The sequence below is a fragment of the Rhodanobacter sp. GW835-FHT13D09 genome (assembly GCF_058793995.1).
Map to the genome: position 1 here is coordinate 1 of NZ_JBXAGL010000013.1, position 56,726 is coordinate 56,726.

Below are 56,726 nucleotides of genomic sequence, written 5' to 3' on the forward strand. Positions count from 1 at the left end.
TCCACCAGCTGCGCGAGTGGCCGGCGCTGTACGCCTCGGTCACCGCCGACGTCAACGAATACAAGGTGCGCGACAAGGTCATCCGCGTGGAGAACTACCGCGAATCGCTGAGCCACCAGAAGGTGCCCAAGGTGGCGCCGCCGAAGTCGAAGGACTGGGGCGAACTGGTGAGCTTCCTCGGCCGCGAGAACCTGCCGGGCCACTACCCGTATACCGGCGGCGTGTACCCGTACCGCCGCAGCGGCGAAGATCCCACCCGCATGTTCGCCGGCGAAGGCACGCCCGAGCGCACCAACCGCCGCTTCCACTATCTCAGCCAGGGCGGCGCGGCCACGCGCCTGTCCACCGCGTTCGACTCGGTCACCCTGTACGGCGAAGACCCGGCGCCGCGCCCCGACATCTACGGCAAGATCGGCAACTCCGGCGTCAACATCGCCACGCTGGACGACATGAAGAAGCTGTACTCCGGCTTCGACCTCAGCGCGCCCAGCACCTCGGTGTCGATGACTATCAACGGCCCCGCGCCGATGATCCTGGCGATGTTCATGAACACCGCGATCGACCAGAATGTCGAAAAGTACCTCAAGGCCGACGACGCCCGCTGGGCCGCGGCGGAAAAGACCATCGCCAAGCTGTACCAAGGCCGCCAGCGCCCGCAGTACCAGGGCGAGCTGCCCCAGGGCAACAACGGCCTGGGCCTCGGCCTGCTCGGCGTCGCCGGCGACGAACTGGTCGATGCCGACACCTATGCGCGCATCAAGACCGACACGCTGACCCAGGTGCGCGGCACCGTGCAGGCCGACATCCTGAAGGAAGACCAGGCGCAGAACACCTGCATCTTCTCCACCGAATTCGCGCTGCGCATGATGGGCGACATCCAGCAGTATTTCGTCGACCACAAGGTGCGCAACTTCTACTCGGTGAGCATCAGCGGTTATCACATCGCCGAAGCCGGCGCCAACCCGATCAGCCAGCTCGCCTTCACCTTGAGCAACGGCTTCACCATCGTCGAGTACTACCTCGCCCGCGGCATGAAGGTGGACGACTTCGCGCCGAACCTGTCGTTCTTTTTCTCCAACGGCATGGATCCGGAGTACACCGTCATCGGCCGCGTCGCCCGCCGCATCTGGGCTCGCGCCATGCGCGAGCGCTACGGCGCCAGCAGTCGCAGCCAGATGATGAAGTACCACATCCAGACCTCGGGCCGCTCACTGCACGCGCAGGAGATCCAGTTCAACGACATCCGCACCACCTTGCAGGCGATGTACGCGCTGTTCGACAACTGCAACTCCCTGCACACCAACGCCTACGACGAAGCCATCACCACGCCCACCGAGGAAAGCGTGCGCCGCGCGGTGGCGATCCAGATGATCATCAACAAGGAACTCGGCCTCAACTTCAACGAGAACCCGTGGCAGGGCAGCTACGTGGTCGACACCCTCACCGACCTGGTCGAGGAAGCGGTGTACAAGGAGTTCGAGGCGATCAGCGAGCGCGGTGGCGTGCTCGGCGCGATGGACACCATGTACCAGCGCGGCAAGATCCAGGAAGAGTCGATGTACTACGAGCACAAGAAGCACGATGGCTCGTTGCCGCTGATCGGTGTGAATACCTTCCTGCCCAAGGACCACGGTGGGGAGATCGCCACCGAGATCGAGTTGATCCGCTCGACCGAGGAGGAGAAGGGGGCGCAGATCGCCAACGTGAAGACGTATGGCGAGGCACGGAACTCACTGGTGCCGGCGAGCTTGCGCACGCTGCAGAACACGGCGCGGGAGCGGGGGAATGTGTTCGAGCAGCTGATGGAAGCGGTGAAGTACAACTCGCTGGGGCAGATCAGCCATGCGTTGTATGAGGTGGGGGGGGAATACCGGCGGAATATGTAGTTTCCAGCGCGTGGCATTGCCAAGTCGAGATGAGACGACGGATTGGGGAAAACCTGAAGGTTACGCAGGGCGGGGGCTCGATACACCCGGATATAATCGAAACCCCGACGGCACGAGCCACAACCAACCCAGCAAGCTGGTCGCTAGAGATATAGGAACTGTTGATAAATCAGTGGTCGCCACTGTCCTCGGCGTTGCTTCTCAGCCCGTCCAGATCACTGCCCGCGCCGAGCTCGGTCATCGCAGCCGCGAGAATCATCGCGATCGAGCTGGTTCGGCGCTCAGTGAATTCATGTGTGAGCCGAATTTTCAGCTGCGAGCCGTGCTCCCTGATTGTCCTGTACGAAATTTTGCCGAACGTAACTGGGTCGATTGCCTGTCCACCGCTTGAATGCACGCGAGAATGCGCTGGCATCCGAAAAACCAAGCTTCAAGGACACCTCATCCAGTGTCGTCGTGGGACAGCGCATGTATTTGTACGCTAGCTCCTCACGTAGATTGTCCAGCACATCACGGAACGTTGTGCCTTCGTCCCGGAGGCGCCGTAACAACGTGCGCTCGGTCATGTGCATAAGAGAGGCCGTCCGTTGCTTTGAAATCTGGCCGAGCGAAAACTGGTCGGCCAAACATTTACGCACCTGAGCGGAAAAACGTCCCGACAGTTCTGCCAATTGCCTGGCCGCCATATCGTCGAGGACACAGGCCACATGCTCGCTGGCGGACAGGATGCCCCGGTCCATATCGCCAGCGTGGAACGTGATCGAATCTTCCGGTTGATCGAAGTAAACCGGGCACCTGAATAACTTCTCGTACTCCTGCGACTCCGCTCCCTCGGGTAGCGGATGCCGGAAGCGCACTGCGACTGGTACGAGATCCGCGCCTCCTATCCAACGGCTGAAACGCAGGACGCCCGCCACCACAGCATCGATGTTCTGCGAGAGTAGCTGGACCCCGGTATCAAATTTGAAATCGAGGCGCCAATGATCGTCGCCGGTGGCTAGCCCTATCGTTGCCGAGTCGGAGATCAACTTGGCGTAGCGTGCAAAACGCAGCAGCGCTGTACCGAGCGTCGCGCTACAACTCATCGCGTACCCTACGATGTGGAACGTCGACGGGCGGATATGCTCGGAAAGTCTCAGCCCGAAATAGGGATCGCGCGTCTCGTCAACGGCGATACCCCACAGTTGGCTGATCGAATTTTGCCAATACCGGTTGTTGCCATCCATCAAAAAGGCAAGGTCCATGCCTAGCTTCATGAAGATAGGCTCGTAAGGAACACCCTCACTGTCCAGTGTGCGCGCGATGGCAAGCGCCCACCCCGAAAGACCTGACTTGACCATTAATCCACCCCTCTAGGCTCCGTGCTCCCCTAGGCTTTGCATAGAACTGGGCTTCAGCCTACTACGGCTGGTACGGCGGCTCAACTGACTGCCTCTTCCAACGACTGAATCGCCCCGGCTTTCCCGGAGACTCCATTCTTTGAGAGGATGGGGCATGAACACAGGGAAGCGGTACTCGGCGCAGGTCAGGGCGCTGGCGGCGCGGATGATGCTGGAGCACCAGGGCGAGCACGGTTCGCAATGGGTAGCCATCGGGTCGATCGGTGCCAAGATCGGTTGCACACCGGAGACGTTGCGCCCCGCTGGGTAAGGCAGGCCGAGCGTGACCAAGGCTTGCGCGCCGGGTCGACGGCGGAAGAGCGCGAGCGGATCAAGGCGCTGGAACGCGAGGTGCGTAAGTTGCGGCAGGCCAATGAGACCCCGCGCAAGGCCAGTGCGTATTTTGCCCAGACGGAGCTTGACCGCCGGTTCAAGCCATGAAGGTGTTCATCGACGAGAACAAGGAGGTCTACGAGGTCGAGCCGATCTGCAAGGTATTACTGATCGCCCCATCGACGTACTACCTGCACGCTACGCGGCAGGCCGATCTGTCGCTGGTGCCGCCGCGCGCGCAGCGGGATCTGCCGTTGCGCGAAAGCATCGGCCGGGGTGTGGAAGGAGAACAAGGCGGTCTACGGCGCGCGCAAGGTCTGGCAAGAGATCAAGCGCAAGCGGCAGGCCGTGGCCCGCTGCACCATCGAGCGCCAATTGTAGAAGATCGCATCGCTGAAACCATGCTGGCGGCACAGCTCGGCGACCGCCATCCCCGCCTCGGCCTGCTTGATGAATCCGATGATCTGCTCGGTGGTGAATCTGCTCTTGCGCATGTCCGTCCTCTCCGGGTGAACGGACTTTACTTACCATCGGCTGGTACGGCGGACGGGGAGCAGGTCAATTACGTTTCGACACTTACGTGTTGATGTACCAGACGTGTTTGATAACACGATGGAACCAGGTTTTACCCTTGGATATAGGCCACCTGCGTGTACATGTATTCGTAGAGGCCATGCTTGCCGTCGTCCCCGCCGAAGCCGGAGCGGCGTACTCCGGCGTGAAAACCCTGGATTGCCTCGAAGTTTTCGCGATTCACATAGGTCTCGCCGAATTTCAGCGAATTGATCGCGTGCATCGCTGCGTTCAGGTTATTGGTGAAGATTGAAGAGGTCAGGCCGTACTCGCTGTCATTCGCTCTTTCGATGGCTTCATCCAGGTCTTCAATGGGGTCGACGACGGCCACCGGTCCGAATATCTCGCGTTGCATGATCTGCATGTCCGCTCTCGTTCCTGAAAGCACGGTCGGCTCGAAGTAGCATCCTTCGCCAGCCGTGGTGCCGCGGCCACCCGCCAGCACCTCCGAGCCCTTTTGTCGCGCATCGTCTACCAGCGACTGCAGCCGGTCCACGGCTGCGCGGTTAATCAGCGGCCCCATCTCCACCGGCTTGTCGCCGAGCGGGTCGCCGACCCGGATTGAGCTAAACGCTGCAGCGAGCTTTTCGGTAAATTCGGCGCACACCGAGCGCTCGACGTACACGCGCTCGGGACAGTTGCAGTTCTGCCCGCTGTTCAGGGACTTGGAGGCGCGCAGCGCATTGACCGCAAGGTCGATATTCGCGTCAGCCAGTACGATCGTTGGCGCCTTGCCGCCGAGTTCGAGACTGACCTTCGTGACGTTGCGCGCCGCGCTTGCCATGATCGCGGACCCAGCCGCAGCGCTGCCGGTAAAGCTCACCATGTCAACATGCGGATGGGCAGCGAGCAATGCCCCCACGGACTTGCCCAGTCCGCCTACAAGATTGAAAACACCGGCGGGCAGTCCTGCATCGGCGGCTATCTTCGCGAACTCATACGCGCTGTACGGCGTTTCCTCGCTGGGCTTGATAACGATGGTGTTCCCGGTAACGAGCGCCGGTGCCAACTTGCGAGCTACCATGAAGAGAGGGAAATTCCACGGCAGGATGCCAGCCACAACTCCCAGGGGACGGCGGAACATCAGGATATTCTCGCGAGGGCGGTCGCTGGTGATAATCTCTCCTTCTATGCGCCGCGCCCATTCCGCGTAGTAATCGAGATATTCGGCCGTAACGCCGACTTCCATCTGGGCAAGCGCCAACACCTTGCCCTGCTCAAGCATCACCGTGCGCGCAAGATGTTCCGCATTCTGCCGAATGCCTGCGGCGATCTTGCGCAGAAACTGGCCACGTTCGTTCGCGGGTCTGGCAGCCCACCCGGCCTGCGCGGCACGCGCTGACGCGACGGCCTCCTCCATCAGCGCGTTGTCGCCGTTAGTTACGGAGCCGATGCGCGCTTCGCTGGCCGGATTGCGGACCTCGATTTCACCTGGTGAGCCTGCGACGAAGCGACCGGCGACGTAGTTCTGGAAAGAAAGATCGGCGTTGTTCAATTTGCACTCCTAGGCAAAGGGGACGACATTGCCTCGATGTTATGTTCCGTGGACCAGAAAATTAGGCAGCTGCTCAGCAACCTGGAGATGGTGCCGTCCGATGTCGTCGATATGGGGACAACCCAACAACGTCATCGTTCGTTCAGTCTCTTGTCGCAACAGGCTGAACACTCGATGCACGCCTGGCTGGCCAAAGGCGGAGAGTCCGTAGAGATACGGGCGACCGATCATGCAGGCTCGGGCTCCCATGGCGAGGGCCTTAACGATGTGGCTGCCGCGACGTATGCCGCCATCCATGACCACTTCCAGGCGATCACCGACGGCGTCGACGTGGTCGGCAACACGGTCGATGATGGCGGCCACGTTGTCGAGTTGGCGTCCGCCGTGATTGGAGATGATGATGCCCGTGACCCCGGCCGTGGCCGCGTCGCGTGCGTCGTCGAGAGATTGCAATCCCTTGATAACGAATGGCCCGTCCCAGCGGCGCATGAGGCGCTCGACGGCGGCCCAGGTAATGTTTTTCTCCATATTTTTCGCAAAGAAATCGGTCAGCGTACCGATACCCCCGTTGCCATCGCTAGCGGGAATGTTCGGCAGTGTCAGCTCTCCGCTGGCGAGGTAGCGGAGGCACCACGACGGATGTCGCATGAAGCCGAGCAAGTTGCGGCGGCTGAGGCTGGGAGGGACCGTGAGCCCGCCGCGCAAGTCTCGTTCGCGGTAGCCCGCGGCGACGCAATCCACCGTGAGGCACAGCACGTCGTAGTGCGCTGCCTTGCAACGGTCTATCAGTTCGAAATTGAGGGCGTCGTCGTTGTACAGGTAGAGCTGGAACAGCTTCGGCCCGGTGCTCGCGGCAGCAATCTCCTCGAGGCTTGTCGTCGCCATCCCTGACAATGAGTAGATGATGCCGGCGTTTGCGGCCTCACGTGCTACGGCCGTCTCGCCGGCTGGGTGGAAGGCGCGCGTGATGCCAGTGGGCGAAACCAGTACAGGCCAGTCCACCTTGCACCCAAATACGGTCCTGTGCATGTCGACGTTGCGGATGTCTCGCAGGTAGCGTGGCACCAGTCGGTAGCGGTCAAAAGCGGCAATGTTGTCACGTTTGCTGACTTCATCGTCGGCACCACCGTCGATGTAATCGAACAACACGTCTGGCAGGCGCTGTCGTGCGGCTTCACGAAAATCCGAAAGATTGAAGCATTCGTCAAGGCGCTCCATGGGTTGCACGCTCTCCTTCGCAGTCGAACGTACCGTTCAACGCAGTTTGAAGTGGGTGCGCATGTGGTGCGGACCCCGGGCGAAGTAGGAATCGATCCATTCAACGGAGTCGGAGACTGGTTCGAGCACCTCGAAGCGGTTGAACACCACCTCGAGCGCCTGTCTTGCCTCCATGCGAGTCAGGAAGCTGCCCAGGCAGAAGTGCGGACCTTGGCCGAACGTTGCCAGCGGTACTTCGAGCTTCCTGCCCAAGTCGAAAATATCGGCGTTCGCGAATTTCTTCTCGTCGCGGTTTGCCGACGCCAGCAGTGGCATGACCGCTGAGCCTTTCGGGATCTGCACGCCGCCGAGTTCGGTATCCTGGGTCGCGTGGCGGAAAATCATCTGCACTGGGGGATTGAAGCGCAGCACCTCCTCGAGCAAGGCCGGGATCAGCTCAGGATCCTTGCGGACGCGCGCATGGACCTCTGGACTTCTGTGCAGCTGGGCCAACGTGTTTCCGAGCAGGTTCGTCGTGGTTTCGACTCCGCCGATGAGGAGCAGTATCGACATCTGGATGACTTCGATGCGTGACATTTTCTTGCCGTTCACCTCAGCCTGGATGAACGTAGAAATCATGTCCTGACCGAGATTGTTTACCCGCTCGTCATACAGTTCTTCGAAGAACGCGCGCAGCTGCCTGGAACTGTCGCGGATACCCGCCAGACGTTCCTCACCGTAGGCGGCGCGGCTTGAGGCCGCGAGCGTATCGTCGACCCAGACCTTGAACTCGGCCCGGCGCTTCGTCGGGATGCCGAGTACTTCCGAAATGACGGTCACCGGGAAAAGAGCCGTAAAATCCCAGACCCAGTCGAGTTCACCCTCATCGCCGTATTTCGCCTTGATGTCGTCGATCAAGGCGTTGGCGATATCCGTCGCACGCTGCTTGAGTTGCGCGACCTTGGAAGGCAGGAAACCGGTGCTCGCGAGCTTGCGCAGGTGTGTGTGATCCGGCGGGTCCATCGAGATCATTGGCGGTACTTCCGGCACCGGGTCGAAAGGACCCAGCAGTTCAGGCCAGAATTGCGTCGAGGTGAACACTTTGGGGTTCTTCAGCAGCGCGTCCACTTCGTCGTAGCCCGCGACGGCGAACACCCTGAGGCTTGGCATCCATTTGACCGGCTCGGAGTGGCGCAGTTTCTCGTAGTACGGATACGGATCCTGTTTGACGACAGGATCCAGAGGGTCATAAATTCTTTCGGTCTCACTGCGTGGAACGGCGTTTTGCTGAGTCATCAGATCTTCTCCGGAATTGCGTGGCTCGCCGCTGCCGAGACGAACTGGGCACGGGTGAACTATCGTGCGTTGGTGTGGAGTCGCTGAATGGCGGAACGTGCCATCCATACTCCGACCGGGACAAACTCCCGTCGGAACCGTCAACTTGTCACGTTTTACCGGTTAACGGCCTCGAAAGTCGTGGCGTCAAAACGGCAGTAGCGATAAGAATCCGGTACGTACCCCGTCATGAAGGAGGCGCCACATGCATATTCTGTATGCCCACCAGGTTGAAGACGAACATCTGTCCCGAGCCCAGCGCAAGGTGGTTGGTTCGCTGAGGGCGAGTTGCCTGGGACCCACGATCGACAATGGTGCGCCGGCAATGGCCGGAGGGGGCGGTCAGAAAAATTTTGCATCGGCTCAGAACTGGGTCACGGCATTTTTCAAAAAGGGCGCTGAGGAAGTGCTCGGCTATTATGCGGACGACTTCGTCTGGGAAGACATCGAGTTCGCTCAGACCATCACGACCAAGGAAGAACTGTACAAAGCCTTCGTCGTCTTCAACAACTCCGGTCCCACTTCGCCGTTCGGCGTTCACGAGTTCGAAGTGATCAGCTACGACGGCGGCATGGCCCGGCCGCGCTCGACGGCACAGAAACGCAAGGGAGGGGATCTGAAAGGTTGGGACGCCGGTGAATTCGGTCGCCTCTCCGACGGTATTCTCACGGGCTCCGATCTCGAGTATGACGAGTGGGGCTACATGCAGTGGGTCTGGAAAGCGGGCCACAACGCCGATTTCTTCGGTATCCCCGCCAAGGGAAAGACCACCTACACGCGCGGGACCACGACACAGTTCTATCGTGACGGCAAAATCGTGCGTTGCCGTTCTCATTGGAACTTTCGCGAGTTCGCCATGCAGCTGGGTGTGATACCGAGGCCGGACGAGGCCTGGCGCAAGAACAAAGGGCTAGGCGAAGCATGAGGTATTCGATCCTCGGCCGCAGTGGTTTGCGCGTCTCCAAGCTTGCGCTCGGCGCGATGACCTTCGGTTCGGGCGCGGAGTGGTCCCGTTCAGAGGCGGACGTGCGGCCAGTGCTCGATGCCTTCGTCGAAGGTGGCGGCAACTTCATCGACACGGCGAACATGTACACGGGCGGCGAGAGTGAGCGCATCGTCGGTCGCTTCGTCAAAGGCGACCGCGAGCGTTTCGTGGTGGCGACGAAGTACGCCAATGCCATCCCTGGCAAGGGGGATCCCAATGCTGCAGGCGTGCATCGCAAGAGTCTGGTGCAGTCTTTGGATGCGAGCCTGAAACGCCTGGGGCTGGACTACATCGATCTCTACTACGTCCACTGGTGGGATTTCACCACGCCGATCGAAGAAGTGCAGCGGGCGCTGGATGATGCTGTGCGTGCAGGCAAAATCCTGCATATCGGTCTGTCGGACGTGCCGGCCTGGGTGGTTTCGCGGGCGCAGGCGTTCAGCGATCTGCGTGGACTGGTGCCGGTGACCTGTATGCAGCTTGAGTACAGCCTGGTACAGCGTTCCATCGAACGTGAGCATCTGCCGATGGCTCGCGCATGCAGTATCGGCGTCACCGCATGGTCGCCACTGGCCAGCGGGATCCTGAGCGGAAAGTACACGCGTCAGAAGCGTGGCGGTGGCTCCGTTCGGCTCGATTCCATGCAACTGCAGTCGTTGACTGAACGCAATCGCGCGATCGCTACGACGGTCGATGCGGTGGCTGATCGCCTCGGGGTCGCCTCCTCGCAGGTAGCTCTGGCCTGGATCATGTCGCGTGGCGTCATCCCGCTTGCCGGCGCGACGTCTGCTGAACAGGTGCAACAGAACATGAAAGCGGCGGAGCTGGTGCTCGACGACGCCACGCTGTTGGAACTCGACACGGCCAGCGCATTCGATGCCGGGCACCCATACAGCATGCTGGAGTGGGACATGCCCATGTCACTCGGATACGCCGGCATGTTTGAGCGACTCGATATCAGAAATTTCCCGTCGCGTCGCGACTGATGGAGGATGCATGATGAATACGAGCACTACCGCTGAAGCGGGCACCAAGCTATTTCATCGCGTTGCCTCCGTTGCCGGCTTCGGAGACGATCATGCAATGAAAGTCGAAATCGAAGGCAAACCTGTCGCGATCTTTCGCGTGCCGGACGGTTTTGTCGCGACGACGAGTATCTGTCCGCATGCGGGTGGACCGCTGAACGAAGGCGAGGTTGATGGCAATGTCGTCACCTGCCCGTGGCACGGCTTGTCGTACGACCTTGGAACAGGCGCTTGCATCGATGACCCCGGATTCCGGATCGAGAGCTACACGGTGAAGGTCGAGGGCGATGACATCTTCGTTGCTGTTTGAACGGCACGCGTATTGCACGGCGGGAGCAGGACGATGGGCGTAGGTTCGGGTGATGACGTCAAGCAGCGGCAGGCGATCGAAGATGTGCTGCTGGCCTATGCGACAGCGCTCGACGGGCGTGACTGGTCTGCGCTGGAACACGTGTTTTCGCTCGATGCAGTGGCGGATTACGGCAGCGACATCGGCGTCTTCGAGGGTCGTGCGGCGGTCGTGGGCGTGGTATCCGACTTCCTCGGTCGTTGTGGTACCACGCAGCATATGATCACGAACATTCGGATCGAACTGTCGCCGCACGGCGTGGCGGGTGCACGGTGTTACCTGCAGGCGACCCACGCCGGCAGCGGCGCCCATGTCGGCCAGACCATGATGGTGTGGGGCGAATACGTGGATCGGCTGGAGCAGCGACCGGAAGGCTGGCGCATTGTGCACCGTGCACTCCGCGTGTTGCACGTCACGGGGGATGTGGGTGCGGCCCTGAAAGGGACCCCCTGAATAAATGAGCTTCATTCGCGGTTTCGCGCATACAGCCCACCTCGACGAGATTTTCGGTTGCCTGCAGGTAACCCGCGGACAGTGCGCCGTGTGAAACAGCGTTTTTGTTGCGTCCGATCACCCAGTTTCCGAAACGGCAGGCTCGCCGGCTTCAGCTGTGTACTGGGGCGGTGCCGTACAATCGCTGCAGCAGCGTAGGCGTGCACTGGTTACGGGCACCTGCCGCATCAATCGTGTCCTGAACGTCTTTCCCGCGTAACCCCAACAGTGTGGGACGACTGCCGTCCACCATTACATAGCGCGCGGTGACCGGATACACCTGCAGCGACCCGATCGGCGCGAAACTCGACGCGTCTTGCGCTAGAGCCAAATAGAGCGCGGCGACCAATGCAGTCAGGGAACTTGCGGTCACTTGCACGATGGCATCGTAGGCGGGCGTATCGCCACCATGTGCCACATTGGGTGTAGCCCAATCGCGAGGATTCCCGGTTGCCAGGGCGTGGCAGCGAATCGACACGATGCCGGGATGGTGTGCCAAAGCAACGGCTATGCGATCGATCCATGCATCATCCAGTGCGTCAGCGTGGTTACACGTGGACAACAGAAGCAACGCCCCCGTCGTTGACGTCGTTTCCGCCTCGGGTCGGATGAAGAGAGTGCGACTGGCGTTGGAAGCCAGGTTGTAGAGCAGTGTCGTACGGAAAGCGTTCTGCTCATCCTCGTGGATCATTGCAGCTACGTCGCTGCTGGCCAGACCGTCGCGGTCGGTTTCATTCGCATAGGTCACTTCGGCAAAGCCATCGAAGCGATCGCCTGTCCCTGCCTCACAGTTCGAGTTCGGGAAGTGCAGGCCTTCCACCGGGTCGCCGAGGTGATATTGAATGTATGTCTCGAAACCGGGAATACGCGCTGCCAGCGTTCCGTGCACGTCGCGCCAGTATCGCGAGAACAGTTCGCGAGACATTCCCTGCTTCCGCGCGATCAGCGCCACGGTGGTCACGGTTGCCATTGAATGCCCCTCCTGCGCGGGTTCATACCGCAGCGGTCAACAGGCCGCCGTCCAAGGTCGTGATATTGCCGGTCATGTATGCCCCTGCGCGTGAACACAGAAATACGACCAAGCCGCCGATATCTTCAAGGCTGCCGAAGCGGTGGGCCGGGATGCTGGCCAGCATCTTGTCCCTCAACCCCGGCACTGCCTGGAAGAAACCTTCCGTCATGTCGCTGGGGAAGTATCCTGGTGCAATCGCGTTGACGTTGACGTTGCGGGCGCGCAAGTCGGAAGCGAGCATGCGTGTCAACTGGTGCAGCGCCGCCTTGGCGCAGCCGTAGGCGTAGGCCCCGCCGTTGCTCTGCGGCATCAGACCGCCGATGGAGCCTATGTTGACGATGCGCGCCGGGTCGTCCTTGCCTGCGCCCCTGGCGAGCAGGGGCATCAGCTCCTTGATCATGAAGAATGGCGTGCGCAGGTTCAAAGCCATGACCGCGTCCCAGCGGTCGGCCGATGTCGTCTCCAGTGGGGCTGCGTCGAAGGTGCCGGCGTTGTTGACGAGGATGCTGAGTGGCGCAGGCGCCTGGGCCTGCGACAGATCTGCGACCAGTGCCTGGATGCCTTCGATCGAAGCGAGGTCGTGAGACAAGAATGTACAGGGCCCGTCGTTGCGCGAAACCTCGGCAGCGAAATGCTCGCCCACCTCAATGGACCGACCGGTGACGATCACCGTGCAGCCGGCGCGAGCGAGCGAGCGTGAGATAAGCGCGCCCACGCCTTTGGCTCCGCCGGTCACCAGTGCGGTTTTCCCGGCCAGCGAGAACAGCGCCATGTGGGGGTCGGAGACTGCCATTACTGGACGGCGCCGAGCTGGCGCAGAACTGGCGTGGAATCCCAGATGCTGCGTTCGAGGACAATTTTGCCGTCGTTCCAGCCCATTACCGTGACGCCGCGCGTCTTTGTCGTCTTGCCGGCGGCCGGGACGCCGAGGAAATCGCCCGCGTGCTTGGCCTCCCAAGTCCATTGGAACGAGCCCAGCTTGTCGTCACCGACATAATCGAACACATCGAAGCGGTTGTAGGCCGTCGTCGGATCCTTGATGACAAAGCCGGAGAAGAATTGGCGTAGTGCCGGCAAGTCGTTGGTGATGCGCAAGTCGAAATTGACGTCTTCGAACTGGAACTTGTCTGAGTACAGTGACATCAGCTCATCGGTTCGGTCGGCGAACAAGCCGATCCAGTATTGGGCCCACTGCATGTTCATCTTGGGTGCTCCGTCGGCTCGGTCAGTTTACAGACGGTAGTGCCGCCCGTCGCTGCCGGCCATGGCGATTGCTGCCAGCGGTTGGCTAAACGCGTCAAGCGTGAATGCAGCCACGACGCAGGGAGCCGGTGGCCGGCGCGTGAAATTGTCTCGGAAAAACCATTCCTGTCACATTGAGGCTTGGCAAGTCTCCGGGGTCCATGCCCACTATCCCATGCAACATGATGCCGTTTCGAAGCTATCTGGCGGGTGCATGAAACCGGGACATGATATTTCTGCCGTCGCAGCTGGTGGAGCGTCCGGTCTCGGTGAAGCGATCGAGCACCGGCTCACCGATGTCAGCGTCAAGGTTGTGGTCTTCGACACGGACATCGAACGCAAGGGAGAATCGATGCGGCTCGATGGCGCACTGCGCCTACCGACCCGTTGAAAGACATGGGTTGCGTTGTGCAGCGCACCGGACACGGGAGATACTTTTATTCCGGTTAAGCCAAGGGCGATTTGGATGGGAAAAATTTATGTTGAGACGCGCACAGGGGAGCATCTGGAACTGGTCGCAGTGCCCGCGCAAAGCTTGATGGAGACCCTGCGGGCCGGCGGGGTTGACGAGATCCTCGCCCTGTGCGGGGGCACCTGCTCCTGCTCGACGTGTCATGTGCTCGTCGAGCCAGCCGACTTCACCGGGCTCAAGCCGATGAAGGAGGATGAAGATGCACTGCTGGATGGTTCCGACCATCGCGGGCCGACGTCACGCTTGTCGTGCCAGATCACGTATAGCGATGAGCTCGGGGACCTTCACGTGAAGATTGCGCCGGAAGATTGAATGTTTCGGAAGGAGAGCCTGATGCAGCGACGGGATGTGGTGATTGTTGGCGCGGGTCAGGCCGGGGCACAAGTGGCGGCGCTGTTGCGTCACGAGGGGTACGAAGGCTCGATCATGGTGGTGGGCGACGAGCCCGAATTCCCCTACGAACGGCCACCGCTGTCCAAGGACTATCTGGCAGGGCACAAACAGTTCAAGCAGCTGCTCCTGCACCCCGAAGAGTTCTGGGCGCAACACAACATCGACTTGCGGCTTGGCCAGCGTGTCGAGACTGTCGATGTTGCCGGGCGACGCGTTACGACGGATTCGGGCGACGAGATCGGCTACGAATTCCTGGTTTGGGCCGCCGGTGGCTCGCCGAGGCGGCTGGCATGCCCAGGCAATGATCTTGCCGGGGTGCACGCCGTGCGCAACCGTGCAGACATTGACCGGGTAATGGCTGAGCTCCCCGACGTCCGCCGCGTGGCCGTGATCGGCGGAGGGTACATCGGCCTGGAAGCAGCTTCCGTGCTGACCAAGCTCGGCAAGCCGGTGACGGTACTGGAGGCGCTTGACCGCGTGCTGGCTCGCGTGGCGGGTGAGGCGTTGTCGCGCTTTTACGAGGCCGAGCACCGGGCACATGGGGTGGATGTCCGCTTGGGCGTGATGGTTGAGCGGCTGGAAGGGCGCGATGGCAAAGTGACCGGCGTCGTCTTGGCGGACGGTACCGTCGTTCCCGCAGATCTTGTCATAGTCGGCATCGGCATCGTCCCGTCGGTTGGGCCCTTGGTGAATGCTGGATTGGAAAATGGCAACGGTGTCGCCGTTGACGAATACTGCCGCACGCGTCTGCCGGGGGTCTTCGCCGTGGGCGATTGTGCTGCGCATCACAATCGTTACGCGGCCATCTCCACGCCGATCAGGCTCGAGTCCGTACAGAACGCCAATGACCAGGCGAAGGTCGTGGCCAAGTTCATTGCCGGCCAACAGGAAGCCTACAGCGCCCTGCCATGGTTTTGGTCGGATCAATACGACTTGAAGCTGCAGACCGTCGGGCTGTCCATTGGACACGATGCCGTGGTCGTGCGCGGGGATCCGGCTACGCGCGCGTTCTCGGTCGTGTATCTGAAGCAAGGGCGCGTCATCGCACTGGATTGCGTGAATGCGGTGCGCGATTTCGTGCAGGGCAAGGCACTCGTCAAAGGGCACTTTGCGATCAACCCCGAGTCGCTGGCCGATGCGGCGACGCCACTAAAGTCACTTGTGCCGCCAGCGTGAAAGGCACGGGGTGAATGCGAGGAGATCGGCCATGTTTGACGTCATGGGCAAGACCGTGGTGGTCACCGGCGGGGCTTCCGGGATAGGGGCGGCGACCGTGCGTCGATTGCGCGAAGCGGGTGCCGAGGTATGGGTGGCAGATATTGCGGGCGATATCGATTCAGGCGCGTTGTACCGCCGTACGGACGTGTCGCGGCCTGAGGAAGTTACGGCGTTGTGCGAGCACGTGCTCAAGCACAGCGGAAAGCTCGATGTCATGATCAACAACGCCGCGATCGCCTCAGGTCACTTGTTGGCCGATGCGGATCCAGCGCGATCGGAACGATTGTGGCGTGTGAACCAACTCGGCGTGCAGATGGGGATCAAGGAGGCGGCTGCGCGGATGCGTCCTGGAGGGGCGATCATCAATATCTCGTCGATCACTGCTGTTCGCGGGTTTGCGGGATGGGGAGAGTACTCTGCCACCAAGGGAGCGATCATCGCGCTGACGCAGACCGCTGCGGTCGAATATGCTCCCGCTGGCATCCGCGTGAACTGCATTTGCCCCGGTATTATCGAGACCCCTCTGGCGATGAACGAGGCGCCGGACATGGTCGGCAAGAACACGTCAGTGTTTGCACTGCTTGGGCGCCTGGGCAAGCCGGAGGAACTGGCCGCGGCCATCCATTTCCTCGCCAGCGACGATGCATCCTACATCACCGGCCAGACGCTGCTGGTCGATGGCGGCTGGAGTGTCGGAACGTCGCTGAAGGCCATCGGGTTGGCCCTGGCGAATTGAACGCCGGCTCTCGGTGTACCCCGATCCGCAGTCCGTGTGCTGCGCAGACGGGGCGTGGCTGAGACATCCGCGAGTCGTGCAATGCACGACTGATTTCTGCTGCTCTTGCTCCGTCCGACGGCGTCGCCAACCGTGCGCGCGTCGTCGGCGCGTGTCCGCGTGCCGTAGGTAAAGCCTCTTCCATGGGTTCTTCACCGCTGGGTGAGGCATGCCCGCGTGCTTTATCTGGCACGTGTCGACGCCACTCGGGGCGTCGCGCCCTGGTCGATCGGCGGCGCACTGCCGGATGCCGGGTTCACCTGCGACAACCCGTTCGGCCACGTCGACAAGTTTTGGCACGAATTGCTCTGCCGCTTCATCAAAGCGTCATGGTCTGGGTGGCGGGCAGCCGGGATATTCGGATACGAGACTGCAAATCGTGGCGTGCCAAGTTTGCGGCAGTGAACAGTGAGAGGAGAGGCCCCTGCAGTGAAAACGGGAAGTCCATCGGGATCCATTTCATCCTTGCCAAATACGCTTGCGGCCGTCCGCGCGTTGGTTGGTGAGCAGAACGTTCTCGTTGGCAACGACGTGCTCGCACGCAACCCCGGCGTGTTCATGTCGCGTATCGAGGCTGACGCCATCGTTCGCCCCTTATCGACCGAGCAGATGTCGAGAGTCCTGGCGCTTTGCCACGCCGCGCACCAACCGGTAGTCGTTCAGGGAGGAGGGTCCGGTTGGGTGAGGGCGACGCAGACGCAGCCCGGTCAAATCGTGGTGTCACTTGAACGGATGAACGCGATCGAACAGGTGGACACCGTGAACCGTACAGCCACCGTGCAGGCGGGGGTGGTTCTCCAGACCCTGCAGGAGCGTGTCGAACAGGACGGCCTGTTTTTCCCGGTGGACCTGGGTGGGCGTGGCTCCTGCCAGGTGGGAGGAAATGCTTCCACCAACGCCGGAGGCGAGCGGGTCCTCCGCTACGGCATGATGCGCGAGCAGGTGCTGGGTATCGAAGTAGTGCTGGCGGACGGGCGCGTTGTTACGTCGCTGAACCGCATGCTGAAGAACAACACCGGTTACGACCTCAAACAGCTGTTCATCGGCAGCGAGGGCACGCTGGGCGTGGTCACGCGCCTCGTATTGCGTCTGCGCGAAAAACCAACCAGCAACGATACGGCAATAGTCTGCGCAAGCCGCTTCGAGCAGGTCGCCCGCTTGCTGCGCCACATGGATGCCTCGCTCGGTGGCCACCTCAGCGCCTTCGAGCTGATTGACAACGCCTTCTACAACGTCAACACCGCTCCGGGTCGGCATGCGCCACCGCTGCCCCGGGACAAACCTTTCTACGTCATCGTCGAGTCGCTAGGCAGTAACCAGCAAGCCGATAGCGAAATCTTCGAACGTACCTTGACGGCTGCCATGGAACAGGGGCTGGTTGACGACGCCGTGCTTGCCCATTCCGAACGCGAGCGGCAGGCGATCTGGGATGTCCGCGAGGACCTGGAGCACATCGTCCGGGATTTCAAGCCGTTCTATGCGTTTGATATCTCATTGCCGATCGGCGACATGGCAGTCTATATGGACGACGTCCGTGCCCGGCTGCACGCAAGATGGCCGCAAGGTTCCATTGCCTTTCTGGGGCACGTCGGTGACGGCAATTTACATATAGCCATTGGCGCCGGCGTGGCCGAGGAGCGTCATGACGTTGAAGCTTGCGTCTACGAACCGCTTGCCGGCGTCGGCGGATCGGTTTCGGCGGAACACGGCATCGGCCTCGAGAAGAAGCCATGGCTTTCGATCTCGCGCAGCGAGATAGAGCTGGGCCTGATGCGCCAGATCAAGGCAACGCTGGATCCATACGGCATCCTCAATCCCGGGAAAATATTCGACACTGAAGAAGTGGTGCGAACGTGAGCATGCCCGGCCGCCTGCGACTACATGGTCACGCCGTGAGCAATTATTTCAACGCGGCTCGCGCAGCTCTGATCGAAAAAGGCGTGCGCTTCGAGATAGTCGATACGCCCGCGGCCCAGACGCCGGAATTCCTGGCCATGAATCCGATGGGCAAGATCCCGGTCCTGGAAACTCCGCAAGGCTGTATCGCTGAGACAATCGCGATCCTCGAATACCTCGAAGACGTGATCCAGACGCCACCGTTGTACCCAGGGGATGCATACCAGCGCGCACTTGCCCGTCAAATCATCAATGTTGTGCAGTGTTACATCGAGATGCCCGCGCGCACCTTGTACCCGGGGGCTTTCATGGGTGGCACCAACAGCCCTGCCGCGGTCGAGCTGGCTCGGCCGCTCATCGATCGCGGCGCCAGGGCGCTGGGCGGATTGGCCGTGATGAAGCCATATCTCGCTGGTGAGCACTACGGCAATGCCGACCTATTTGCGTTTCACAACCTGAGCCTCGTAGACCGGTTGACTCGGTATGTCTACCGTTGGTCGGTAATCGACTCGGTATCCGGGTTGCGCGAATGGTTTGTGCGTGTTGCAGATCGCAGTAGTTCGCGTGTCGTCTTAGCGGATTTTCAGACGGCATTCGATGAATACCTCGTCGCCAAGGGGGCAGCCTATCGCGATCCGATGCACAACGTTGCGGTCGAGGGGCTTCCATGATGTTTTCCTGGAATCACGACGGCAGGACGACTCAAAGTGAAGAGGGGCAGGCCATGGACGTCCTTTTCCATCTGCTGTAACCGATCTTCTATATGCGGCTTTGTTCCAAGCGCATAAATTGGTTTGAATTCCAACAATTCATTTTACAGGCAAGGTCAGAGGAGGGGGTGTCATGAAGGGGCATAAAAGATGCAATCCGTTCGTTTTTAAGGCGATAGGGGCGCTGGCTACGGCCTGTGTCATGGCTGCGCCGGCGCATGCAGCGCGCTTGTTCGCGACCAACCCCGATTGGAAGGTGAACCTGGATACGACGTTGCAATATACCTTGGGCACTCGCGTACAATCCATGCGTCCTGGTATTGGTGGTCATCCGTTCTTTGCCGAAGGAGACTACAAGTTTTCCAAGCCAGGTGACATCGTCACCAACCGCATCAACGCAATTGTTTCCCTAACGGCAGTTTACAAGGAACATGCCGGTTTTCGTATTTCCGGCACGGGTTGGAATGACTTCGCCTATAGCGATCGGGTCAGGACGAATCCTGCATTCCCCGGCGGGGCGAATGGGCTTTTCGGGACGTATAGCGGTGGCAGGTATTCGTCGACGACAGACAAATACACCAGGCAGGGCGGCGAGTTGTTGGATGCATTCGCGTTTTACAACACCAACATCGGTGGCAAGCCGGTCTATCTGAAAGCGGGCCGTTTCACCCAGTACTGGGGCAACGCCTTTTTCTTCGGCTTCTCCAACATCGCCTACGGCCAGAATTCAGTCGACTACAACAAGGCGTTCACCCAACCTGGGTCCGAACTACAGGAGCTGTATCTGCCGCGGTCGCAGATCATGGCGTCCGTCAATGTAACGCCGGAACTGTCGCTTACCGCTGAATACTTCCTGGAATTCCGCCCAAACCGCTACCCGGAAGGCGGTACTTACCTCGGGCCATTCGACATCCTCTACAAGGGCCCGAATCGTGGTGGTGCGCTCTCGGCAGCGCTGGGAGGCACCGTCCTGGCAGGGCAGGATCATGAGCCCAGCAGTGTCAACGATAATTTCGGCATCCGCGCGACGTGGGCCCCTGCCTGGCTGAACGGTACGTTAGGGTTTTATTACCGCCAGTTTGATGACCCGCATCCGTGGACCCTGTTGTCTGTCAACCCGGGAGGCGGCGGTGCCATTAATCTCGATTACGCGCAGCACACCAAGTTGTACGGCGTCAGTTTCGAAAAAACGTTTGGGTTGTTCAGCCTCGGAGCAGAAGCCTCGTACCGCAAGGGTACTGCACTGGCGAGCGCGTTTGCTCCAGCTGCCAAGGGCGCATCGGGAAATATCGCGAACGTCATTGGTAACATTCTCTACACCATGCCGTCGACGCCCTTGTGGGATACAGGAAACCTGATTGCAGAGTTTTCCTACACCCATCTTACCCGGGTCACGCAGAACGCTTCGCTGTTCAACGGGGTGGGCTATCCTGGTTGTACGGATGCGGTTACTGGCGCTCGTTCAACCAACAAGTGGAATGGCTGCGCGACGAGGAACGCCTACGCCGTTGCCTTCCTGTTCGACCCGCAGTGGTTGCAGGTATACCCCAACGTGAACCTCGACATGCCAGTGTCGTTGACCTATGGCGCGCATGGCAACCCAGCCTATGTCGCGGGCGCGTTCTACGCACAGGACGCGAAGCTGTATTCGGTGGGCATTCGCGCCACCTACAACTCCAACACCTCCCTGATGCTGCAGTATGCCGGTTACTACTACCGTCCCTCCCGTCTTGTCCCCAACGGATTGGGTGGGGAAATGTATGCCGGCACCGGCGGCAATGGTGCCGTGGCGTTGAACGACAAGGGTTGGATTGCGCTGGTACTGAAGACCTCGTTCTAATTATTGAGGAAACCACTCATGAAACTGAAAACCACTCTTGTTGCTACCGCGATCACTGGTTTCTGTCTCGCCTTGACGCTGTTGGCTACACAGCCGGCTGCAGCTGCGGTATCCCCGGATCAGGCAAAAGCGCTCGGCACGACGCTGACGCTGTTCGGCGCCGACCCCAATTCCAGCGCCGATGGTTCCATTCCGGCCTACACCGGCGGTCTGGCCCAAGCACCAGCAGGCTTCAAGCCAGGCGGACAAAACTACAAGGATCCGTACGCGAATGAAAAGCCGCTGTACACCATAACCAACGCGAATCTCGCGCAATACGAGAAGTACTTGAGTCCGGGCACGCTCACGTTGTTCAAGCATTTCCCGAACTATGCGGTCGATGTGTATCCGACACATCGCACGATGCATTACGCGAAATGGTTCCTGGATAACTCGGTCAAGAATGCGACGACCGCCAAGTTGGCGGGCAAGGCTGAAGGTGACGCGGTGGTTGGGACCGCGCCCGATGGCCAGGCGTTCCAAGGCATTCCGTTTCCGATCCCGGACAAGGACAACGGTTACGAAGTGATATGGAACAGTCTGTTCCGCTTTGCCCCGCCGATTTCGTTGATGCAAAGTAGCAGCTACATGGTGGATTCGGCGGGCAGCACCAATGCGCTGCCGGGGTTCTACGCCTACTACATGCATCCGTGGTCTTCCGAGGATCCGGAGTTCCGGGAAAAGACTTACAACGCCGTCTACGGCTTCAACACGTTACTGACATCGCCGCCAACCTCCGCCGGCACGGATTTCTTGAATTATTACTTGCCCGACGCGGCAAAAACGCCGCCGATCTGGTTCTATACGCCAGGTCAGCGTCGGGTGCGCCGTGCGCCGGACTTTGCTTATGACGTGCCGATGGCTGCATATAACGGCATTCTGTTCTGGGATGAACCGTGGGGCTTCGTCGGTCGCATGGATCGCTTCGATTTCAAGCTGGTTGGCAAGAAAGAGATCATCGTCCCTTACAACAATTTCAAGATCACGAATACGGAGGATGCCAAGCAAACGCTCGGTCCAAAATTCGTCAAGCCTGCGGCGCTGCGATGGGAAGTGCACCGCGTGTGGGTAGTCGACGCGGTTCTCAAGCTAGGCTCACGCCATGCCTATAGCAAGCGCGAGTTCTACGTCGATGAGGACAGCTGGGCGATTATTCTGGCCGAAGCGTATGACCACTCTGACAAACTCTGGCGGGAAACGCAGAATTTGGTGTTCCCCGCCTACGACGTAGGTGGCATGAACATGGATACCTTCGTCACCTACGACCTGCATGCGGGCAACTATGTTGTGATCAATACAGATCGTAACCTGCCGGGAAATTACGTGCGGTCCTATACGTCGCCGAAAGATCTCCATCTCAGTCTGGGACCGGACCAGATGGAGAATGCCAACGTTCGCTGATTCTGCTACGTCCATGGACCGCTTATGCGGCCCATGGACACGGAGCTACCAGACTTGAGAATAGCGCAGTGAGTGCAACGAGTGCAGTGAGTGAAATGAGTGCGCGCAAGGGCCGGGGTATGGGCTTTTGGTGTCGCATGCGATTGTTGGGAACGGCCGCCCTTCTCGTGACGATCTTGCTGTTCCCTGGCGGTGCCGGCGCCTCAGCGGCTTTCCACGATCCGCTTGATTCTGCAGCGGTGAAGGTTGGGAATCTCGCCGAGCGGCCGATGCTGGCCGCGGCCAAGGCAGGCAATCGTCTGGTGGCGGTCGGTCTGAGGGGGGTTGTCATCTATTCCGATGACCAGGGTAAATCCTGGCAACAGAGCGACGTTCCCGTACAGAGCGACCTGGTGGCAGTTTACTTTCCTTTGCCGGCTGACGGCTGGGCTGTAGGACACGACGGCGTGATCCTTCATAGCAGCGATGGCGGTAAGAGTTGGGTCAAGCAGCTCGACGGCCGCATGGCATTGAAAGTCTTCGAGCACTATTACGAGAACAAAATGGCCAGCGCAGATGCCAACGGCACGCGCGCCAACAGGGACGGGACGACAGACCGCAGTACGAGCGATGGCGCCGCCAGCGCAACGGTGGCTGGCCGTGACTATGCCACCGCACTGAAAGTGGTCAGGGAAAATTTTGGAACTGGACCCAACCTGCCGTTTCTAGCTGTTTGGTTCAAGGATGCGTCCACCGGCTACGCTGTAGGGTCGTTCGGGACGCTGGTCACGACGACCGACGGAGGACACAGTTGGCAACCCGCGTTTGAGCGGGTCGACAACCCACGCACGCTCAATCTCAATGCGCTTCGTGGGATCGGCGGGCGACTGTTCGTCGCCGGTGAGCGCGGCGGCGTATTCCGGCTCGACAACGCAACGGGCAGCTTTACGTCGCTCAAGACGGGCTACGACGGAAGCTTCTTCGGCGTCGCGGGATCCGATACGGTGCTGCTGGCATTCGGCCTGCAAGGTACGATTTACCGCAGCAGCGACGGCGGCACGACTTGGCAGGTGGTCGAATCCCCCAGTCGCTCGACAATCAGTGCAGGCGTCTACGACGCGCAGAGCAATATATTCGTGCTGGTTACGGTCGACGGCGAACTACTCGTTGGTAACGGTGACGGGACCGAATTTACGGTTGACAAGGGGCGGCGCGGTGACCGCTATACCGGAATTTGTGTGGTTTCTGATGGCAGGTATCTGGTCACCGGCCTGGATGGGGTGCACTTGACCGAGCCAGGCATCGCGCAGACAGCTTCGGCTCCGAATCGGCACAGTAAATAACTATGGCACACGTAACTACAAATGATACGCCGGGGTTTGCCGTCGAGACGCTGCATACATTTGATCGGCGCAGCGGCAATTGGCTCGAACGCTTTGTCTTCAATCATCGGCTCTGGATTATCGTGGTCTGCGCCATCGCTACCGTGGTGCTCGCGATGCTGGCCGCGAAACTTCGGGTGACGGTCAGCTATCAGGGGGTGATGCCGCAATCGCAGGCGTTCATCAAGAACTATCAGGCGTACCACGAGCAACTCCATGGCTTGGGCAACGCCGTGCGTATTGTTGTCGAGAACAAGCACGGGGATATTTACCAGTCAAAGTACTTGCGTACGTTGCAGAAAATCAACAATGAGGTCTACCTGTTGCCGGGGGTCGACCGCTCGTTCATGAAGTCGCTGTGGTTGCCCGTGGTGCGCTGGACAGAAATCACGCCTGAAGGCTACACAGGTGGACCTGTAATGCCCGATGCTGTCAGCGCGACGGGGCCGATCGCGGCAGCAGATATTGACCGGCTGCGGCAGAACGTGATCCGCGCCGGCCTGCTGGGCTCGTTGGTTGCGAACGATCAGCACTCGACCATGCTCTATGTGCCGCTGATCGACAAGGATCCACAGACCGGGAAGCTGCTTAATTACGCCGACTTTCACGCACAGATGGAAGGTTTGAACAGGTTCGAGGCGGACGGGGTCAGTATTCATGTGATCGGGTTTGCCCAGCTCATGGGTGACCTTATACACGCAGTCAAGCAGGTGCTCGCGTATTTCCTGATCGCGGCGCTGATCATCGCGGCCCTACTGCGTTTTTACACTGGCTGTTGGCGCAGCACAGGGGTGGTCATCGGCTGCACGCTGGTCGCGGTGATTTGGCAGCTTGGCATAATGAAAATTGCCGGCTTCACGCTGGGTCCGTATTCCATTCTGGTCCCGTTTTTAGTCTTCGCCATCGGCATATCGCACGGTTCGCAGAAGATGAACGGCATCATGCAGGATATCGGTCGAGGAGCACACAAGTACGTTGGTGCACGGTACACATTCCGGCGCTTGTTCTTGTGCGGCGTCACAGCGTTGCTGGCCGACGCCGTGGGTTTTGCAGTGCTGTCGATCATCAACATTCCAGCGATCCGTGAACTCGCAGCGGCCGCCAGCATCGGTGTAGCGGCGCTGATCTTCACCAATTTGATCCTCATACCCGTCCTGCTGTCCTACACCGGAGTGAGCAAAGTTGCAGCTGCGCGCAGTCTGGCGCGCATGGAGGGAAATCACCCCGTCGTTTCCTGGTTGACGAAGTTCACTGGCAAGCGGCGCGCGGTTTTCGTGCTTGCGGTGTGCGGCATACTCGTGGCCGCGGGTGCGGTAGTCGCTTCGCACGAGCAAATCGGGGATCTCGATCCTGGGGCACCGGAGCTGCGGCCGAATTCCCGGTACAACCTGGACAACAAATATATCGTCGATCACTACTCGCTCTCCAGCGACCAGCTCGCGGTGATCGTTGCAACGCCAGATCAGGGCGTGGTCAGCTTCGAAACGTTGCTGGAGATGGATCGCCTGGAGCAAAAGCTCCGCATGCTTCCTGGTGTGCAAACGACGGTATCTGCAGCCAGCCTTGCGCGGGAATTGACGCCCGCAGGTTTCGAAGGTTCGCTCAAGTGGGAAACGATAAATCGCAACCCGTTCGTGGTGCAGGACGCGATCAACAATGTCTATAACGCTGATGCGTCGTTGCTCAATGATGCTCGCTCGGTAACGCCGATCATCGTGTATCTCCGCGACCACAAAGCGGCGACGCTGACGCGTGTCGTGGACGCCGTCCAAGCATTCGCGAAGACGAACGACACGCCCAACTACAAATTCTTGCTTGCGGCGGGCAACGCGGGTATCCAAGCGGCAACCAACATTGCCGTCGCCCGCGCCAACCGAACGATGTTGTTCTATGTCTACCTGGCGGTAATTCTACTTTGCTTCATCACGTTCAGAAGCTGGCGGGCGGTCCTGCTGGCAGTAATTCCGCTGGTCGTGACAACCGTGCTGTGTGAGGCGTTAATGGTGTTGCTGGGTATTGGCGTGACAGTGGCCACGCTGCCGGTGACTGCTTTGGGCGTCGGCATTGGCGTGGACTACGCCCTGTATCTCCTGACCGAGCATTTGGCGGCTCATCGGCGCGGTGAGTCGGTGCAGGAGTCCTACAGGCATGCACTGAAGTGGACCGGCAAGGTAGTGGCTCTGATCGGTGTAACGCTGGCCGTGGCAGTAGGTACCTGGGCATGGTCCCCGATAAAGTTTCAGGCAAATATGGGGATACTGCTGGCCTTTATGTTCCTCTGGAACATGCTGGGTGCACTGGTCATGATTCCAAGCCTTGCTGCATTCCTGATGCCGGCGTTGCCGAAGACACAGGGGCCGGAGTTGGCACATTCCGGCGAACACGTGTCGATCCAAGCCCAACCTTCCTGACGCCAGTAGGCGAATAGCGATGCGCACCGGTGGCCAACCCGCCTTATATCGGATGTGCCTTTGCGGTGCCGGTCGTGCCACGAGGTGAAGGCAAATGAGGTCGGTGACCGTGCGAATCAATGAGGAGTGAAGTGTGAGATGAGTTTGGCGAAATGGCCTGAGTGGCATACCAACGAAGATTTCCTGCGTATCCTCACTCCGGAAGGAACATTGTCCGGCGAGGCCCCGGATGTCGATGAAGAAAGTCTCTTGCGATGGCATGAGGCCATGGTGAAGACGCGCATGCTGGAAGACATGACACTTCGCCTCCAACGGCGTGGTGTGTTCAGCGTGGTTGCCGGTGGTCCGGGTGAAGAGGCCATTGGGGTCGGGGCAAGTGCCGCGCTTCAAGCGGGTGACTGGCTGCACCCGACCTATCGCCAAGAGGGGGCTCTCCTCTACTGGAATTTTCCGCTTGACCGCACGTTTGCTGCGATGCTCGGCCACGCACCCGAGCATGTTCGCGACGCGCTCCCGCTGGACCCTGCCGAGGCACCCAAAATCAGGTCCACGCCCTTTCCGGTCTTTCTCGGAGCAAACATTCCCTTGGCGGTCGGGACTGCCTTGTCCGACAAGGTGAACAACAAACCCCATGTGTCACTTGCGTTCATTGGCGATGGCGCGACGAGCGAAGGCGATTTCCATGACGGCCTGGGGCTCGCGGGTGTCCTGAAAGTCCCACTGGTTGTGGTCATTGCGAACAACGGTTGGAGCATCTCGGTCCCGACCAGCAGGCAGACGGCCGCGGAAACTCTCGCACAGAAGGCGGTTGCGCACGGCATACCACATACCCGTGTTGATGGAAACGATGTGCTGGCTGTTTATGCAGCCACGAAGGCTGCCGTCGATACTGCGCGCATGGGTGGGGGTGCATGCCTGATTGAGGCGGTGTCCTATCGTATGCAGGCGCACACATCCAACGATGACGCGAGGGCCTATCGCGACGATACCGAGCTCGAATACTGGGCGAAGCGGGATCCGATTGATCGCTTCGAAAAATACCTCGCAGGACGCAACCTCATCGACGAGACATATAAAAAGGCCCAGAGCAAACGGATTGATGACGTTCTGCGGGCGGCTGTCGATCGCGCATTGCATGTCCAGGCCACGCCGGCAGAAACGATGTTCCTGAATCATCTGAATGGTGAAATCGGATGGCAGTTCCGGCACCAGCAATGTGAGCTGGCTGCCGAGCTTGCTGGCAGGAATCCATTTCTGGATTTTGATGGTTCTGGGCTGCCGGAGAGAGAACATGACTGAGGACATGAATCTCGTCGGCAGTATCAACCATACCCTGCGATCGGAGCTCAGGAAGAATGCTCGCCTGCGTCTGGTGGGTTATGACATCGGTCCGGTCGGCGGCATGTTCCGAGTCACCGAGGGACTGTTCGATGAATTCGGCCCAGAGCGGGTCATCGATACGCCGTTGACCGAAAACGGCATCATGGGAATGGCCGTCGGAATGGCCATCGCAGGCGAGCGGCCGGTAGTAGAGGTGCAATTCCTCAGCTTCATGTACAACGCTTGGGGGCAATTCATCTACCACCTGTCGAATTTTCACCAAAAGACGGGTGGCCTGTTCAACGTACCGGTGACGATCCGCGCCGTGTTTGGCGGCGGCATCAAGCCCTTGCCATTCCATTCGGAATCGACCGAAGCCTGGTTCATGCACACCCCGGGTATCCGCGTCGTGTGTCCGAGCACGCCGCGCCAGGCCAAGGGGTTGCTGCTCGCTTCACTTCGTTGCGATGACCCGGTAATTTTTCTGGAACATTCCAAGCTATATCGCGCTTTCCGCGAGTCGGTGCCGGAAGACGATTTTCTTCTCCCGCTCGACAAGTGTCGTATCGTTCAGGCAGGTAGCGATCTTACGGTACTCACCTGGGGCAACATGGTTCATGTTGCGACCGAGGCAGCGGGCAAGGTCGATGCCAGCATCGAGATCATCGATCTCGTCAGCCTGGCTCCGATTGACGTGGAGTCGATTCTTGCTTCTGTCCGAAAGACGGGCCGTTGTGTGATCGTGCATGAAGCCAGACGAACGGCTGGCCCGGGCGCCGAGTTGATTGCCCTCATCAATGAATATGCCCTCGAGTGGCTCAAGGCGCCCATCAAGCGGGTCACCGGCTTTGATGTGGCGTTCCCCGATACTTCCACCGAAGATTTTTATCTGCCGGGGGTCGATCGCGCGAAATTCGCGTTCGAAGCCGTGCTTGGTTTCGAATTCTAACGAGAGAGACTAATGCGCTACGAATTTCAACTGCCGGACGTTGGCGAAGGTTTGACCGAGGGCGTGATCGGCAAGTGGCTGGTCGAAGCCGGTGATGCCATCAAGGAGGATGCGCCACTGTGCGAGATCGAAACCGACAAGGTCATGGTGGAAATTACCGCGCCTTGCACTGGTACTGTTCTCAGCATCACAGGAGCGCCTGGTGAAATTCTAAAGGTAGGTACGGTCATCGCAGTTTTTGAAACCGACAAGCCTCCCGTGGGCGGGCACAAACCATCCCACGCGCAAGCCGATGCAACGCCGCAAGTGCCACCTTCCAACGAAGCCGCCCAAACCAGGATTCAAGAGCAGCGCCCGCCGAAGACGAATACCACGCCGGCGGTCGCCGCTTCCCCCATCGCGGCTTCGATCAGGGCCACGCCTGCCACTCGCCGTCTGGCTCGCGAAAATGGAATCGATTTGAACGGGGTTGCCGGTTCCGGACCAGGTGGCCGGATTCTTGGCGACGACGTGCTCCAGATGGCAGGTGGCGCCGCCGCAGATACATTTGCTGGCTTCGGTCAACGTTTCTCAGTGCAGCCAATACCGCACGAACCCGGGCAGACCCGGGTTATGCTGTCGACGCTGCAAAGGGCGGTTGCGACGCAGATGGTGCGCTCGGTGAGCGTCATCCCGCACGCGTCGAGTGCCTATCGATGCGAGGCTGAGCGATTTGTAGCGCTGCGCAAGCTGGTGCAGGACCGCCTGGGCACCCGGATTTCGTTTACCGCCATGGTCATGAAGGCGATGGTGCCTGCGCTTCAGAGGTTCCCCAATTTCAATTGCAGCTTCGATGACACCAGCAACGAAATCGTCTACCCGCCATCGATAAACATCGGTTTCGCCACACAGACGGATGACGGGCTGATGGTGCCGGTGGTGAAGAACTGCGAGCGCAAAAGCCTTGCCGAAATATCGGGGGAAGTCGATCGTCTGGCCGATGCGGCGCGCAACCGCAAGATCAAGGTCGCCGATCTGCGCGGTGGCACCATCACGCTCAGCAACGTCGGTAGCCATGGCCGCGTCGAGACGACGGGAGGCAGGCTCATCATCAACCACCCACAGGCCGCAATCATTGGTCTTTCGAGGATTCGACCGCAGGCGGTGGTCCATGATGGCGCGGTAGTCGCCGCGCAATGTCTTGACATCTACGCGTCCTACGATCATCGCATCATCGATGGGATTTACGCCAACGTCTTCATCGAGCAGTTAGCTGGCGTCATCGAGGAACCGGGGATGCTGCTGGCCGTCTGAGGGATGCAGACAAGTCATCCGGGAATTTGCGATGAACCGATTATGGGCAAGCCAATGCAGAACCTGAAATGCGACCTCCTGGTCATTGGCGGCGGCCCTGGCGGCTATTCGGCGGCCTTTCGCGCCGCGGACCTTGGCCTCCATGTTGTCATTGCGGACAGTGAGTCAACGCTGGGAGGCGTGTGCCTCAACGTGGGCTGTATCCCGTCCAAGACTTATCTTCATCAGGCAGCGCTTATCCGGGAGGCTCAAAGTCAGGCGACCAACGGGGTCAACTTCGGTCCTCCGAAAATTGATCTCGACGCGCTCAGGGCGCACAAGAACCGTGTCGTCGGGAAATTGCTCAATGGACTCGGCAGCCTCGCCAAGGTGCGCAAGGTCGAGGTTTTGCAGGGGGCTGGTTGCCTGACCAGCACGACGAGTGCAAAGTTGACTGGCGTCGACGGCGAGATTGGTATCGCCTTCAAGTACTGCCTTTTGGCGGTGGGAAGCAGGATTCAGCGCCTGCCATTCCTGCCGGAAGACCCGCGCATCCTCGATTCGACTTCGGCCCTGGAGCTTCCAGCCTCCAAAGGGTCGATGTTGGTCATCGGCGGTGGCATCATCGGGCTGGAAATGGCGACTATTTATTCGGCACTCGGTATGCAGGTTGATATCATCGAGCTCACCGATAGCCTGATTCCAGGCGCTGACCGTGATCTGGTCGGCGTTTGGCAGAAGGCGAACGCGAAAAGGCTCGGCAGCATCGTGCTAAATACAAGTGTATTGGCCGTGACCTGCACGAAGGAGGGCGTAAACGTCACATTTGCGGCTCCTGGCCAAACCGGGCAAACAGCGCGTTACGATTATGTCCTTGCAGCGACCGGGCGCATTCCCAATGGACGATGCGTCAACGGGGAAGCGGCAGGTGTCGCGATCGACGAGCGCGGCTACATTCCAGTCGATATTCAAATGCGAACGAATATTCGCACTATCTTCGCTGTGGGAGACGTCGTTGGGGCCCCGATGCTGGCTCACAAAGCCGTGCATCAAGCTCATGTCGCGGCAGAGGTCATTGCCGGCGAATTCTTCGGAGACGCTGTATTGGCGCGCGCAGCCTTCGATGCGCGCGTCGTTCCCGCCGTTGCCTACACCGACCCCGAGATTGCTTGGGCCGGACTCACCGAAACGGAGGCCAAGGCTACGGGAATCGAGGTGGGCTGCGCTAAATTCCCCTGGGCGGCGAGCGGCCGCGCAATTGCAAATTCTTGTGACGGGGGATTCACGAAACTATTGTTCGACAATGCAAGCGGCGTCATCCTCGGAGGAGCACTTGCGGGGCCAAACGCTGGAGACATGATCGGAGAGATCGCGCTTGCAATAGAGATGAGCGCGGAAGTGGCGGATCTTGCGCTCACCATTCACCCTCATCCTACGCTGGGAGAGACCATCGGCATAGCTGCCGAGGTAGCCGTTGGGGCTTGCACAGACATCGCTCCTTCTGCGAAGAGCCGGAGCCTGTAGATGACAGGGAATGCTCTGACAGTGCGACGGCCGAACTGCATGGAGGAAGGTATTCCGCTGATCAATGGTTCAGAAGGGAAGCCGGGCCGAAGAAGGTTATTTGATGATTGGCCACGCATGCAGAATGCTGCGCATTCCACCGAAGTATGCGGTGTCGCCGCTGGTGTATTTGATCAAGAGGGAAAGTGTGAGCGACTTGGCGCGGATTCGGGCAAAGCGCAAGCGCAACTTCATGGGACGGTACTTTTCAGCCCGCTCACGTGGAGGTTCACGGTACTCGTCGTGGGGCAATTTTTCGCGGACTGGCAAGCATGCAGGCATCGTCCGCGTGGGCGATGAGGGCGGTGCCGGGTCGACCCGCGCAACGAGATCATCAGGGAAGTCTCGCGCAAGTTGTGCAGCGACAGCGGCAACCCGGTGCTGTTCGAGGTGTCCGAGCGCATCGAGAAGGTGATGGGCGAGGTCAAGAAGATGTTCCCCAACCTCGACTGGTACTCGGCCAGCGCCTACCACATGATGGGCGTGCCCACCGCGATGTTCACGCCGCTGTTCGTGATCGCGCGCACCTCCGGCTGGAGCGCACACGTGATCGAGCAGCGCCAGGACGGCAAGATCATCCGCCCCAGCGCGAACTACACCGGCCCGGAAGACCAGGCCTACGTGCCGATCGACAAGCGTTGAGTCTTCCGCCCGCCACAACGGAAGATGAGGATCGTCCGGCTGCTTCATTGTTCACTTTCAAATGACGAAGCCCAGTACCTCTTTACACCGCAAAGACGTCCTGCGCACGACGTGCTGGCCGGGCAAGGAGCTTCGCTCCGTCGGCCTCCAATGCCGCTGGGTGGGGCGGATCTCAGCCGCGCGTTTCTGAAATCGACGTTGGGTACCCGAGAAACAGGTGGAACATTTTCAGGACATATGACATGACGATCAACGAAATAGGTGTAATTGGCGCGGGCATCATGGGCAGCGGCATCGCCCAGGTCTGTGCTGTCGCAGGGTTGCCGGTCACCATGGTGGATATCAGCGACGCTGCATTGCGACGAGGCATGGTGGCGATAGGCGAAAGCCTGGACAAACTGGTCAAGAAGGACAAGCTAAGTTCGGCGGAGCGCGACAGCGCAGTCGCGCGCATCACCCCGACGGTCGAGTACGCAGCATTGTCGCGGGCGCAATTGGTGATCGAAGCGGCAACCGAGAATCGAGAGCTGAAGCAGCGCATACTTCGGCAAGCGGACGAGCTGATGCATGCCGATGCGATCCTGGCCACGAACACGTCATCGCTCTCGATCACCGAGCTTGCGGCCGGAACGAGCCGGCCCGATCGCTTCGGTGGCATGCACTTCTTCAACCCGGTGCCGGTGATGGCGCTGGTCGAGATCATCCGCGGCCTGGGAACATCCGAGGAAACCAAGGGTGCCCTTCTGGAGTTTGCGCGCCGGATCGGCAAGACGCCGATCTCCGTGCGCAACAGCGGGGGCTTCGCGGTCAACCGCGTACTCTGCCCGATGATCAACGAGGCTATTTTCGCGCTGCAGGACGGTGTCGCCAGTGCCGAGGACATCGATATCGGGATGCGCCTTGGCTGCAACCACCCGATCGGACCACTTGCCCTCGCCGACATGATCGGCCTCGATACCTTGCTTGCCGTGATGGAGGTGCTGCACCGCGATTTCGGCGACCCGAAGTACCGTCCCGCGCCGCTAATGCGGGAAATGGTTGCGGGCGGCCGGCTCGGCCGCAAAAGCGGAACCGGATTTTTCAGCTATGACTGAGCATTAGGCGCTCGATTCGCACTGGGATCGTCATGACGCGGCCTGAAGTATTTATGGTGGGAGAAGGAACTCGATGTCGATTCCACCAAGGTCAACCCGAATGGTTCGGGCATTTCGCTGGGGCATCCGGTCGGCGCCACTGGGGCTATCATCACGACCAAGGCCGTGTACGAACTGGCGCGCATCGGCGGGCGGTTCGTACTGGCCACGATGCGCACCGGCGGCGGGCGGGGCATCGCTGCCATCTTCAAACGCACATGACGCCGCCGCATGAGCACGCCTTCACTGGCGCCCAACCGACCATGCAGGAGATGAACGTGTCTCTCGACCACAACCTATCGGCACCCATTGTATTGGAGGTGGACGGAACGATCGCCCGCCTCCGATTCAACCGACCCGAACAACTCAACGCCATCGACGTGCCCACGGCTCGGGCATTCCATGAGGCGTGCCAGCGAATCGCGAACAGCGATGGGCTGCGCGCCGTCGTGATTTCAGGCAATGGACGTGCCTTCGTTGCCGGGGGGGATCTGCGTGCGCTGTGCCAGGATCCCGTGGTCACGGCAAGCGCGGTGATCGATCCGATGAACCGAGCTTTGCTCATCCTCAAAGCCTTGTCGCAACCGGTCATTGCCAGTCTGCATGGGCATGTCGCCGGCGCCGGTATTGGTATTGCACTCGCATGTGACTTTGCGATTGCCGCCGAGGCGACGCAGTTCAACCTGGCCTATGCCCGCATCGGCGCCAGCCTGGATTGCTCGGCGTCATGGCACCTGGTACGCGCCGTCGGTTTGCGCAAGGCGATCGAATTGAGCGTTCTCAGCCCGACCTTCGACGCCAGAGAGGCGCTGGCCTTCGGCATCGTCGGAAACGTGGTTGCAGCCGAGGAACTGGAGGCCGCAACCAGCGGGCTAGCAGCGAGGCTTGCGAAGGGGCCGACGGTAGCGTTCGGCGCGATCAAGCGGCAGCTAAATTCCGCACACGCGCATACGCTTGAGGAGCATCTCGCGCTGGAACAGGCGGCCTTCTGTGAGTGTGCGGCGACAGCAGACTTTTCCAACGGGGTCGAAGCCTTTCTAGCGGGGGCCAAGCCTGTCTTCCAAGGACGATGAGGACGATGACGGAAAATGAAGGCAACGCCACGACAGCGAAGGCGAGCGCGCAGCATGTGCCTTGCGGGCATGTTTACGCTGGGTTGTCCCGTTAGTTGGCACGAACGTCCGGTCGCGGTAGGGACACCGGTTGCCAAGCGCGTCCCGCGAAGATCCGTACGTGCGGCACTACCGCATACAGTTCCTGCCTGAGGACGTGGCGCATCGAACGGTGTTGGTGTTTGTCGACATAGTTGTCCGCTTTCTTACGCTACGAGCGGTAGCGATTCGGCAAGCCGTTTGACTGCCCCGGTTGGGATCGAGCCAGACAGCGCCGATGGGCTTCCAGCTTCGTGTCGCACGACCGCGTCAGCGGTCGGGATGGGTTTGCTCTGCTCCTCATAGACAGCTGTGTGCCGCTGACCTGCCCCGTAAACCCGATCCAAGCATAGCGAGAGGTCACCCCCGCGCGATCACCCCGATCGCCAGCAGCGCCAGCGCCACGCCAGCGAGATTGAGTCGGCTCAGCCGTTCGCGGAACAGCAGCAGGCCGACCAGCGCGCCCAGCGCGACCACGCCGAGGTTCATGCTGGCGAACACCAGCGCCGGGTGCCCGGGCAGTGCGCGGTGGCCGCGCAGGTAGAACAGGATGTTGCCGAAGTTGGCCAGCCCCAGCACGAGGCCGGCCAGCGCGTTGCGCAGGGTGAAGCGGGCGTCCCCGCGCACGCGCCGCCACAGCTGCAGCGCAAACGCCACCAGCAGCGCCAGCGCGAACATCGCCTGCAGCGACGCGCCCAGCGGCACGCCGGCCTGCGCCACGCGCTTGAACAGCACGTCGATAAGGCCGAAGCCGGCGAACACCGCCAGCGGGTACAGCCAGCCCGCGGCGCCGCGCTCCGCGCTGCCGCCTCCGCCGCGCCAGACCATGCACAGCAAGGCGAGCAGGCCCAGCGCAATGCCGAGCGCCTTGAACGCGGTGAGCCGTTCGCCGAACAGCGCGAACGCGGCCAGCAGCGAGAGCAGCAGCGACAGCCGCTGCGCCGCGTCGCTGCGCACGATGCCGGTATGGCGCACCGACGCGGCCAGCGCCAGGAAGATCGTCGGCAGCAGGAGGCCCAGCGCGGCCAGTGCCAGCCATGGCGCGCCGGGTTCGCGCAGGGTGACCAGCGACGGCTGCAGCAGCAGCGCGGTGAGCGCGCCGGCGACCACGTAGTTCCAGGCGATCGCCTGGCCCACGTCGATGCTGAAACGCCGCGCCAGCTTCAGCAGCACCGACACCAGCACGCTGCACATGACGCTGAGCAGGACGTAGATCATGCGTCGCCCGCCGGCGCCGTCTCACAGCGCATCGAGCGGAATCTTCAGGTAGCGCACGCCGTTGTCCTCGGCCGACGGCAGCTGGCCGGCGCGCATGTTCACCTGCACCGCCCGCAACAGCGGTGCCGTCGTCGCCAGCGTGGCATCGCGCGTCTCGCGCAGGTGCACGAATGCCTCTTCGCCGATGCCGTTGCGTGCGCGGATATTGTCGCGGCGCTCGGCGCCCATCGTGGTCTCGTGCTGGAATTCGTGGCGATCTCCGGCCTGCTAGTCGCGGCAGAGGAACACCCGGGTGGCGTCCGGCAGGGCGAACAGACGGCGGATCGAGCGGTACAGCCTGCGCGCATCGCCGCCGGGAAGGTCGCAGCGCGCAGTGCCGTAGTCTGGCATGAACAGGGTGTCGCCGACGAACGCCGCGTCGCCGACCAGGTGGGTCAGCCAGCGGGCGTGTGGCCGGGCGTGTGCAGCGTCACCGCCTCGATGCCGCCGACCATGTAGCGCTCGCCGTCAATGAACAGGTGGTCGAACTGGCTGCCGTCGCAGCGGAAGCCGGGGTCGGCGTTGAACAACCGGCCGAAGGTATGGCTGGCTTCGTCGAAGAAGACCTGCACCTAGGGGTGATGCATCGTCATTTTCTTCCGTCGCTTGGTGACCGGGGCGGTGCCTGGATGGAAGCCATGATTCCGCTTCCTGTGGCTGCGGGCGCGGGGATTATCGCCGCCTGCGCGGCCGGCCGCCGTATCGCGCCCCGTCACGCCATACCGGGCACAAGCGTCCTTGCGTCACTCAAGCAGGAGATCGACATGTCGCTGCCCCCAGTCCCCACTCCCGTCATACCAACGCGCGCTCGCGGAATTTGTGGCGCACGTCCGGTTGGTGCTGGACCTGGCCACCCCGGAATCGGCGCGGCGCGACGCCGAGTCCCGCCTGCTGGCGCAGCTGCCGGCCCTGCAGGCGCTGGGCGTGTTCGAGCTGTTCGTCATCCGCGACCCGGCGCTGCGCGCGCTGGTGCAGGACGAACTGCCGGCCTGCCGGACCCATGCCGCTTGAACGTTTGCTCAAGCAAAACTGAACTCAAATATATTTGCATTGACAAATATATTTGAGGCAATAGAATGCACGACCATGAACTCCGAATTGCTCGCCTTCGCCACCCCCAGGGAAAGCCTGGGCGTCCTGCTTGGCCTCGTGCGCGCGGAGATCGTGCGCGCGATGGAGGCCGAACTGGCGGCCAAGGGCCTGAACCTGAGCTTCACCCAGTTCCTGATCCTCAAGCGGTTGGCCCGGCTCGGCCCGATGTCGGCCACCGAGCTGGCCCGCTCGGTGGAGCTGGATGGCGGCGCGATGACCCGCCAGCTCGACCACCTCGAGGGCAAGGGCTACCTGCGCCGCTGCCGGCATGAGCAGGATCGCCGCACGCTGCGGATCGAGCTGACCGACGCCGGCGACGCGCTGTGGCACGAGCTGACCGACTGCAACGATCGCGTGCTCAGCGCGGCCCAGCGCTCGCTGGACGAGACCGAGCAGGCGCAGCTGCACGACTACCTGGAACGCGTGCTGCACGCGCTTCGCGACAAGAACTGACCCTTTCCACCCTGGAATTTTCCATGCGTCTGCATCGACTTGCGGCTGCGGCCGCCCTGACCGTCGCGTTGGCCGGCTGCGTCAGCAGCGGCGGCCTGCACCCGGACGGCCGCCCGATCGATCCGGCCACGCTGAAGGCCGGGCGCAGCCTGGCTGGCGTGGACGTGTCGCCCGCCGGCTGGCCGTCCACGGACTGGTGGAGCGGACTGGGCGACCCGCAGCTCGATGCGCTGATCGCCGAGGCGCTGCACGACAACCCCGGCCTGGGCGTGGCCGATGCGCGCGCGCGCGCCGCGCAGGCCGCGGCGGGCATCGCCGATGCCGCCCGCGGGCCCAGCGTGAATGCCGGTGCCGCGGTAGCCGGCGCCCGGCCGCCGGCCACGCTGCTCGGCGACAAGGCGCATTTCGCGATCGCCAAGTACGGCTACGCCAACTTCAAGTGGGATCTGGATCTGTGGGGCGGCAAGCGCGCTGCGTGGGAAGCCGCGCTGGGCCAGGCGCGCGCCGCCGAGGTGGACGCCCGCGCCGCGCGCATCGAGCTCTCCGGCAACGTGGCCCGCGCCTATGTACAGCTCGGCTACGCGTTCACCGAGCAGGACCTGGCCGACGCCGAACTGCAGCGCGCCGGCGCCGCGCGCGAGCTGACCCGCCAGCGCGTGACCGCCGGCATCGACAACCAGATCGCGCTGAAGCAGGGCGACGCCGAAGTGGCCAGCGCCGAGCAGCAGGCGGCGCTGGCCCGCCGCGCGGTCGATGCGGCGCGCTCGTCGCTGGCGGTGCTGCTGGGCAAGGGCCCGGACCGCGGCTTGCAGATCGAGCGGCCACGACTGCTGCAGCCGGCCGTGCTGGCGGTGCCGGCGAACCTGCCGCTGGATCTCGTCGGCCATCGCGCCGACCTGGTCGCGGCGCGCTGGCGCGTCGAGGCCACCGGCAAGGACATCAAGGCGGCGAAGACCGAATTCCTGCCCGACATCAGCATCGGCGCGATGGCCGGCGTGATCGCGATGGGCGGCGGCAACCCGTTCACCCTGCCCGCGCGGTTCTACCAGGTGGGGCCGTCGCTCAGCCTGCCGCTCTTCGACGGTGGCCGCCTGCGCGCGAACCTTTCGGCCAAGGATGCGCGGTACGACCTCGCCGTGGCGCAGTACAACCAGACCCTGGTCGGCGCGCTCAACCAGGTCGCCGACGAGCTGTCCGCGCTCAAGTCGCTGCAGACGCAGGTCGCCGCGCAGCAGCGCGCGCAGGATGCCGCGCAACAGGCCTGGACGCTGGCCGAGCAGCGCTACAAGGCCGGCATCGGCAGCTACTTGGAAGCGCTCAGCGTGCGCCAGCAGCTGCTCGCCGCCGAGCGCGGCACCGCCGTGCTCGAGGCGCAGCAGGTCGATCTTTCGGTGCAGCTGATCCAGGCCCTCGGCGGCGGCTACCAGCCCCGGGCCGCCGCGGCCGCCGCCACCCCGTCCCCCACCCCGTCACGTTCCTGAGGCAGCCCCATGTCCAGCCAGACCATCCCCGATTCGAGCGGCGCCACGGCCGCCAGCCCGCCGGTCGTCCCGCCCGCGCAGAAGAACCCGCGCGGCCTGCTGCTGCGTCTGCTCGGCGTAGCGGTGCTGCTCGCCGTCGTCGGCTGGGCGCTGTGGTACTTCCTCGACGGCCGCTGGTACGAAGGCACCGACGACGCCTACGTCAACGGCAACGTGGTGCAGATCACTCCGCAGGTGCCCGGCACCGTGGTCAGCATCGGCGCCGACGACGGCGACCTGGTGCATGCCGGCGACGTGCTGGTGCGGCTCGACCCCAGCGACGCCGACGTGGCGCTGGCCGAGGCGAAGGCGAACCTCGCCAACACCGTGCGCAAGGTGCGCGGCCTGTATTCCAGCGTCAACGGCGCACAGGCCGACGTGGCCGCGCGCAAGACCGCGGTGGACAAGGCCCGCGCCGACTACGACCGGCGCGTGGCGCTGGCGAAGTCCGGCGCGATCTCGGCCGAGGAACTGGCGCACGCCAGCGACGCGCTGACCAGCGCCGAGAGCAACCTGGTCACCGCGCAACAGCAGTACCAGACCAGCAAGGTGCTGGTCGACGACACCGTGGTCGCCTCGCACCCGGACGTGCAGGCCGCCGCGGCCCGCCTGCGCGCCGCCTTCCTCGACGACGTGCGCGCCACCCTGGTCGCGCCGGTGGACGGCTATGTGGCCAAGCGCTCGGTGCAGGTCGGCCAACGGGTGCAACCCGGTGCCGCGCTGATGGCGGTGGTGCCGCTGCGCAGCGTGTGGGTGGACGCGAACTTCAAGGAGACCCAGCTCACCCACATGCGCATCGGCCAGCCGGTGACGATCCAGTCCGACGTCTATGGCGGCAAGGTGGCATACAAGGGCAAGGTGCAGAGCCTGGGCGTGGGCACCGGCAGCGCGTTCTCGCTGCTGCCGGCGCAGAACGCCACCGGCAACTGGATCAAGATCGTGCAGCGCATCCCGGTGCGTATCGTGTTCGACGACCCGGCCGAGCTGGACAAGCACCCGCTGCGCATCGGCATGTCGCTGAACGTGGACGTCGGCCTGCATGACCAGAGCGGCCCGATGCTGGCGCGGCAGTCACCGACCGAGCCCGCCTTCAGCACCGCCGTGTACAAGCAGCAGCTGGACAGCGCCGACCAGGTGATCGCGCAGATCGTGCACGCCAACATGCCCGGCAACAAGTAACACCCGTGGCTCCCTCCCCTGCTATGCAGGGGAGGGTCGGGGTGGGGTGCTCTTGATCTTCGCGCCAGGAGCAACCCCCTCCCGACCTCCCCCTGCATTGCAGGGGGAGGAGCAGATCTCCACCTCTGACCGATCCTGATGACCACCGAATTCCGCCCGCCCAATCTGGCACTGAGCACGATCGGCCTATCGTTGGCCACGTTCATGCAGGTGCTGGACACCACCATCGCGAACGTGTCGCTGCCGACCATCGCCGGCAACCTCGGCGTCAGCAACAACCAGAGCACCTGGGTGATCACCTCGTTCGCGGTGAGCATGGCGATCGCGCTGCCGCTGACCGGCTTCCTCAGCCGCCGCTTCGGCGAGGTGCGGCTGTTCACCGCCTGCACGCTGCTGTTCGCACTGACCTCGTTCCTGTGCGGCATCTCGCAGAGCATGGGCATGCTGATCCTGTTCCGCGCGCTGCAGGGCGCGGTGGCCGGGCCGATGTACCCGATCACGCAGAGCCTGCTGATCGGCATCTATCCGCCGGCCAAGCGCGGCATGGCGCTGGCGCTGCTGGCGATGGTCACGGTGGTGGCGCCGATCGCCGGGCCGATCCTCGGCGGCTGGATCACCGACAACTACTCGTGGCCGTGGATCTTCTTCATCAACGTGCCGATCGGCATCTTCGCCAGCATGGTGGTGGCCAACCAGCTGCGCGCGAAAGTGGAGAAGACCGAGCGGCCGAAGGTCGACTACGTCGGCCTGGTCAGCCTGATCATCGGCGTGGGCGCGCTGCAGATCGTGCTGGACAAGGGCAACGACGAGGACTGGTTCAACTCCACCTTCATCATCGTCACCAGCATCGTCTCGGCGATCGGCATCGCGGTGTTCCTGATCTGGGAGCTGACCGACAAGGACCCGATCGTCGACCTGCGCCTGTTCCGCCACCGCAACTTCACCGCTGGCACCATCGCGCTGATCCTGGCCTACGCGGCGTTCTTCGCGATCGGCCTGCTGGTGCCGCTGTGGCTGCAGCGCAACCTCAGCTACACCTCCACCTGGGCCGGCTTCGCCACTGCGCCGATCGGCGTGCTGCCGGTGCTGCTGACCTTCTTCGTGGGCAAGTACGCCACCCGCTTCGACCTGCGCATGCTGGCCTCGATCGCGTTCGTGGTGATGGCCGGCACCTGCTTCATGCGCTCGGACTTCTTCATCGGCATCGACTTCTACCACGTGGCGATGGTGCAGCTGTGGCAGGGCCTGGGCGTGGCATTGTTCTTCATGCCGGTGCTGACCATCCTGCTGTCGGACCTGCAGCAGAACGAGATCGCGTCCGGCTCCGGCCTGGCCACCTTCCTGCGCACGCTGGGCGGCAGCTTCTCCGCCTCGCTCACCACGCTGCTGTGGGAGCGCCGCGCGGTGACCCACCACGAGCAGCTGACCGAGCACATCACCGCCTACAGCCCGACCACGCAGGCTGCGATGCACCAGATCGGCCAGGGCGACCAGCAGGCCGCTGCCGGCGTGCTCAACGACATGATCACCCAACAGGCCTACCAGATCTCGTTCAACGAGGTGTTCCACGCGCTGGGCTGGATCTTCCTCGCGCTGGTGCTGGTGATCTGGCTGGCCAGGCCGCCGTTCACGCCGAAGGCCAGACCGGCCGCCGGCGGCCACTGAAACCGGCGGCAATCACCGAAACGAGCACGGCCCCGAACGGGGCCGTGCTCGTTTCCGCGGATCGGCATGCGCCAGTCAGATGTCGAAGGCGACGCCGACCAGCGCCATCGTCTCGCCGGCGTTCGGGCGATGCAGGCTTCCATTGGAAACGTGCCGGATCGCCACGCTGAAATGCTTCGCCTGCCAGCCCAGCGTGCTGACGAACTGGTAGTGGCTGGACAGCGCGTAGGTGGTGTGGTTGGTGGCGGCGAGCTGCTCGCTGAAGAACAGCGGCTGGTACCAGTCGCTGGTGTCGCCCAGGTGGAAGCGTGCGCCGGCGGCAAGCAGGGCGACCGAGTCGCGGGTGGTGTAACGGCTATCGGTCGTCACGTGGCGACCATCGATCCAGCCGAGCGAGACATCCGGTGACCAGGTGAAACGGGTCTGGCCTAGCGGCTGCGGCGCGAATACGGCCTCGACGAAGGCGGCTTTCGTGCCGTGACTGTCCATGTAGCTGCGACCGGCCTGTACTTCGAACCGTGTGGCAGCCGCCGGCAGGGCGGCGGTGAGCAACGCCAGGACGAAGGCGCTGCGGGTCAGATGACGTAGAGACATTGCGGGGGTGGCCTCAAAGCAGGTGGTAATTTATTACACCGCATAGTTTACGAAATAAAACCCGCGCCGAGGAGTACGTCCATGGGTCGATTCCGGCAACAGATCGTTGCGTTGGCGATGTAAAAACCCCGGCACGATGGCCGGGGTCCGGATGCAGCCCGCGGGCCGGAACTACCCGCCCGCGGCCGGTTGCAGGGTCGGGCTGTCCAGGTCCAGCGCGGTCGATTCCAGCAGCGTGGCCTGCGGATGCGCCTGGCGGATCGCCGGGGCGAACTGCGCGGCATCGCCGACCACCACCACCGCGCCGGCGCCGGCATCCAGGTGCCGGCCCGCGTACTTCTCGATCTGCTTCGGCGTCACCGCCTGCACCCTGGCGACGTACTTGCCGACCTCGTCCAGCGGCACGCCGTATACCGCCAGCTCGCCGACCTGTTCGGCCAGCCCCGCGGTGGTCTCCAGGCTGCGGCCGTAGCCGCCGATCAGGGTGGCCTTGCGCGCGGCCAGTTCGTCGGCGCCGACGCGGCTGGCGCCGAGGCGCCTGAACTCGCCCAGCATCAGCTCGACCACCTGCGCCGCGGACGGGTTCTTGGTCTGCGCCGAGGCCAGCCACAGGCCGGCGTCGCGACGCGGCATCAGGCGGCTGCCGGCACCGTAGGAGAGGCCGCGCTTGATGCGGATCTCCTCGTTGAGCCGTGCCGAGTACGAGCCGCCGAGCACTGCGTTGGTGACCGTGCCCACGTAATAGTCGCCATCGCCGCGCGGCGGCGCGGCATGCGCCGCGACCACGCCGGCCTGGCCCGCGCCGCGCTGGTCGATCAGCAGGACCGCCGGCATACGGCCGGCGGCCTTGCCCGCCGCGCGTGCCGGCAGCGGCGTGGCCGGCTTCGGCCAGTCGCCAAAGCTGGCTTGTGCCAGCTGCTGCGCCTGCGCCGGGGTGATGTCGCCGGCCAGGATCAGGATCGCGTTGTCCGGCCGGTACAGCGCCGCATGCAGCCGCTGCACGTCGGCACGACCGATCCGCGCCAGCGAGGCCGGCGTGCCGGCACGCGAATGGCCATACGCGCCTTCGCCGAACACGCCGCGGGCGGCCGCCAGCGAGGCCAGCGCGGTGGGCCGGCTGAGGCTGAGGCGCAGGTCGTCGAGCGCCTGTGTGCGGGCGCGCTCCAGCTCGGCCGGGGCGAAATCCGGCCGGCGCACCACCTCGGCCAGCAGGCCCAGCGCCTGCGGCAGCTTCGGCGTGGTCACGGTGATGCCGATCGCGCTTTCATCCCAGCCGGCGGCGGCACCCAGCGAGCCGCCCAGCGCCTCGGCGGCGGCGGCGATCTGCGGCGCGCTCTTGCCGGCGGCGCCCTTGCTCAGCAGGTTCGCGGTGAGATCGGCCAGGCCGGCAAGCGACGGCGGATCCATCTCGCCGCCGCTGCGCACGATCAGCTGCGCGGTGACCAGCGGCAGGTCGGCGCGGCGCACGCTGACCACCTGCAGGCCGTTGGCCAGCGTCTGCGTCGAAGGCGTCGGCACGCTCAACCGTGGCGCCGGGCCAGGCACCGGCGGCGTGGCGGGGAAGTCCGCGGCCGGCACGTTGCCGGCGGCGAGCATCGCGGCCGTAAAGACGGCCAAACGGCAGGCGTGGATCCGACGGCTCATTTCGCTTCTCCCGCTGTCGTCGTGCCCTTGGCGGCCTGCGGCAGGTAGTCGATGGTGACGCTGTGCGCGCCGGTCACGTACTTCTGCAGCACCCGCTGCACGTCCTGCCCGGTGACTTTCTGCAGTGCGGCCAGGTCGGTGTCGACGTGTTCCGGGCCGCCGTCGATCAATGCCGCCTGGCCCAGCGCGAACGCCAGGCCCTGCGCGGTCTGGCGCTGCTTCAGTTCGCCGGTCAGCAGCTGGGTCTTCACCTTGTCCAGCTCGGCGGCGGGGATCGGCTGGGTCGCCAGCCAGATGATTTCCTCGTGCAGCAGCTTCTCCGCCTCGGCCGGCTGGTGCCCGCTGGCGAGGATCGCGTAGGCGGTGAACAGGCCCGGGCCGACCCTGCCGTCGGCATCGGCGCCGACCCGCTGGGCGACCTGGTGGCGATACACCAGCGACTGGTACAGCCGCGAGGAGTCGCCCTGCGAGAGCAGCGCGGCGGCCACCTGCAGCGGAATGCTGTCGGCGGTATCGGACGCCGGCGGCAGCAGCCAGGTGACCGCCACCGCTGGCAGCGGCGCGGTCTCGCTGCTGACGGTGTAACGCAGGTTCTTCCTACGCTGCGGTTCCTGCGCGGTGACCTGCGGGATCGGCGTGGCCGGCTTCGGCATCCAGCCGAAGTACTGGTCGACCCAGGCATCGAGCTGCTTCGGGTCGAAATCGCCGGCGACGATCAGGGTGGCGTTGTCCGGGCGGTAAAAGGTTCTGTGGAACGCGATCACGTCCGGCAGCGTCGCCGCGTCCAGCTCCTCGATGCTGCCGATGGTCGGACGCCTGTACGGATGGACCGTATACGAGTGTGGGTCGATCGCGTTGAACAGCTTGCCGTACGGGTTGGCCAGCACGCTCTGGCGGTACTCCTCCTGTACCACCGCGCGCTCGGACTTGAAGTTCGCCTCGTCCACGTTGAGGTTGGACAGCCGCTCCGCCTCGGCCCACAGCAGGGTCTGCAGGTGGTTGCTGGGCACCACCTCGAAGTAGTTGGTGACGTCGTCGCCGGTGGAGGCGTTGTTGGCGCCGCCCACGTCCTCGGTGAGCCGGTCGAACTGCTCGGCGTGCATATGCTTCGTGCTCTTGAACATCAGGTGCTCGAACAGGTGCGCGAAGCCGGAGCGTCCCTGCGGGTCGTCCTTGGAGCCGACGTGGTACCACATCTGCACCGCCACGTTCGGGCTGGCGTGATCCTCCACGCTGAGCACCTGCAGACCGTTCGGCAGGGTGCGCTGGTGGTACGGGATCGGCGGGATGGTCAGCTCGGTCGCCGCCAGCGGCGGCGAAGCCAGCGCTGCCAGCAGGACGAGCGGAGCGAACAAGGCAGCCGGACACAGACGCATGGGCGGTCCCTTCGGTGGAAAGGGTCAACCTTAAGCAAGTCCGCTGGGGGTGTACAGCCGGCGACTGTGACCACAGGCCAGCGTCTTGGCCGGCTGCCTTGAGCTATAGGGTTTCGCCTGTCAGCGCGACTCGGAAGTCGTAACCGGCGGCAAGCGCATGGAACGAGCAGATCGGCACGCCGTGGCACAAGCATCGGAGGCCGCGTATCCCCAGATCTGAATCTGCCGCAGCGCATATGGCATCCGAATGAGGCTTGCGGCAGGATGTTGCGACTTCAGGGGGAAGCACATGGAAATTTTGCAAGGGATAGGCGCGCCGACTCGCGGGATCGGCGGCGGCTGGCTTAAGCCGCGTGCGATAGCTTTTGCCGCGATGCTGGCACTTGGACTATCGGGCTGTGGTGGCGGGGGTGGCGGGGGTGGTTCGAACATCCGGCCCACACCGCCTCCTGCTCCACCGCCGCCCGCCGGTCCGCCGGCCCCTCCCACCAGCATTCACGGTGACTACACGATCACCTTTGACAACGAGATCCGCACATGGACGCAGGCCGTCAGCGGAGACGGGCAATTGGTGAAGGGAGGGAACGGGACGCTGGTCCTCAGCGGAGCCAACACATACAGCGGCGGCACGACGGTGGCCGGCGGCACTCTCGAAGTGGCGCCGGGCGGGAGCCTGGGTAGCGGGAGTGCGCGGGTCGGACAGTACACGTCCTTCTACTATCCGAGCATCGTGCTCAAGGTGGACAGCGGCGTCTCGTTGTCCAATCACATTCTCGTGGGCATGTATGGCGTCCTCGATACAGCCGGCATGCTTGGCGGCTCGGTCGATGTGGCGGTCGAGGGGGGCGACTGCAATCCGACATACGGATCTTGCCCGGATGTCCGGAACCATGACGGTGGAACCATCCGGGCCAGCGATCACGCCGTACAGATGAACTCCCTCGGCAACGTGACCAACAACAATGGGAGCTTGATCGAAGGGGGAAATGCGGCGGTCTGGCTGGCCTCCGGGTCGGTGACCAACGACGGTGACGGGAGCGTCATCCGTTCTCCGAACGGGTCAGCAATCGACGTCGAGCATGGGCAAGGCCAAATAGTGAATACCGGCGGCGCCGTCATATCATCGGGCGGCACGGCCATCATCCTGGCCTACGGCGGCTCGGTGACCAATGGTGCCGGCTCCACCATCGAAACCCAGGGCACCACCCCCGGGGGTTGCGTCGGCCCAGGCAGTTGCGCGATCTACGCCGGATCGGGCCTGGTCTCTGGCGTTACGCTGAGCAACGAGGGAACCATTCTGGGCAACGTCCAGATGGTGGCGACCGCCCACAACAGCACCACGCTGCGGGCCGGGAGCTTGATCCAGGGATATCTCGACATGGGCACCAACCAGGGATCGTTCTTCACGCTGAATGGCGACGCGGGTTCGGTGCAGCGGTACAGCAATGCCGTGACCGGAACCACAACCTTCACGGGCATTCTCAACAAGAAGGGACTCGGCTCCTGGATCGTCGACAGCAACGACCTTGATCACGTCGTCCAGGCCTATGTGGAGGGCGGCACGCTGCAGATCGGTGATGGCGGGACGACCGGCCAAGTGGGCTCGGCCACGAGCGGCTACTACGCCCCGACCCTGATACAGATTGCTTCCGGCGCCAGATTGGTATTCAACCGAAGTGATGACGTGGTCTATTGGGGGCGTGTTGGCCCCCTCGACTCTGGTGCGGGAGGGTTGGTGGTTCAGATGGGAACGGGCGATCTCAAGTTTCCGGACCTGAGGCAGATCGGAGGTCTCGCTCTGGTCGTCGAACACGGCAGCGTCACCCTGGGGGATGGCTCCTTCCAGAAGGATTCCGTTCGCCCAGTGAGTGTGACCAACAACAGCAAACTTACGCTAGACAACGATGGCGAGGTTTATCTTGAAAGCGTGATTTCCGGCAGTGGCTCGCTGATCAAACAGGGAGCGGGAATGTTGAGCCTGGATGGGGCCAACACCTACACCGGGAGCACCACGGTCGGAAAGGGCACGTTGCGCGCCATGAAGATGCTCCCCGGCAACGCGATCGTAAATCCTGGAGCCGTGCTCCAGGGCGCAGCGTACAACGGAACACCCCCAGGGTTACCCGGCACCGCTGGCGACCTGTCCAATGGTGGTCGCGTGGAGGTGGGCAGTGGTGATGCCCGCATCGGCGGCAGCTACACCAACACAACAACCGGCACACTGGCGATCAGTCTTGGCAGCAAGCTCGATGTGGCGGGCACGGTCACGCTCAACGGTGGCACGCTGGAAATAAAAGGTGCCGACAGTGGCTACGTGAGCAACACCCACACCAATGTCCTTACGGCGGCCGGGGGCGTCACCGGCACCTTCGACCAGCTGGTCAAGGGCGCTGGCCTGGTGTTCACCGCTACCACCATCAACTACGACGCCAACAGCGTGTGGCTGGACACCACCGGCCTCAACGTGACCACGGCGGCGGCGGGCAATGGCGTGAGCTATACCGCAGCCTCCATGGGCAGCGCGCAACGCGTGCAGGGCGCCTTCGAGCTACTGAATGCCGACATCGCGGCCGGCAAACTCCCCGGCGTGTCCGGGGATTTCCTGCGCGCCGCCGGCCAGTTCCAGCGATCACCCAGCCTGCTGGCCGCGCAGGCCTCGCTGCAAAGCCTGTCCGGACAGTTGCACGCGGCGAGCGCGGCGATGACCTTCAAGGCCATCGACGCGTCCAGTCGCGCCCTGTCGGATCGCTTCGACAATCTGCTCGGCAGGAGCACCGGCTTCGGCACGTGGGCACACAGCCTCAGCATCGGTGGCGACATGGCGCGCGCAGGTTTCGATGACGTCGGCTTCCAGTTGAACGGCTGGCTGATCGGCAGCGACCGCCAGATCGGCCATTCCGGCGTGGCCGGTTACGCGTTCGGGCAGAGTCGCGGTCAGCAGCGGCTGAACCAGGGCCTCGACCACGACAACATCCGCAGCACCGAGGGCATGCTGTACGCGGGCTGGCTTAACGGTCACTGGTACGCGCAAGGCCGCGCGGGTTTCGGCCATTTCCAGCAGGACGTCGGGCGGCAGATCCTGCTGGGCGACAGCGCGCAGGGCGTGCGGACCCAGTACAGCGGCAGGTACGGTGTGGCCTATGGCGAGAGCGGCCTGCACTTCGATCGTGGCGACAGCCATGTCACGCCGTTCGTCAACGTGCAGTACGCACGCATCGGCCGCGGCGGCTTCGCCGAGCAGGGCGCCGGCGGCTTCGGCCTGCGCAGCAACGCACAGATGCTGGATCGCTGGCAGGCAGGCCTCGGCGTACGTGCCGGCCATCACTGGAACCTGGACGGCGGCCGTGCCGTGGACTTCAGCGCGCGCGCGCAGTGGCAACGCACCCTGGCCTCGCATGGCGACGTGTTCAACGCCAGCTTCGTTGGCCTGGAGACATGGCGGCCACTGGCCGGCATCGGCCTGTCGCGCTACAGCGGACTGGTTGGCCTCGGACTGGACGCGACGCTTTCGGCGCATGCGATGCTGAAGTTCGGCTACGACTGTGAAATGGGCCAGCATGACAACGCGCAGATGCTGTCGGCGCACCTGAACGTGGCCATCTGAGACCATTGCCAACACTGCGGGTACTAGCCGAGGCGCTGCGGCAGCAGGTCCGGGTGTTCCACACATGCCGACCGGCGCTGCGCCCACCTATTCAGGGAATTCCGATGTCCGCCACTACCCGACCGTCGCTGTTCGCCAACCACAACTTCACCCTGCTGTTCGGCGGCAGCACGATTTCGGCCATCGGCGACCAGTTCACCCTGGTGGCCTTGCCGTGGCTGGTGCTGAAGCTCACCGGCGATCCGGCCGCGCTCGGCCTGGTGCTGGCCGCGATGGCGCTGCCGCGTGCCGCCTTCATGCTGATCGGCGGAGCGGTGGTGGACCGCATGTCGCCTCGACAGGTGCTGCTCGGCGCGCGCGCGGTCAATGCGCTGCTGGTCAGCCTGCTCGCCGTGCTGGTGCTGGCCGGGGCGATCGGGATGGGCATGGTCTATGCGCTCGCGCTGGGCATCGGCCTGTCCACCGCGTTCGCCTACCCGGCGGGTTCGGCGATCCTGCCGCAATTGATCCCGCCGCCGCAGCTGCAACCGGCCAACGCGCTGTTCATGGGCATGCGCCAGCTGAGCATGATCGTCGGGCCGGCGATCGCCGGCCTGCTGATCAGCGTCGGCGCACACGGGGGGCACGGCAACGGCGTGACCGATGCCTCCGGGCTCGGGCTCGCGTTCGGCATCGATGCGGTGAGCTTCCTGTTCTCGCTGGGCTCGCTGATGCTGATCCGCATCCACAGCGACCACCACCCGACGGCCCCGGTCGGCGGCGTGCTGGCGAACGTCGCCAGCGGCATCCGCAACGTCTGGGCCGACCTGCCGCTGCGCGCGTTCATCCTCTACGCCGCCGTGGTGTCAGTGTTTGTGGGCGGCCCGATCCAGGTCGGCCTGCCGGTGCTGGCCGATACCCGGCTGAACCTGGGCGCCGCGTCGCTGGGCATCCTGATGACCGCCAACGGCGGCGGCATGCTGCTGGGCAGCGCCCTCTCCGGCGTCGCCACCCGCCTGGTGCGCGGCCGGCTCGGCCTGATGGTGCTGGGCATCGACAGTCTCGCCGGGCTGGCGCTGGCCACGCTGGCGCTGGTGCACTCGACCTTCGCCGGCGCCGTGCTGCTGGCCTGCACCGGCATGCTCGCCGGCATCGCGCAGATCGCCATCGTCAGCTGGATCCAGCGCCGCGTGGCGCCGGAGATGATGGGCCGCACCATGAGCGTGCTGATGTTCACCTTCATGGGGTTGGGCCCGCTTTCCGCAGCGATCGCGGGCAGCCTGCTTAAGGCGATCTCGCTGCCGGAGCTGTTCGTGGGCGCCGGGCTGATGCTGACGGCGGTTGCGCTTGGCTGCATGGGCAACCCGGCGTTGCGCAGCATTGGTGCGGCGAAGCCCGGCATCACGCTCGCAGGCTGAAGTGGTCGGCGCCTGCACCGACGCTCCTCGTCCGGGCGGCTCAGCGGCGGCGCACGGCCCGCAGCTTTCCGCTATCCCCGCCGCCGCAGAAAAACAGCCCGTCGCCGCCGGCATCGAGCCCCGACACACCGGTGCCGGGCGGCATTTCCAGCGCTTCCAGGATTTCGCCGGTGCCGGCGTCGATGCGCCTCAGCTCGCTCAGCTCGCCTTCCCAGACGCCGTGCCAGAGTTCGCCGTCGACCCAGCTGACGCCGGTGACGAAGCGGTTGGATTCGATCGTGCGCAGCACCGCGCCCGTCTGCGGATCGACCTGGTGGATCTTGCGCTCGCGGTACTGCCCCACCCACAGCGTCCCTTCGGCCCAGGCCAGTCCCGAATCGCCGCCGTCGCCGGGCGCAGGGATGGTGGCGAGCACGCGGCCGCTGGCGGGGTCGATCTTGCGGATGCTGCGCTCGGCGATCTGGAACAGGTACCGGCCGTCGAAGGCGGTACCCGCGTCGGCGGTGATCTCGATCGAACGCTGCAGCGTTCCGCTGGCCGGGTCGATGGCGCACAGCCGCTCGCCGGTGGCCAGCCAGACGCTCTGGCCGTCGCAGCTCACTCCACCCACCTTGTCGATGCCCGGCAGGGGGCCATATTCGCGGACGATCTCGGCTTCGGTTCGTTTCATGCGGCCATCCTAATCGCCCGGCAGTGGTGGGGGGAGCAACAAGGCTGTCGCGAATCCCGGCAGCGGCGGGGTGGCCCAGCGGCGGGCGCGGCCGCGGCCGACCGGCCGCACCTTGCCGCCGGCAGCCAGCGCATCGAGCGTTCGCTGCACGGTGCGCTGGCTGGCGCCCAGCGCCAGCGCCAACGCCGAACTCGACCACGCTTCGCCGTCGGCGAGCAGCGCCAGCACCGCCGTGTGCGCCTCCTCGACCGGGCGCGCCAGCACCACGACCTCGCGCCCGCCGCGCGGCACTAGCGCGAACCCGCGCGGCGTCGCGCGCACCCCGGCCAGCGCGCCGAGCGCCGCCCGCAGCCGCCCGATCTCCACGCGCAGGCGCGCGCGATGCGACGCATCGGCGTGACGCATGCGGAAGGCGCGCAGGATCAGCGCGTCCCGCGGCACATCCTGCGGCCATGCCTCGCCCAGCGCGCGGGCGAGCGCGAACAGCACCGGCCGCCGTGCCAACGTCACCGCGGTACCTGTCATGCCTACCGCATGGCGGCAGGCATCCACCACCAGCGCGTCCGAGGCCAGCAGCGCCTCGACCTCGTCGAGCCGCAGCCGCCGCCCGCCGCCCGCTGCCGGCAGGCGTGCCGCGGGCGCATCCAGCGTGTGGACGGCGCTTTCGACTTCCGCCGCCAGCGCGGGGATGCGCGCCTGGCGCGCGGCCTGCCCGGCGCGGGCAAGCGCCGCGCGCGCCGCCGTCGCCTGCAGGCGACGCATCGCGATGCCCGCGGCGAGCAGTTCGTGGATGGCGCGCAGCGCCGCCGGCAAGGCGGCGGGATCGAGCCCGGCGAGCAGGCGCCCGGCCTCGCCCGGGCGGCCGAGCAGCAGCAGTCGCCGCGCCTGGAGATAGCGGGCATGCGCGGCGTTCGCCCGGTCGCCGTGCGCGTCGAGCGTCACCCGCGCCGCATCGAGCGCCTTCGCCGGCCAGCCCAGCTCGCGCGCGGCCAGCGCGATCTCGGCCTCGGCGACGACGCAGCGCGCGCGGGCCACGGCCTCGCGCGGGCCGAACGCGCGCGCGGCACGCCGCACCAGCGCGCGGGCGCGGACAAGGTCGCCCAACTGCGCCATCGCGATGCCGCGCAGCGCGAGCGCGGGCGCGTCGTCGCGCAGTGCGACCCGGTTCAGCGCACCGAGCGGGTCGCCCGCGGCGAGTGCGCGCGCCGCGGCAGCGATCAACGAGTCCATTAGGGCGGACTCACCGCGTCGGGCCCCGGGGCAAGCTCCACGAATCCCGCCACACTTGTCACTCCCACCACGCGATGGCCCGGCCGCAGTCTATCCCACGACCACCACGCCGGGCGCCGAAAACGATCGGCACCGGCACGCCGCCAACGTGAGGAGAAACGAGATGAAAAAGATCGCCGTGTGGGGCTTCAGCTGGGTGCCGCCGTTTGCCCAGGGTCTGGTGCGCGACCTGCGCGTGCGCTGGGCGCTCGAGGAGGCGGGGCTGGCCTACGAAAGCCACTGGATCGATGCCGCGGAGCGCCACTCCGAGGCCTATCGGCGCAAGCACCCGTTCGGCATGGTGCCCGCGCTGGAGTGCGAGGACGGCACCCTGATCGAATCGGGCGCCATCGTCCATGCCATCGCCGGGCAGTGCGAGGCGCTGATGCCGACCGGGCTGCGCGCTGAGACGCTGACCTGGATGTTCGCCGCGCTCAACACCGTCGAGCCGCCGCTGTGGAACCTGTTCATGCTGGATCAGCTGCACGGCGACGAAGCCTGGGCGAAGCTGCGCCGTCCCGGCGCGGTCGACGAGGCGAAGGACCGGCTGGCCGTGCTTTCCGGCTGGCTGGGCGACCGGGAGTACCTGCTGGGCCGCTTCATCGCGGCGGACATCCTGATGGCGACCGCACTGCGCTTCGTGCGCCATGCGGATCTGCTGGCCGAGTTCCCGCCGCTCGCAGCCTACGTCAGGCGCTGCGAGGCGCGGCCGGCGTTCCAGGCCGCCTTGCGCAATCAGGGCGCCGGCTACCTGCAGCACGCGCCGGCCGCCGCCTGAGCCCGGAAAGGAGAGATGCCATGAGCATGCACAAGACCGCGACCCGCGAAGCATGGCTGGCCGCGCGGCTGGACCTGCTGGAAGCCGAGAAGGAGCTGACCCGGCGCAGCGACGAACTGGCGCAACGGCGGCAGGCATTGCCGTGGGTGCGCGTGGACCAGACCTACCGCTTCGATACCGAGGATGGCGACGCCTCGCTGGCGGAGCTGTTCCGCGGCCGTTCGCAGCTGCTGGTCTACCACTTCATGTTCGGGCCCGACTACAAGGCGGGCTGCCCGTCCTGCTCGATGATCGCGGACGGCTTCAACGGTTTCGCCGAACACCTGGCCAACCACGACGTGATGCTGTGGGCCGTGTCGCGCGCACCGCTGGCGAAACTGCTGGATTACCGGCGGCGCATGGGCTGGAGCTTCCCGTGGGCGTCCGCGCATGGCGGCGACTTCAACCGCGACTACGGCGTCGGGCTGAACGAGCAGCAGCAAAGCGAAGGCTACGAGTACAACTTCCGGAAGAGTCCGGCCCTTGCCCGCGCGATGCCGGAAGCGCCCAACACGTTCGCGGCGATGTGCGGCGTCGACGGGCGAACCTACCTGCGCGAACTGCCGGGCATGAGCGCGTTCGTGCTGGAGGACGGCGTCGTCCATCACACCTACTCCACCTATGCGCGCGGGCTGGACGGCCTGTGGGGCGCCTACCAGTGGCTGGACCGCGCGCCGCACGGCCGCAACGAAGCGGGTGGCATCTGGTGGCGCCGCCACGACGAGTACGGCCAGCGCTGAATTCAAGGGGGCGGAGGTCATTACTAATGAGAACAAAAGTAAGCGGACGTTCCCGCTTTGCGGCGGTCCGGGGATCGGATGTCGGCGAGGAGAGGGAAATGCGCGCCACCGATGGACGGAAGTTGTCACACGAGACGCTGGAAGCGATGCGTCTTGGGGCAGTCGAGGCGGTGGCCTCCGGAGAGTCGCCGGAGGCCGTGATCCGAGCGCTGGGGCTGTCGCGACCACGCATCTATGAATGGCTGGCTGCGTTTCGGGAAGGTGGCATCGAGGCGCTGTACGCCAAACCCCTCAGCGGCCGACCGCGCAAGCTGGACGAGCGTGCCATGCGCTGGCTCCATAAGACGGTGACGACCAAGAACCCGCAGCAGCTGAAGTTCGCGTTTGCCCTGTGGCCGCGGGCGATGGTGCGTGACTTGGTTGCGCAGCGGTTCCAGGTCCGCCTGTCCGAGGTATCGGTTGGCCGCTTGTTGCGGGAGCTGGGCTTGTCGCCGCAACGACCGCTGGCGCGTGCGTATCAGCGCGATCCGCAGCGCGTCGAAGCATGGCTGCACGAGGAGTATCCGGCCATCCGCAAGGAGGCCAAGCGCGCCAGGGCTCCGGTGTTCTTTGCCGACGAGGCCGGTATGCGTTCGGACGACCACAGCGGCACGACGTGGGCACCGGTCGGGCAGACATCCACGGTGGAGCGGACGGGAGCGCGCTTCGCCCTGAATGTCATTTCGGCGGTCAGCCCCCGTGGTGAGTTGCGCTTTGCCTGCTGCCCGGGAACCCTGACGACGGTCAAGTTCATCGACTTCCTCAAGTGGCTCGGGGTCCATCGTGACACCCCCCGTCTTCCTCATCGTCGATGGTCATCTGGTGCACCGTTCGCGCGCCGTGAAGCAGTTCGTCGCCAGCACGCAAGGACAGCTGCGTTTGTTCCCGTTGCCGCCGTACAGCCCGGACCTGAATCCGGACGAGCGGGTGTGGCATCACCTCAAACGGCACCAGCTCGGTCGACTGGCCTTGAGCGGGCCCGATCATCTCAAGCGTCACGCCATGGCTTTCCTGCGCTCTCTACAGAAAAGTCCCGCTCTGGTCCGTGGCTTCTTTCAACAGCCTACCGTCCGCTATGCCGCCCGATGTGTTCGGATACTTTCTTTCGGTTTGGTAATCAAGTGGATACCTGGGCCAGATTGAGCTTCAGACCGCTGCCGTGCCGTGGGCGCGGGCGAGGAATTCGCAAGGCCTGGCACTTGGTGGGTCGCTATTTCCCGGCAGAACGCAGACATCGGTAGCAATGACTTCTGGCGCATGGACGCGTTGGCGGTGGTACCTATGCTGGGGTTTATGGGGCGGACTGCGCCTCGGCCAGCCAGGATCTCCACCAATGAGCAAACTTCCCCTCGCCGTGGCATTTGCCGCGTTGCTGTTCACTACCGTGGCCGTGGCCGGTCACGACAGCAAGGATGACAAGGCCAAGCCGGAGCAGCCCGATGCGGCGCTGGTCGAGCCGCAGTCGTCGGCCAGCGAGGGTTCGGTATCGGTCGAGGGCCATCGCATCGACTACAAGGCGGTGGCCGGCACCCTGGTGCTGCATGGCAAGGGCGACAAGGAGGACGAGCCGCAGGTCAGCATGTTCTACGTCGCCTACTTCAAGAAGGGGGCGAGCGCGACGAAGCGACCGGTCACCTTCATCTACAACGGCGGCCCCGGTTCGGCCACGGTCTGGCTGCACATGGGCGCGTTCGGGCCGAAGCGCGTGGTCACCAGCGACGACAGCCACACGCCGGCGGCGCCGTACGGGCTGGTCAACAACGACTACAGCCTGCTCGACGCCTCCGACCTGGTGTTCATCGACGCCCCCGGCGCCGGCTTCAGCCGTCTGATCGCCGCCGACACGGACAAGTCCAAGCGCGAGGAACAGATGAAGGATCGCCAGAAGGCGATCTACGGCGTGGACGGCGACGCGCATGCGTTCGCCCAGTTCATCACCCGCTTCCTGTCGAAGTACGACCGCTGGAATTCGCCGAAGTACCTGTTCGGCGAAAGCTACGGCACCACCCGCTCGGCGGTGCTGGCGAACATCCTGGAGAACGAGGACAGCGTCGACCTCAACGGGGTGATCCTGCTCTCGCAGATCCTCAGTTTCGACACCAGCATCGACGGGCCGGAGTTCAACCCGGGCATCGACCTGCCGTACGAACTGGCGCTGCCGACCTTCGCCGCGACCGCGTTCTACCACCACCGGCTGCCGCAGCAGCCGGCCGCGCTGGAGCCGTTCCTGCGCGAGGTGGAGCAGTACGCGCTGGGCGATTACGCGCAGGCGCTGATGGCCGGCTCGCGCCTGGACGATGCGCGCAAGCAGGCAGTGGCGCAGAAGCTGCACGAGTACACCGGCCTGCCGGTGGCCTACCTGCTGAAGGCGAACCTGCGCGTGACCGGCGGCATGTTCGAACACGAGCTGCAGGCCGACGGCGACATCACCACCGGGCGGCTGGACAGCCGCTTCGCCGGGCCGTCGATCGACCCGCTGAGCAAGGATTCCGAGTATGACCCGCAGTCCTCGGCGATCAGCTCGGCCTACGTGGCCGCGTTCAACGACTACGTGCGGCGCGAGCTGAAGTTCGGCCAGGGCCGGCAGTACCGGCTGTTCGCCGACGTCAAGCACTGGGATTTCTCGCACAAGGCGCCCGGCGTGCACGGCGAGGCGCTGCAGTCCTCGACCAACGTGATGCCGGATCTGGCCATGGCGATGAAGACCAACCCCAACCTCAAGGTCTCTCTCCACGGCGGCTACTACGATCTGGCCACGCCGTACTTCGCCGCCGACTACGAGATGCACCACCTGCCGATCCCGGCCGGCCTGGAGCGCAACATCAGCTATGCGTGGTATCCGTCCGGGCACATGGTGTACGCGCACGAGGCGTCGCTGAAGCAGCTGCACGACAACGTCGCCCGCTTCATCGGGCAGACCGACAACGTCAAGTAGCCGGCTTGCGCCGGCCGCCGGCGCCGCGCCCGGACGGCGCGGTGTGCCGCGGCGCGGTGGAGCCGCGTATCACCAGTTCCGGGCTGAAGCCTTCGTTGCGGCTCACCGGCGGCTCGCCGTTGGCCGCGCGCTGCAGGTCGCCGATCAGCCGTTGCGCGGCGTGCCGCGCGATCTCCTCGGTGGCCTGGCGCGCGGTGGTCAGCGCCGGCCACGACTGCTTGGAGAACGGGCTGTCCTCGAAGCCGGCGATGGAGAGTTCGTACGGCACGTTGATGCCGTCCGAGTGCGCCGCGGCCAGCACGCCGGCGGCGATCTCGTCGTTGGAGCCGAAGATCGCGCTGGGGCGCTCCTTCAGCGCCAGCAGCTTGCGCGCGCCGCGGAAGCCGTCGTCGAAGGTGTAGTCGCCGGGCACGATCAGCTTGCGGTCGAGCGCGATGCCGTAGTCCTTCAGCGCGTCTTCGTAGCCCTGGTAGCGTTCCAGGCTGGAGCGGTGCCCGCGGCCGCCCCACAGGAAGCCGATGCGCTGGTGGCCGAGCTGGATCAGGTGTTCGGTAATGGCGTAGGCGGCGTCGCGGTCGTCGACGTAGACGCACGGGTGGCCGTCCTGCGGATCCTCGCGCGCCGAG

Annotated in this window: 48 protein-coding genes, 4 pseudogenes and 1 other annotated feature (1 of these 53 running past the window's edge); of the genes and pseudogenes, 36 read left to right on the forward strand and 16 right to left on the reverse strand. The window is 63.5% G+C overall.

Going from position 1 to position 56,726, the window contains the following annotated elements; genetic code table 11:
- On the forward strand, positions 1–1,886 hold a 1,886-nt coding region (locus tag AC1Q5A_RS15105; RefSeq protein WP_492702045.1), incomplete at its 5' end, for a methylmalonyl-CoA mutase family protein.
- A gap of 290 nt (positions 1,887–2,176) precedes the next feature.
- Here AC1Q5A_RS15105 and AC1Q5A_RS15110 read toward each other — a convergent pair.
- Positions 2,177–3,226 (reverse strand): AraC family transcriptional regulator, encoded by a 1,050-nt coding sequence (locus AC1Q5A_RS15110; RefSeq protein WP_492702047.1) that lies wholly within the window; start codon positions 3,224–3,226, stop codon positions 2,177–2,179.
- A gap of 154 nt (positions 3,227–3,380) precedes the next feature.
- On the opposite strand from AC1Q5A_RS15110, the pseudogene AC1Q5A_RS15115 reads away from it, so the two are divergent.
- Positions 3,381–3,970: pseudogene (locus AC1Q5A_RS15115) on the forward strand (IS3 family transposase); the annotation flags it as partial.
- Positions 3,661–3,777 (forward strand) — a sequence feature (AL1L pseudoknot). It overlaps the preceding pseudogene by 117 nt.
- Here the strand turns inward: AC1Q5A_RS15115 and AC1Q5A_RS15120 are convergent.
- The 4 genes and pseudogenes from AC1Q5A_RS15120 to AC1Q5A_RS15135 all read right to left on the reverse strand — a co-directional run.
- Positions 3,964–4,092, reverse strand: a pseudogene (locus AC1Q5A_RS15120) (transposase); the annotation flags it as partial. The pseudogenes AC1Q5A_RS15115 and AC1Q5A_RS15120 sit on opposite strands and share 7 nt — an antisense overlap.
- A gap of 131 nt (positions 4,093–4,223) precedes the next feature.
- A complete protein-coding gene (gene aldA, locus AC1Q5A_RS15125; RefSeq protein WP_492702049.1) occupies positions 4,224–5,666 on the reverse strand; it encodes an aldehyde dehydrogenase in 1,443 nt (480 codons plus the stop codon).
- 39 nt (positions 5,667–5,705) lie between these two features.
- Positions 5,706–6,884 carry an alpha-hydroxy acid oxidase gene (locus AC1Q5A_RS15130; RefSeq protein ID WP_492702051.1) on the reverse strand — a complete coding sequence of 393 codons (1,179 nt, stop codon included), beginning with the start codon at positions 6,882–6,884 and terminating at the stop codon, positions 5,706–5,708.
- A gap of 36 nt (positions 6,885–6,920) precedes the next feature.
- Complete coding sequence (locus AC1Q5A_RS15135; protein ID WP_492702052.1) at positions 6,921–8,159, reverse strand: cytochrome P450; 1,239 nt, start codon at positions 8,157–8,159, stop codon at positions 6,921–6,923.
- A 244-nt stretch (positions 8,160–8,403) separates the two neighbouring features.
- Between AC1Q5A_RS15135 and AC1Q5A_RS15140 the strand changes: the two genes are divergently transcribed.
- From AC1Q5A_RS15140 to AC1Q5A_RS15155, 4 genes are read left to right on the forward strand one after another with little or no spacing between them, the layout of a single operon-like run.
- Positions 8,404–9,123 carry a nuclear transport factor 2 family protein gene (locus AC1Q5A_RS15140; RefSeq protein WP_492702054.1) on the forward strand — a complete coding sequence of 240 codons (720 nt, stop codon included), beginning with the start codon at positions 8,404–8,406 and terminating at the stop codon, positions 9,121–9,123.
- The gene (locus AC1Q5A_RS15145; protein WP_492702056.1) at positions 9,120–10,169 is read left to right on the forward strand and encodes an aldo/keto reductase; all 1,050 of its coding nucleotides are present in this window, start codon (positions 9,120–9,122) and stop codon (positions 10,167–10,169) included. Before AC1Q5A_RS15140 ends, AC1Q5A_RS15145 begins: the two co-directional genes overlap by 4 nt.
- A gap of 13 nt (positions 10,170–10,182) precedes the next feature.
- A complete protein-coding gene (locus tag AC1Q5A_RS15150) occupies positions 10,183–10,518 on the forward strand; it encodes a Rieske (2Fe-2S) protein (protein WP_492702058.1) in 336 nt (111 codons plus the stop codon).
- A 33-nt stretch (positions 10,519–10,551) separates the two neighbouring features.
- On the forward strand, positions 10,552–11,010 hold the full coding sequence (locus AC1Q5A_RS15155) for a nuclear transport factor 2 family protein (protein WP_492702060.1): 459 nt from the start codon (positions 10,552–10,554) through the stop codon (positions 11,008–11,010).
- 151 nt (positions 11,011–11,161) lie between these two features.
- Here the strand turns inward: AC1Q5A_RS15155 and AC1Q5A_RS15160 are convergent, their stop codons facing one another.
- The 3 genes from AC1Q5A_RS15160 to AC1Q5A_RS15170 are packed head-to-tail and all read right to left on the reverse strand — an operon-like array spanning position 11,162 to position 13,264.
- Positions 11,162–12,019 carry an EthD domain-containing protein gene (locus AC1Q5A_RS15160; RefSeq protein ID WP_492702062.1) on the reverse strand — a complete coding sequence of 286 codons (858 nt, stop codon included), beginning with the start codon at positions 12,017–12,019 and terminating at the stop codon, positions 11,162–11,164.
- Positions 12,020–12,041: 22 nt separating this feature from the next.
- On the reverse strand, positions 12,042–12,833 hold the full coding sequence (locus tag AC1Q5A_RS15165; protein WP_492702064.1) for an SDR family oxidoreductase: 792 nt from the start codon (positions 12,831–12,833) through the stop codon (positions 12,042–12,044).
- A gap of 20 nt (positions 12,834–12,853) precedes the next feature.
- Positions 12,854–13,264 carry an ester cyclase gene (locus AC1Q5A_RS15170; RefSeq protein WP_492702066.1) on the reverse strand — a complete coding sequence of 137 codons (411 nt, stop codon included), beginning with the start codon at positions 13,262–13,264 and terminating at the stop codon, positions 12,854–12,856.
- A gap of 253 nt (positions 13,265–13,517) precedes the next feature.
- On the opposite strand from AC1Q5A_RS15170, the gene AC1Q5A_RS15175 reads away from it, so the two are divergent.
- The 19 genes and pseudogenes from AC1Q5A_RS15175 to AC1Q5A_RS15265 all read left to right on the forward strand — a co-directional run bounded on the left by AC1Q5A_RS15175 (position 13,518) and on the right by AC1Q5A_RS15265 (position 33,771).
- A complete protein-coding gene (locus tag AC1Q5A_RS15175; protein WP_492702068.1) occupies positions 13,518–13,694 on the forward strand; it encodes a hypothetical protein in 177 nt (58 codons plus the stop codon).
- Between the two features lie 75 nt (positions 13,695–13,769).
- Positions 13,770–14,087, forward strand: coding sequence for a 2Fe-2S iron-sulfur cluster-binding protein (locus AC1Q5A_RS15180; RefSeq protein WP_492702070.1), 318 nt, complete (start codon positions 13,770–13,772; stop codon positions 14,085–14,087).
- 21 nt (positions 14,088–14,108) lie between these two features.
- Positions 14,109–15,344 carry an NAD(P)/FAD-dependent oxidoreductase gene (locus AC1Q5A_RS15185; protein ID WP_492702072.1) on the forward strand — a complete coding sequence of 412 codons (1,236 nt, stop codon included), beginning with the start codon at positions 14,109–14,111 and terminating at the stop codon, positions 15,342–15,344.
- A 31-nt stretch (positions 15,345–15,375) separates the two neighbouring features.
- Complete coding sequence (locus AC1Q5A_RS15190) at positions 15,376–16,122, forward strand: SDR family NAD(P)-dependent oxidoreductase (protein WP_492702074.1); 747 nt, start codon at positions 15,376–15,378, stop codon at positions 16,120–16,122.
- A 216-nt stretch (positions 16,123–16,338) separates the two neighbouring features.
- Positions 16,339–16,566 carry a hypothetical protein gene (locus tag AC1Q5A_RS15195; RefSeq protein ID WP_492702076.1) on the forward strand — a complete coding sequence of 76 codons (228 nt, stop codon included), beginning with the start codon at positions 16,339–16,341 and terminating at the stop codon, positions 16,564–16,566.
- A gap of 60 nt (positions 16,567–16,626) precedes the next feature.
- Positions 16,627–18,018: an FAD-binding oxidoreductase gene (locus tag AC1Q5A_RS15200; RefSeq protein ID WP_492702078.1), complete on the forward strand. Its 1,392-nt coding sequence runs from the start codon at positions 16,627–16,629 to the stop codon at positions 18,016–18,018.
- A gap of 2 nt (positions 18,019–18,020) precedes the next feature.
- Complete coding sequence (locus AC1Q5A_RS15205) at positions 18,021–18,728, forward strand: glutathione S-transferase family protein (protein WP_492702080.1); 708 nt, start codon at positions 18,021–18,023, stop codon at positions 18,726–18,728.
- 172 nt (positions 18,729–18,900) lie between these two features.
- Positions 18,901–20,607: a DUF1302 domain-containing protein gene (locus AC1Q5A_RS15210; protein ID WP_492702082.1), complete on the forward strand. Its 1,707-nt coding sequence runs from the start codon at positions 18,901–18,903 to the stop codon at positions 20,605–20,607.
- 18 nt (positions 20,608–20,625) lie between these two features.
- The gene (locus tag AC1Q5A_RS15215; protein ID WP_492702084.1) at positions 20,626–22,047 is read left to right on the forward strand and encodes a DUF1329 domain-containing protein; all 1,422 of its coding nucleotides are present in this window, start codon (positions 20,626–20,628) and stop codon (positions 22,045–22,047) included.
- 95 nt (positions 22,048–22,142) lie between these two features.
- Positions 22,143–23,369 carry a WD40/YVTN/BNR-like repeat-containing protein gene (locus tag AC1Q5A_RS15220; protein WP_492702086.1) on the forward strand — a complete coding sequence of 409 codons (1,227 nt, stop codon included), beginning with the start codon at positions 22,143–22,145 and terminating at the stop codon, positions 23,367–23,369.
- 2 nt (positions 23,370–23,371) lie between these two features.
- Positions 23,372–25,819, forward strand: a complete 2,448-nt coding sequence (locus AC1Q5A_RS15225; RefSeq protein ID WP_492702088.1) for an efflux RND transporter permease subunit — start codon at positions 23,372–23,374, stop codon at positions 25,817–25,819.
- A 138-nt stretch (positions 25,820–25,957) separates the two neighbouring features.
- Positions 25,958–27,118: a thiamine pyrophosphate-dependent dehydrogenase E1 component subunit alpha gene (locus AC1Q5A_RS15230; RefSeq protein WP_492702090.1), complete on the forward strand. Its 1,161-nt coding sequence runs from the start codon at positions 25,958–25,960 to the stop codon at positions 27,116–27,118.
- Positions 27,111–28,088, forward strand: coding sequence for an alpha-ketoacid dehydrogenase subunit beta (locus AC1Q5A_RS15235; protein ID WP_492702092.1), 978 nt, complete (start codon positions 27,111–27,113; stop codon positions 28,086–28,088). Before AC1Q5A_RS15230 ends, AC1Q5A_RS15235 begins: the two co-directional genes overlap by 8 nt.
- A 12-nt stretch (positions 28,089–28,100) precedes the next feature.
- The gene (locus AC1Q5A_RS15240) at positions 28,101–29,381 is read left to right on the forward strand and encodes a dihydrolipoamide acetyltransferase family protein (RefSeq protein ID WP_492702094.1); all 1,281 of its coding nucleotides are present in this window, start codon (positions 28,101–28,103) and stop codon (positions 29,379–29,381) included.
- Between the two features lie 42 nt (positions 29,382–29,423).
- On the forward strand, positions 29,424–30,884 hold the full coding sequence (gene lpdA, locus AC1Q5A_RS15245) for a dihydrolipoyl dehydrogenase (protein ID WP_492702096.1): 1,461 nt from the start codon (positions 29,424–29,426) through the stop codon (positions 30,882–30,884).
- 354 nt (positions 30,885–31,238) lie between these two features.
- Positions 31,239–31,565, forward strand: a pseudogene (locus tag AC1Q5A_RS15250) (citrate/2-methylcitrate synthase); the annotation flags it as partial.
- Positions 31,566–31,807: 242 nt separating this feature from the next.
- Complete coding sequence (locus tag AC1Q5A_RS15255) at positions 31,808–32,659, forward strand: 3-hydroxybutyryl-CoA dehydrogenase (RefSeq protein WP_492702098.1); 852 nt, start codon at positions 31,808–31,810, stop codon at positions 32,657–32,659.
- Positions 32,660–32,701: 42 nt separating this feature from the next.
- Positions 32,702–32,920 carry a hypothetical protein gene (locus tag AC1Q5A_RS15260; RefSeq protein WP_492702196.1) on the forward strand — a complete coding sequence of 73 codons (219 nt, stop codon included), beginning with the start codon at positions 32,702–32,704 and terminating at the stop codon, positions 32,918–32,920.
- Positions 32,917–33,771: an enoyl-CoA hydratase/isomerase family protein gene (locus AC1Q5A_RS15265; protein ID WP_492702100.1), complete on the forward strand. Its 855-nt coding sequence runs from the start codon at positions 32,917–32,919 to the stop codon at positions 33,769–33,771. Before AC1Q5A_RS15260 ends, AC1Q5A_RS15265 begins: the two co-directional genes overlap by 4 nt.
- Positions 33,772–34,209: 438 nt before the next feature.
- On the opposite strand, the gene AC1Q5A_RS15270 is transcribed toward AC1Q5A_RS15265, so the two are convergent.
- On the reverse strand, positions 34,210–35,067 hold the full coding sequence (locus AC1Q5A_RS15270; protein WP_492702102.1) for an EamA family transporter: 858 nt from the start codon (positions 35,065–35,067) through the stop codon (positions 34,210–34,212).
- A 21-nt stretch (positions 35,068–35,088) separates the two neighbouring features.
- Positions 35,089–35,648, reverse strand: a pseudogene (locus AC1Q5A_RS15275) (MBL fold metallo-hydrolase); the annotation flags it as partial.
- Positions 35,649–35,925: 277 nt separating this feature from the next.
- Between AC1Q5A_RS15275 and AC1Q5A_RS15280 the strand changes: the two are divergent.
- The 5 genes from AC1Q5A_RS15280 (at position 35,926) to AC1Q5A_RS15300 (ending at position 41,015) form a co-directional block, all read left to right on the forward strand.
- Entirely contained in the window at positions 35,926–36,117 is a 192-nt protein-coding gene (locus tag AC1Q5A_RS15280; RefSeq protein ID WP_492702104.1) for a hypothetical protein, read from the forward strand.
- 75 nt (positions 36,118–36,192) lie between these two features.
- Complete coding sequence (locus AC1Q5A_RS15285; protein ID WP_492702106.1) at positions 36,193–36,651, forward strand: MarR family winged helix-turn-helix transcriptional regulator; 459 nt, start codon at positions 36,193–36,195, stop codon at positions 36,649–36,651.
- 23 nt (positions 36,652–36,674) lie between these two features.
- Positions 36,675–38,132, forward strand: a complete 1,458-nt coding sequence (locus AC1Q5A_RS15290) for an efflux transporter outer membrane subunit (protein ID WP_492702108.1) — start codon at positions 36,675–36,677, stop codon at positions 38,130–38,132.
- 9 nt (positions 38,133–38,141) lie between these two features.
- Entirely contained in the window at positions 38,142–39,350 is a 1,209-nt protein-coding gene (locus tag AC1Q5A_RS15295; protein ID WP_492702110.1) for an HlyD family secretion protein, read from the forward strand.
- Between the two features lie 138 nt (positions 39,351–39,488).
- Positions 39,489–41,015: a DHA2 family efflux MFS transporter permease subunit gene (locus AC1Q5A_RS15300; protein WP_492702112.1), complete on the forward strand. Its 1,527-nt coding sequence runs from the start codon at positions 39,489–39,491 to the stop codon at positions 41,013–41,015.
- Between the two features lie 75 nt (positions 41,016–41,090).
- Here the strand turns inward: AC1Q5A_RS15300 and AC1Q5A_RS15305 are convergent, their stop codons facing one another.
- The 3 genes from AC1Q5A_RS15305 to AC1Q5A_RS15315 all read right to left on the reverse strand — a co-directional run bounded on the left by AC1Q5A_RS15305 (position 41,091) and on the right by AC1Q5A_RS15315 (position 44,629).
- On the reverse strand, positions 41,091–41,609 hold the full coding sequence (locus AC1Q5A_RS15305; RefSeq protein WP_492702114.1) for a lipid A 3-O-deacylase: 519 nt from the start codon (positions 41,607–41,609) through the stop codon (positions 41,091–41,093).
- Positions 41,610–41,780: 171 nt separating this feature from the next.
- Positions 41,781–43,253: a M16 family metallopeptidase gene (locus AC1Q5A_RS15310; RefSeq protein ID WP_492702116.1), complete on the reverse strand. Its 1,473-nt coding sequence runs from the start codon at positions 43,251–43,253 to the stop codon at positions 41,781–41,783.
- Entirely contained in the window at positions 43,250–44,629 is a 1,380-nt protein-coding gene (locus tag AC1Q5A_RS15315) for a M16 family metallopeptidase (RefSeq protein ID WP_492702118.1), read from the reverse strand. Before AC1Q5A_RS15315 ends, AC1Q5A_RS15310 begins: the two co-directional genes overlap by 4 nt.
- A gap of 289 nt (positions 44,630–44,918) precedes the next feature.
- Between AC1Q5A_RS15315 and AC1Q5A_RS15320 the strand changes: the two genes are divergently transcribed.
- Both AC1Q5A_RS15320 and AC1Q5A_RS15325 read left to right on the forward strand, forming a co-directional pair.
- A complete protein-coding gene (locus tag AC1Q5A_RS15320; protein WP_492702120.1) occupies positions 44,919–48,233 on the forward strand; it encodes an autotransporter domain-containing protein in 3,315 nt (1,104 codons plus the stop codon).
- A 104-nt stretch (positions 48,234–48,337) separates the two neighbouring features.
- Positions 48,338–49,630 carry an MFS transporter gene (locus tag AC1Q5A_RS15325; protein WP_492702122.1) on the forward strand — a complete coding sequence of 431 codons (1,293 nt, stop codon included), beginning with the start codon at positions 48,338–48,340 and terminating at the stop codon, positions 49,628–49,630.
- Positions 49,631–49,670: 40 nt separating this feature from the next.
- Here AC1Q5A_RS15325 and AC1Q5A_RS15330 read toward each other — a convergent pair whose 3' ends face one another.
- Together AC1Q5A_RS15330 and AC1Q5A_RS15335 are read right to left on the reverse strand one after the other, a co-directional pair.
- Positions 49,671–50,300, reverse strand: a complete 630-nt coding sequence (locus tag AC1Q5A_RS15330; protein ID WP_492702124.1) for a Vgb family protein — start codon at positions 50,298–50,300, stop codon at positions 49,671–49,673.
- Positions 50,301–50,309: 9 nt separating this feature from the next.
- Positions 50,310–51,530 (reverse strand): helix-turn-helix domain-containing protein, encoded by a 1,221-nt coding sequence (locus AC1Q5A_RS15335; RefSeq protein ID WP_492702126.1) that lies wholly within the window; start codon positions 51,528–51,530, stop codon positions 50,310–50,312.
- Positions 51,531–51,693: 163 nt separating this feature from the next.
- Between AC1Q5A_RS15335 and AC1Q5A_RS15340 the strand changes: the two genes are divergently transcribed.
- The 4 genes from AC1Q5A_RS15340 (at position 51,694) to AC1Q5A_RS15355 (ending at position 56,100) form a co-directional block, all read left to right on the forward strand.
- Positions 51,694–52,347: a glutathione S-transferase family protein gene (locus AC1Q5A_RS15340; RefSeq protein WP_492702128.1), complete on the forward strand. Its 654-nt coding sequence runs from the start codon at positions 51,694–51,696 to the stop codon at positions 52,345–52,347.
- A 20-nt stretch (positions 52,348–52,367) separates the two neighbouring features.
- Complete coding sequence (locus AC1Q5A_RS15345) at positions 52,368–53,126, forward strand: DUF899 domain-containing protein (protein ID WP_492702130.1); 759 nt, start codon at positions 52,368–52,370, stop codon at positions 53,124–53,126.
- A gap of 98 nt (positions 53,127–53,224) precedes the next feature.
- Positions 53,225–54,406: an IS630 family transposase gene (locus AC1Q5A_RS15350; protein WP_492702132.1), complete on the forward strand. Its 1,182-nt coding sequence runs from the start codon at positions 53,225–53,227 to the stop codon at positions 54,404–54,406.
- 92 nt (positions 54,407–54,498) lie between these two features.
- Positions 54,499–56,100 (forward strand): S10 family peptidase, encoded by a 1,602-nt coding sequence (locus tag AC1Q5A_RS15355; RefSeq protein ID WP_492702134.1) that lies wholly within the window; start codon positions 54,499–54,501, stop codon positions 56,098–56,100.
- Here AC1Q5A_RS15355 and AC1Q5A_RS15360 read toward each other — a convergent pair.
- On the reverse strand, positions 56,093–56,726 hold the 3' portion of the coding sequence (locus AC1Q5A_RS15360; RefSeq protein WP_492702136.1) for a LacI family DNA-binding transcriptional regulator. Its footprint extends 446 nt past the window's final position; only the last 634 of its 1,080 coding nucleotides appear in the window; the start codon falls outside the window, past its right edge — the gene reads right to left on this strand; the stop codon is at positions 56,093–56,095. The two genes, AC1Q5A_RS15355 and AC1Q5A_RS15360, sit on opposite strands and share 8 nt — an antisense overlap.

Excerpts from the sequence above, each read along its gene's own strand:
- AC1Q5A_RS15345 (WP_492702130.1), top strand. The coding sequence starts at position 52,368 with ATGAGCATGCACAAGACCGCGACCCGCGAAGCATGGCTGGCCGCGCGG.
- AC1Q5A_RS15330 (WP_492702124.1), bottom strand. The coding sequence starts at position 50,300 with ATGAAACGAACCGAAGCCGAGATCGTCCGCGAATATGGCCCCCTGCCG.
- AC1Q5A_RS15135 (WP_492702052.1), bottom strand. The coding sequence starts at position 8,159 with ATGACTCAGCAAAACGCCGTTCCACGCAGTGAGACCGAAAGAATTTAT.
- AC1Q5A_RS15270 (WP_492702102.1), bottom strand. The coding sequence starts at position 35,067 with ATGATCTACGTCCTGCTCAGCGTCATGTGCAGCGTGCTGGTGTCGGTG.
- AC1Q5A_RS15325 (WP_492702122.1), top strand. The coding sequence starts at position 48,338 with ATGTCCGCCACTACCCGACCGTCGCTGTTCGCCAACCACAACTTCACC.
- AC1Q5A_RS15235 (WP_492702092.1), top strand. The coding sequence starts at position 27,111 with ATGACTGAGGACATGAATCTCGTCGGCAGTATCAACCATACCCTGCGA.
- AC1Q5A_RS15155 (WP_492702060.1), top strand. The coding sequence starts at position 10,552 with ATGGGCGTAGGTTCGGGTGATGACGTCAAGCAGCGGCAGGCGATCGAA.
- AC1Q5A_RS15140 (WP_492702054.1), top strand. The coding sequence starts at position 8,404 with ATGCATATTCTGTATGCCCACCAGGTTGAAGACGAACATCTGTCCCGA.
- AC1Q5A_RS15255 (WP_492702098.1), top strand. The coding sequence starts at position 31,808 with ATGACGATCAACGAAATAGGTGTAATTGGCGCGGGCATCATGGGCAGC.
- AC1Q5A_RS15165 (WP_492702064.1), bottom strand. The coding sequence starts at position 12,833 with ATGGCGCTGTTCTCGCTGGCCGGGAAAACCGCACTGGTGACCGGCGGA.
- AC1Q5A_RS15220 (WP_492702086.1), top strand. The coding sequence starts at position 22,143 with ATGAGTGCGCGCAAGGGCCGGGGTATGGGCTTTTGGTGTCGCATGCGA.
- AC1Q5A_RS15340 (WP_492702128.1), top strand. The coding sequence starts at position 51,694 with ATGAAAAAGATCGCCGTGTGGGGCTTCAGCTGGGTGCCGCCGTTTGCC.
- AC1Q5A_RS15175 (WP_492702068.1), top strand. The coding sequence starts at position 13,518 with ATGAAACCGGGACATGATATTTCTGCCGTCGCAGCTGGTGGAGCGTCC.
- AC1Q5A_RS15160 (WP_492702062.1), bottom strand. The coding sequence starts at position 12,019 with ATGGCAACCGTGACCACCGTGGCGCTGATCGCGCGGAAGCAGGGAATG.
- AC1Q5A_RS15295 (WP_492702110.1), top strand. The coding sequence starts at position 38,142 with ATGTCCAGCCAGACCATCCCCGATTCGAGCGGCGCCACGGCCGCCAGC.
- AC1Q5A_RS15350 (WP_492702132.1), top strand. The coding sequence starts at position 53,225 with ATGCGCGCCACCGATGGACGGAAGTTGTCACACGAGACGCTGGAAGCG.
- AC1Q5A_RS15145 (WP_492702056.1), top strand. The coding sequence starts at position 9,120 with ATGAGGTATTCGATCCTCGGCCGCAGTGGTTTGCGCGTCTCCAAGCTT.
- AC1Q5A_RS15305 (WP_492702114.1), bottom strand. The coding sequence starts at position 41,609 with ATGTCTCTACGTCATCTGACCCGCAGCGCCTTCGTCCTGGCGTTGCTC.
- AC1Q5A_RS15170 (WP_492702066.1), bottom strand. The coding sequence starts at position 13,264 with ATGAACATGCAGTGGGCCCAATACTGGATCGGCTTGTTCGCCGACCGA.
- AC1Q5A_RS15285 (WP_492702106.1), top strand. The coding sequence starts at position 36,193 with ATGAACTCCGAATTGCTCGCCTTCGCCACCCCCAGGGAAAGCCTGGGC.
- AC1Q5A_RS15215 (WP_492702084.1), top strand. The coding sequence starts at position 20,626 with ATGAAACTGAAAACCACTCTTGTTGCTACCGCGATCACTGGTTTCTGT.
- AC1Q5A_RS15265 (WP_492702100.1), top strand. The coding sequence starts at position 32,917 with ATGACGCCGCCGCATGAGCACGCCTTCACTGGCGCCCAACCGACCATG.
- AC1Q5A_RS15110 (WP_492702047.1), bottom strand. The coding sequence starts at position 3,226 with ATGGTCAAGTCAGGTCTTTCGGGGTGGGCGCTTGCCATCGCGCGCACA.
- AC1Q5A_RS15310 (WP_492702116.1), bottom strand. The coding sequence starts at position 43,253 with ATGAGCCGTCGGATCCACGCCTGCCGTTTGGCCGTCTTTACGGCCGCG.
- AC1Q5A_RS15210 (WP_492702082.1), top strand. The coding sequence starts at position 18,901 with ATGAAGGGGCATAAAAGATGCAATCCGTTCGTTTTTAAGGCGATAGGG.
- AC1Q5A_RS15225 (WP_492702088.1), top strand. The coding sequence starts at position 23,372 with ATGGCACACGTAACTACAAATGATACGCCGGGGTTTGCCGTCGAGACG.
- AC1Q5A_RS15230 (WP_492702090.1), top strand. The coding sequence starts at position 25,958 with ATGAGTTTGGCGAAATGGCCTGAGTGGCATACCAACGAAGATTTCCTG.
- lpdA (WP_492702096.1), top strand. The coding sequence starts at position 29,424 with ATGGGCAAGCCAATGCAGAACCTGAAATGCGACCTCCTGGTCATTGGC.
- AC1Q5A_RS15190 (WP_492702074.1), top strand. The coding sequence starts at position 15,376 with ATGTTTGACGTCATGGGCAAGACCGTGGTGGTCACCGGCGGGGCTTCC.
- AC1Q5A_RS15185 (WP_492702072.1), top strand. The coding sequence starts at position 14,109 with ATGCAGCGACGGGATGTGGTGATTGTTGGCGCGGGTCAGGCCGGGGCA.
- AC1Q5A_RS15315 (WP_492702118.1), bottom strand. The coding sequence starts at position 44,629 with ATGCGTCTGTGTCCGGCTGCCTTGTTCGCTCCGCTCGTCCTGCTGGCA.
- AC1Q5A_RS15205 (WP_492702080.1), top strand. The coding sequence starts at position 18,021 with ATGCCCGGCCGCCTGCGACTACATGGTCACGCCGTGAGCAATTATTTC.
- AC1Q5A_RS15300 (WP_492702112.1), top strand. The coding sequence starts at position 39,489 with ATGACCACCGAATTCCGCCCGCCCAATCTGGCACTGAGCACGATCGGC.
- AC1Q5A_RS15320 (WP_492702120.1), top strand. The coding sequence starts at position 44,919 with ATGGAAATTTTGCAAGGGATAGGCGCGCCGACTCGCGGGATCGGCGGC.
- AC1Q5A_RS15335 (WP_492702126.1), bottom strand. The coding sequence starts at position 51,530 with ATGGACTCGTTGATCGCTGCCGCGGCGCGCGCACTCGCCGCGGGCGAC.
- AC1Q5A_RS15355 (WP_492702134.1), top strand. The coding sequence starts at position 54,499 with ATGAGCAAACTTCCCCTCGCCGTGGCATTTGCCGCGTTGCTGTTCACT.
- AC1Q5A_RS15180 (WP_492702070.1), top strand. The coding sequence starts at position 13,770 with ATGGGAAAAATTTATGTTGAGACGCGCACAGGGGAGCATCTGGAACTG.
- AC1Q5A_RS15240 (WP_492702094.1), top strand. The coding sequence starts at position 28,101 with ATGCGCTACGAATTTCAACTGCCGGACGTTGGCGAAGGTTTGACCGAG.
- AC1Q5A_RS15130 (WP_492702051.1), bottom strand. The coding sequence starts at position 6,884 with ATGGAGCGCCTTGACGAATGCTTCAATCTTTCGGATTTTCGTGAAGCC.
- AC1Q5A_RS15290 (WP_492702108.1), top strand. The coding sequence starts at position 36,675 with ATGCGTCTGCATCGACTTGCGGCTGCGGCCGCCCTGACCGTCGCGTTG.
- AC1Q5A_RS15150 (WP_492702058.1), top strand. The coding sequence starts at position 10,183 with ATGAATACGAGCACTACCGCTGAAGCGGGCACCAAGCTATTTCATCGC.